This is a genomic window from Priestia sp. SB1, from assembly GCF_038898415.1.
Window position 1 is genome coordinate 288,357 of sequence record NZ_JBBJSS010000002.1, and the last position, 57,501, is coordinate 345,857.

64 protein-coding genes and 1 pseudogene (1 of these 65 cut by a window edge) are annotated in these 57,501 nt (G+C 31.8%); 43 read left to right on the forward strand and 22 right to left on the reverse strand.

All coding sequences use genetic code 11. The features are described from left to right. Positions 1-143, forward strand: the final stretch of a protein-coding gene (locus tag WKH56_RS06785; RefSeq protein ID WP_342835004.1) for a hypothetical protein. Its footprint begins 1,552 nt before the window's first position; 143 of the gene's 1,695 nt are visible here — the last part of the coding sequence; its start codon lies beyond the left edge, outside the window; its stop codon occupies positions 141-143. A 210-nt stretch (positions 144-353) separates the two neighbouring features. On the opposite strand, the gene WKH56_RS06790 is transcribed toward WKH56_RS06785, so the two are convergent. Beyond that, positions 354-527, reverse strand: a complete 174-nt coding sequence (locus WKH56_RS06790) for a hypothetical protein (protein WP_342835005.1) — start codon at positions 525-527, stop codon at positions 354-356. A gap of 202 nt (positions 528-729) precedes the next feature. Between WKH56_RS06790 and WKH56_RS06795 the strand changes: the two genes are divergently transcribed. Together WKH56_RS06795 and WKH56_RS06800 are read left to right on the forward strand one after the other, a co-directional pair. Then, a complete protein-coding gene (locus WKH56_RS06795) occupies positions 730-1,692 on the forward strand; it encodes a hypothetical protein (RefSeq protein ID WP_342835006.1) in 963 nt (320 codons plus the stop codon). Positions 1,693-1,774: 82 nt separating this feature from the next. Next, entirely contained in the window at positions 1,775-2,317 is a 543-nt protein-coding gene (locus WKH56_RS06800) for a hypothetical protein (RefSeq protein ID WP_342835007.1), read from the forward strand. Between the two features lie 143 nt (positions 2,318-2,460). On the opposite strand, the gene WKH56_RS06805 is transcribed toward WKH56_RS06800, so the two are convergent. From WKH56_RS06805 to gnd, 3 genes are all read right to left on the reverse strand, one after another. Continuing rightward, positions 2,461-3,147: a hypothetical protein gene (locus tag WKH56_RS06805; protein ID WP_342835008.1), complete on the reverse strand. Its 687-nt coding sequence runs from the start codon at positions 3,145-3,147 to the stop codon at positions 2,461-2,463. 139 nt (positions 3,148-3,286) lie between these two features. Then, positions 3,287-4,075, reverse strand: coding sequence for a hypothetical protein (locus WKH56_RS06810; protein ID WP_342835009.1), 789 nt, complete (start codon positions 4,073-4,075; stop codon positions 3,287-3,289). Between the two features lie 334 nt (positions 4,076-4,409). Continuing rightward, entirely contained in the window at positions 4,410-5,309 is a 900-nt protein-coding gene (gnd, locus tag WKH56_RS06815; protein ID WP_342835010.1) for a phosphogluconate dehydrogenase (NAD(+)-dependent, decarboxylating), read from the reverse strand. A gap of 227 nt (positions 5,310-5,536) precedes the next feature. Between gnd and zwf the strand changes: the two genes are divergently transcribed. The 5 genes from zwf (at position 5,537) to WKH56_RS06840 (ending at position 10,856) form a co-directional block, all read left to right on the forward strand. Beyond that, a complete protein-coding gene (zwf, locus tag WKH56_RS06820) occupies positions 5,537-6,967 on the forward strand; it encodes a glucose-6-phosphate dehydrogenase (RefSeq protein WP_342835011.1) in 1,431 nt (476 codons plus the stop codon). A 783-nt stretch (positions 6,968-7,750) separates the two neighbouring features. Further along, complete coding sequence (locus WKH56_RS06825) at positions 7,751-8,182, forward strand: hypothetical protein (RefSeq protein ID WP_342835012.1); 432 nt, start codon at positions 7,751-7,753, stop codon at positions 8,180-8,182. 264 nt (positions 8,183-8,446) lie between these two features. Next, positions 8,447-9,325: a Cof-type HAD-IIB family hydrolase gene (locus WKH56_RS06830; RefSeq protein WP_342835013.1), complete on the forward strand. Its 879-nt coding sequence runs from the start codon at positions 8,447-8,449 to the stop codon at positions 9,323-9,325. A 324-nt stretch (positions 9,326-9,649) separates the two neighbouring features. Then, positions 9,650-10,645 (forward strand): hypothetical protein, encoded by a 996-nt coding sequence (locus tag WKH56_RS06835; protein ID WP_342835014.1) that lies wholly within the window; start codon positions 9,650-9,652, stop codon positions 10,643-10,645. A 28-nt stretch (positions 10,646-10,673) separates the two neighbouring features. After that, positions 10,674-10,856, forward strand: a complete 183-nt coding sequence (locus WKH56_RS06840) for a hypothetical protein (RefSeq protein ID WP_316910538.1) — start codon at positions 10,674-10,676, stop codon at positions 10,854-10,856. Between the two features lie 37 nt (positions 10,857-10,893). Here WKH56_RS06840 and WKH56_RS06845 read toward each other — a convergent pair whose 3' ends face one another. Further along, the gene (locus WKH56_RS06845) at positions 10,894-11,076 is read right to left on the reverse strand and encodes a hypothetical protein (RefSeq protein ID WP_342835015.1); all 183 of its coding nucleotides are present in this window, start codon (positions 11,074-11,076) and stop codon (positions 10,894-10,896) included. A gap of 282 nt (positions 11,077-11,358) precedes the next feature. Between WKH56_RS06845 and WKH56_RS06850 the strand changes: the two genes are divergently transcribed. The 3 genes from WKH56_RS06850 (at position 11,359) to WKH56_RS06860 (ending at position 13,604) form a co-directional block, all read left to right on the forward strand. Beyond that, on the forward strand, positions 11,359-12,012 hold the full coding sequence (locus WKH56_RS06850; RefSeq protein ID WP_342835016.1) for a type I restriction endonuclease: 654 nt from the start codon (positions 11,359-11,361) through the stop codon (positions 12,010-12,012). A 21-nt stretch (positions 12,013-12,033) separates the two neighbouring features. Then, positions 12,034-12,483 (forward strand): hypothetical protein, encoded by a 450-nt coding sequence (locus WKH56_RS06855; RefSeq protein ID WP_342835017.1) that lies wholly within the window; start codon positions 12,034-12,036, stop codon positions 12,481-12,483. A gap of 128 nt (positions 12,484-12,611) precedes the next feature. Next, entirely contained in the window at positions 12,612-13,604 is a 993-nt protein-coding gene (locus WKH56_RS06860) for a hypothetical protein (RefSeq protein WP_342835018.1), read from the forward strand. A gap of 921 nt (positions 13,605-14,525) precedes the next feature. Here WKH56_RS06860 and WKH56_RS06865 read toward each other — a convergent pair. Next, positions 14,526-15,020 carry a hypothetical protein gene (locus WKH56_RS06865; protein WP_342835019.1) on the reverse strand — a complete coding sequence of 165 codons (495 nt, stop codon included), beginning with the start codon at positions 15,018-15,020 and terminating at the stop codon, positions 14,526-14,528. Positions 15,021-15,226: 206 nt separating this feature from the next. On the opposite strand from WKH56_RS06865, the gene WKH56_RS06870 reads away from it, so the two are divergent. From WKH56_RS06870 to WKH56_RS06880, 3 genes are all read left to right on the forward strand, one after another. Continuing rightward, positions 15,227-15,535 carry a hypothetical protein gene (locus WKH56_RS06870; protein ID WP_342835020.1) on the forward strand — a complete coding sequence of 103 codons (309 nt, stop codon included), beginning with the start codon at positions 15,227-15,229 and terminating at the stop codon, positions 15,533-15,535. Positions 15,536-15,555: 20 nt separating this feature from the next. Then, positions 15,556-15,807 (forward strand): DUF2584 family protein, encoded by a 252-nt coding sequence (locus tag WKH56_RS06875; RefSeq protein WP_316910531.1) that lies wholly within the window; start codon positions 15,556-15,558, stop codon positions 15,805-15,807. Positions 15,808-15,977: 170 nt separating this feature from the next. Then, positions 15,978-16,838, forward strand: a complete 861-nt coding sequence (locus WKH56_RS06880; protein ID WP_342835021.1) for a GIY-YIG nuclease family protein — start codon at positions 15,978-15,980, stop codon at positions 16,836-16,838. A gap of 98 nt (positions 16,839-16,936) precedes the next feature. Here WKH56_RS06880 and WKH56_RS06885 read toward each other — a convergent pair whose 3' ends face one another. Further along, the gene (locus tag WKH56_RS06885) at positions 16,937-17,551 is read right to left on the reverse strand and encodes a hypothetical protein (protein WP_342835022.1); all 615 of its coding nucleotides are present in this window, start codon (positions 17,549-17,551) and stop codon (positions 16,937-16,939) included. A gap of 168 nt (positions 17,552-17,719) precedes the next feature. Between WKH56_RS06885 and WKH56_RS06890 the strand changes: the two genes are divergently transcribed. The 5 genes and pseudogenes from WKH56_RS06890 (at position 17,720) to WKH56_RS35105 (ending at position 23,482) form a co-directional block, all read left to right on the forward strand. Next, complete coding sequence (locus WKH56_RS06890) at positions 17,720-19,369, forward strand: AAA family ATPase (protein ID WP_342835023.1); 1,650 nt, start codon at positions 17,720-17,722, stop codon at positions 19,367-19,369. Between the two features lie 129 nt (positions 19,370-19,498). Next, positions 19,499-20,233: an MBL fold metallo-hydrolase gene (locus WKH56_RS06895; protein ID WP_342835024.1), complete on the forward strand. Its 735-nt coding sequence runs from the start codon at positions 19,499-19,501 to the stop codon at positions 20,231-20,233. A gap of 210 nt (positions 20,234-20,443) precedes the next feature. Next, a complete protein-coding gene (locus tag WKH56_RS06900; RefSeq protein WP_342835025.1) occupies positions 20,444-21,757 on the forward strand; it encodes a S8 family peptidase in 1,314 nt (437 codons plus the stop codon). 762 nt (positions 21,758-22,519) lie between these two features. Then, the gene (locus tag WKH56_RS06905; RefSeq protein WP_342835026.1) at positions 22,520-22,867 is read left to right on the forward strand and encodes a hypothetical protein; all 348 of its coding nucleotides are present in this window, start codon (positions 22,520-22,522) and stop codon (positions 22,865-22,867) included. Positions 22,868-23,051: 184 nt separating this feature from the next. Then, positions 23,052-23,482, forward strand: a pseudogene (locus tag WKH56_RS35105) (YfmQ family protein). 69 nt (positions 23,483-23,551) lie between these two features. Here the strand turns inward: WKH56_RS35105 and WKH56_RS06920 are convergent. Next, on the reverse strand, positions 23,552-24,694 hold the full coding sequence (locus tag WKH56_RS06920) for a hypothetical protein (protein WP_342835028.1): 1,143 nt from the start codon (positions 24,692-24,694) through the stop codon (positions 23,552-23,554). Positions 24,695-25,051: 357 nt separating this feature from the next. Between WKH56_RS06920 and WKH56_RS06925 the strand changes: the two genes are divergently transcribed. Further along, a complete protein-coding gene (locus tag WKH56_RS06925; RefSeq protein ID WP_342835029.1) occupies positions 25,052-25,381 on the forward strand; it encodes a hypothetical protein in 330 nt (109 codons plus the stop codon). A gap of 184 nt (positions 25,382-25,565) precedes the next feature. Further along, positions 25,566-26,174, forward strand: a complete 609-nt coding sequence (locus tag WKH56_RS06930; protein WP_342835030.1) for a hypothetical protein — start codon at positions 25,566-25,568, stop codon at positions 26,172-26,174. A gap of 136 nt (positions 26,175-26,310) precedes the next feature. Here WKH56_RS06930 and WKH56_RS06935 read toward each other — a convergent pair whose 3' ends face one another. The 3 genes from WKH56_RS06935 to WKH56_RS06945 all read right to left on the reverse strand — a co-directional run bounded on the left by WKH56_RS06935 (position 26,311) and on the right by WKH56_RS06945 (position 28,980). Beyond that, positions 26,311-26,637 (reverse strand): hypothetical protein, encoded by a 327-nt coding sequence (locus WKH56_RS06935; protein WP_342835031.1) that lies wholly within the window; start codon positions 26,635-26,637, stop codon positions 26,311-26,313. A 503-nt stretch (positions 26,638-27,140) separates the two neighbouring features. Continuing rightward, complete coding sequence (locus WKH56_RS06940) at positions 27,141-28,397, reverse strand: DNA polymerase IV (protein WP_342835032.1); 1,257 nt, start codon at positions 28,395-28,397, stop codon at positions 27,141-27,143. Between the two features lie 169 nt (positions 28,398-28,566). Further along, positions 28,567-28,980, reverse strand: coding sequence for a hypothetical protein (locus tag WKH56_RS06945; protein WP_342835033.1), 414 nt, complete (start codon positions 28,978-28,980; stop codon positions 28,567-28,569). Between the two features lie 168 nt (positions 28,981-29,148). Here WKH56_RS06945 and WKH56_RS06950 point away from each other — a divergent pair, with 168 nt between their 5' ends. From WKH56_RS06950 to WKH56_RS06965, 4 genes are all read left to right on the forward strand, one after another. Continuing rightward, positions 29,149-29,703 (forward strand): hypothetical protein, encoded by a 555-nt coding sequence (locus WKH56_RS06950; RefSeq protein ID WP_342835034.1) that lies wholly within the window; start codon positions 29,149-29,151, stop codon positions 29,701-29,703. A 222-nt stretch (positions 29,704-29,925) separates the two neighbouring features. Further along, positions 29,926-30,138 (forward strand): hypothetical protein, encoded by a 213-nt coding sequence (locus WKH56_RS06955; RefSeq protein WP_316910516.1) that lies wholly within the window; start codon positions 29,926-29,928, stop codon positions 30,136-30,138. 24 nt (positions 30,139-30,162) lie between these two features. Next, the gene (locus WKH56_RS06960) at positions 30,163-30,735 is read left to right on the forward strand and encodes a GNAT family N-acetyltransferase (RefSeq protein ID WP_342835035.1); all 573 of its coding nucleotides are present in this window, start codon (positions 30,163-30,165) and stop codon (positions 30,733-30,735) included. A gap of 694 nt (positions 30,736-31,429) precedes the next feature. Then, the gene (locus WKH56_RS06965; RefSeq protein WP_342835036.1) at positions 31,430-32,653 is read left to right on the forward strand and encodes a processed acidic surface protein; all 1,224 of its coding nucleotides are present in this window, start codon (positions 31,430-31,432) and stop codon (positions 32,651-32,653) included. An 83-nt stretch (positions 32,654-32,736) separates the two neighbouring features. Here the strand turns inward: WKH56_RS06965 and WKH56_RS06970 are convergent, their stop codons facing one another. Further along, positions 32,737-33,045, reverse strand: coding sequence for a hypothetical protein (locus WKH56_RS06970; protein WP_342835037.1), 309 nt, complete (start codon positions 33,043-33,045; stop codon positions 32,737-32,739). Further along, entirely contained in the window at positions 33,042-34,184 is a 1,143-nt protein-coding gene (locus tag WKH56_RS06975; RefSeq protein WP_342835038.1) for a Tle-like phospholipase domain-containing protein, read from the reverse strand. The genes WKH56_RS06970 and WKH56_RS06975 overlap by 4 nt, the downstream gene beginning before the upstream one ends. 72 nt (positions 34,185-34,256) lie before the next feature. Between WKH56_RS06975 and WKH56_RS06980 the strand changes: the two genes are divergently transcribed. The 6 genes from WKH56_RS06980 to trxB all read left to right on the forward strand — a co-directional run bounded on the left by WKH56_RS06980 (position 34,257) and on the right by trxB (position 39,223). After that, the gene (locus WKH56_RS06980) at positions 34,257-34,553 is read left to right on the forward strand and encodes a hypothetical protein (protein WP_171777998.1); all 297 of its coding nucleotides are present in this window, start codon (positions 34,257-34,259) and stop codon (positions 34,551-34,553) included. 131 nt (positions 34,554-34,684) lie between these two features. Then, positions 34,685-35,188 (forward strand): hypothetical protein, encoded by a 504-nt coding sequence (locus tag WKH56_RS06985; RefSeq protein ID WP_316910510.1) that lies wholly within the window; start codon positions 34,685-34,687, stop codon positions 35,186-35,188. A 103-nt stretch (positions 35,189-35,291) separates the two neighbouring features. After that, complete coding sequence (locus WKH56_RS06990) at positions 35,292-35,690, forward strand: hypothetical protein (RefSeq protein WP_342835039.1); 399 nt, start codon at positions 35,292-35,294, stop codon at positions 35,688-35,690. Between the two features lie 175 nt (positions 35,691-35,865). Next, the gene (gene pepF, locus WKH56_RS06995; protein ID WP_342835040.1) at positions 35,866-37,650 is read left to right on the forward strand and encodes an oligoendopeptidase F; all 1,785 of its coding nucleotides are present in this window, start codon (positions 35,866-35,868) and stop codon (positions 37,648-37,650) included. Positions 37,651-37,768: 118 nt separating this feature from the next. Beyond that, positions 37,769-38,194: an aminoacyl-tRNA hydrolase gene (gene pth2 / locus WKH56_RS07000; protein WP_342835041.1), complete on the forward strand. Its 426-nt coding sequence runs from the start codon at positions 37,769-37,771 to the stop codon at positions 38,192-38,194. Between the two features lie 84 nt (positions 38,195-38,278). Continuing rightward, positions 38,279-39,223 (forward strand): thioredoxin-disulfide reductase, encoded by a 945-nt coding sequence (gene trxB / locus WKH56_RS07005; protein WP_342835042.1) that lies wholly within the window; start codon positions 38,279-38,281, stop codon positions 39,221-39,223. A gap of 104 nt (positions 39,224-39,327) precedes the next feature. Here trxB and WKH56_RS07010 read toward each other — a convergent pair whose 3' ends face one another. Then, entirely contained in the window at positions 39,328-39,603 is a 276-nt protein-coding gene (locus WKH56_RS07010) for a hypothetical protein (RefSeq protein WP_342835043.1), read from the reverse strand. A gap of 210 nt (positions 39,604-39,813) precedes the next feature. Between WKH56_RS07010 and WKH56_RS07015 the strand changes: the two genes are divergently transcribed. The 4 genes from WKH56_RS07015 (at position 39,814) to WKH56_RS07030 (ending at position 42,180) form a co-directional block, all read left to right on the forward strand. Beyond that, positions 39,814-40,317 (forward strand): CYTH domain-containing protein, encoded by a 504-nt coding sequence (locus WKH56_RS07015; protein WP_342835044.1) that lies wholly within the window; start codon positions 39,814-39,816, stop codon positions 40,315-40,317. Between the two features lie 106 nt (positions 40,318-40,423). Further along, the gene (locus tag WKH56_RS07020; protein WP_342835045.1) at positions 40,424-40,954 is read left to right on the forward strand and encodes a hypothetical protein; all 531 of its coding nucleotides are present in this window, start codon (positions 40,424-40,426) and stop codon (positions 40,952-40,954) included. Positions 40,955-41,061: 107 nt separating this feature from the next. Further along, positions 41,062-41,322 (forward strand): hypothetical protein, encoded by a 261-nt coding sequence (locus WKH56_RS07025; protein ID WP_342835046.1) that lies wholly within the window; start codon positions 41,062-41,064, stop codon positions 41,320-41,322. Positions 41,323-41,496: 174 nt separating this feature from the next. Next, positions 41,497-42,180, forward strand: coding sequence for a hypothetical protein (locus WKH56_RS07030; RefSeq protein WP_342835047.1), 684 nt, complete (start codon positions 41,497-41,499; stop codon positions 42,178-42,180). A gap of 117 nt (positions 42,181-42,297) precedes the next feature. On the opposite strand, the gene WKH56_RS07035 is transcribed toward WKH56_RS07030, so the two are convergent. The 4 genes from WKH56_RS07035 to WKH56_RS07050 form a co-directional block, all read right to left on the reverse strand. Continuing rightward, positions 42,298-42,909: a hypothetical protein gene (locus tag WKH56_RS07035; RefSeq protein ID WP_342835048.1), complete on the reverse strand. Its 612-nt coding sequence runs from the start codon at positions 42,907-42,909 to the stop codon at positions 42,298-42,300. Positions 42,910-43,048: 139 nt separating this feature from the next. After that, on the reverse strand, positions 43,049-44,239 hold the full coding sequence (locus WKH56_RS07040; protein WP_342835049.1) for an NAD(P)/FAD-dependent oxidoreductase: 1,191 nt from the start codon (positions 44,237-44,239) through the stop codon (positions 43,049-43,051). A 934-nt stretch (positions 44,240-45,173) separates the two neighbouring features. Then, positions 45,174-45,815, reverse strand: coding sequence for an HAD family hydrolase (locus WKH56_RS07045; RefSeq protein ID WP_342835050.1), 642 nt, complete (start codon positions 45,813-45,815; stop codon positions 45,174-45,176). Between the two features lie 43 nt (positions 45,816-45,858). Further along, positions 45,859-46,080: a YneF family protein gene (locus WKH56_RS07050; protein WP_342835051.1), complete on the reverse strand. Its 222-nt coding sequence runs from the start codon at positions 46,078-46,080 to the stop codon at positions 45,859-45,861. A gap of 183 nt (positions 46,081-46,263) precedes the next feature. Here WKH56_RS07050 and WKH56_RS07055 point away from each other — a divergent pair, with 183 nt between their 5' ends. The 6 genes from WKH56_RS07055 to WKH56_RS07080 all read left to right on the forward strand — a co-directional run bounded on the left by WKH56_RS07055 (position 46,264) and on the right by WKH56_RS07080 (position 51,196). Next, on the forward strand, positions 46,264-46,725 hold the full coding sequence (locus WKH56_RS07055) for a hypothetical protein (protein ID WP_342835052.1): 462 nt from the start codon (positions 46,264-46,266) through the stop codon (positions 46,723-46,725). Positions 46,726-47,241: 516 nt separating this feature from the next. Then, positions 47,242-48,009, forward strand: coding sequence for a sugar phosphate nucleotidyltransferase (locus WKH56_RS07060; protein ID WP_342835053.1), 768 nt, complete (start codon positions 47,242-47,244; stop codon positions 48,007-48,009). A 134-nt stretch (positions 48,010-48,143) separates the two neighbouring features. Continuing rightward, positions 48,144-49,046 carry a LamG domain-containing protein gene (locus tag WKH56_RS07065; protein ID WP_342835054.1) on the forward strand — a complete coding sequence of 301 codons (903 nt, stop codon included), beginning with the start codon at positions 48,144-48,146 and terminating at the stop codon, positions 49,044-49,046. A gap of 89 nt (positions 49,047-49,135) precedes the next feature. Further along, positions 49,136-49,486: a hypothetical protein gene (locus tag WKH56_RS07070; protein ID WP_342835055.1), complete on the forward strand. Its 351-nt coding sequence runs from the start codon at positions 49,136-49,138 to the stop codon at positions 49,484-49,486. Positions 49,487-49,598: 112 nt separating this feature from the next. Next, the gene (locus WKH56_RS07075) at positions 49,599-50,141 is read left to right on the forward strand and encodes a hypothetical protein (RefSeq protein WP_342835056.1); all 543 of its coding nucleotides are present in this window, start codon (positions 49,599-49,601) and stop codon (positions 50,139-50,141) included. Between the two features lie 182 nt (positions 50,142-50,323). Beyond that, positions 50,324-51,196, forward strand: a complete 873-nt coding sequence (locus WKH56_RS07080; protein ID WP_342835057.1) for a hypothetical protein — start codon at positions 50,324-50,326, stop codon at positions 51,194-51,196. A 29-nt stretch (positions 51,197-51,225) separates the two neighbouring features. Here the strand turns inward: WKH56_RS07080 and WKH56_RS07085 are convergent, their stop codons facing one another. Further along, complete coding sequence (locus tag WKH56_RS07085; protein ID WP_342835058.1) at positions 51,226-51,759, reverse strand: metallophosphoesterase family protein; 534 nt, start codon at positions 51,757-51,759, stop codon at positions 51,226-51,228. 687 nt (positions 51,760-52,446) lie between these two features. Here WKH56_RS07085 and WKH56_RS07090 point away from each other — a divergent pair. Continuing rightward, a complete protein-coding gene (locus tag WKH56_RS07090) occupies positions 52,447-52,911 on the forward strand; it encodes a CAP domain-containing protein (RefSeq protein ID WP_316910489.1) in 465 nt (154 codons plus the stop codon). A gap of 614 nt (positions 52,912-53,525) precedes the next feature. On the opposite strand, the gene WKH56_RS07095 is transcribed toward WKH56_RS07090, so the two are convergent. Both WKH56_RS07095 and WKH56_RS07100 read right to left on the reverse strand, forming a co-directional pair. Then, complete coding sequence (locus tag WKH56_RS07095) at positions 53,526-55,091, reverse strand: anti-sigma factor domain-containing protein (RefSeq protein WP_342835059.1); 1,566 nt, start codon at positions 55,089-55,091, stop codon at positions 53,526-53,528. A gap of 1 nt (position 55,092) precedes the next feature. Continuing rightward, complete coding sequence (locus tag WKH56_RS07100; protein ID WP_342835060.1) at positions 55,093-55,554, reverse strand: hypothetical protein; 462 nt, start codon at positions 55,552-55,554, stop codon at positions 55,093-55,095. 445 nt (positions 55,555-55,999) lie between these two features. Here WKH56_RS07100 and WKH56_RS07105 point away from each other — a divergent pair, with 445 nt between their 5' ends. Beyond that, on the forward strand, positions 56,000-56,284 hold the full coding sequence (locus WKH56_RS07105; RefSeq protein WP_342835061.1) for a hypothetical protein: 285 nt from the start codon (positions 56,000-56,002) through the stop codon (positions 56,282-56,284). Between the two features lie 111 nt (positions 56,285-56,395). Here the strand turns inward: WKH56_RS07105 and WKH56_RS07110 are convergent, their stop codons facing one another. Next, the gene (locus WKH56_RS07110) at positions 56,396-57,454 is read right to left on the reverse strand and encodes a ParB/RepB/Spo0J family partition protein (RefSeq protein ID WP_342835062.1); all 1,059 of its coding nucleotides are present in this window, start codon (positions 57,452-57,454) and stop codon (positions 56,396-56,398) included. Positions 57,455-57,501 lie beyond the last annotated feature (47 nt).

The window sequence follows — 57,501 nt, forward strand, 5'->3', positions numbered from 1 at the left end:
ATAATCACGGGTTATATCGTAAAGTAATGAAAGGTGTAAACAATACAAATACAGCTTTAACTTACCTAATAAAGAATCAAAATACAGATTTACTAATAAAAGATATGTTAGAAAAATGTGAAGAAAAAGTAAAGTTTTTTTAAACTCAATATTTTGTATATAGAATTAAAAGAGACATACGTTTAGAGTATGTCTTTTATCATATAATAAGTAGTTGAAAAGAGAAAAGATGATAATATTAAAAGCCGGTCAAGAATTAGTGACCGGCTTTTTTAGTTATAAGTTGATGGTGTACAAGCAAATATTTAAATAATTATGCTTTTTAACTTGCTAAAAAGAGTTAGGTTAAAGTTTCAAGTTGTTTTATCTATTTGTTCGTTTATTTTTTTTAGTTGTTCCTTTTTCTTGTTAAGGAGTTCTAACTGCTCTGGCTGTATGTTTTTAGCTTTTACTTTTTGTTCAAAGTAAGCAATCTCCGCTTCTACTAGTTTTGATGATGTTAAATAAGGTTGTATTGAGTTCTTCATAGTTCCTCCTGATGTAATATGTTGATTTCTATGTATCTCTACTTAAGTATTTTAAGTAAATTTTTGTGTTAAAGAAGAAAAAAGTAAAAAGAGTTTTATGATGCTTATGAAGATAAAGTAGAAAAATAAACAAATTAAGTTAAAATATAGTTCAGTGTACTAAAATATAAAAAATACATCACTATTGTATGGGGGCGAAGACGTGTCGTTAAAAAGAGTAATTAAAACTGATCAAGATTTTAAAAGGCTTTTTAATAAAATACCTGATGTAACTAATTTGATTAAGTGTGAGGACAACAAAAATTTTTTTGAGAGTAGAAAAATAGCTGCTCCACCTATAACAGGTTCTAATCCACAAGATGTAGGTACGGCTTACGACTTTTGGTTAAGAGCGCATATACAACGTATAAACAATATTTCTGTAGAGAATAACATATCAGACATAATCAATTATGGTGTCCGTTTAATGGAAAGTAGTAATGTGTACACAGATAATCACATAGAGGTTATAAAAAAAGGTGCAGCAAAGGCTTGGGGAATTAGGAACGAGTACATACTAGGAAAAGACATAGAAGATGAGCGTTTCGCTAAAGCTCTGTTGTTCTTAGCTTATATAGAAGACTTTTATCGATCTGGAAGTAGAGAAATGAGACGTAAAAAACAAGACAGAACTATTGAGTCATTTATAAATATTAATAAAGATAATGTGCAAGATTTAGCGAACCTAATGAATCTAAAAGATGAACTTAATAACCATTTTAAAGCTCAAGATGTAAACAATCTCTTCTTAAATCCCACGTTTGGAGAAACTGCTCGTTACATAAATGGTGCTGATGGAGATTTAATAATAGATGACTTCTTAATTGATTTTAAAACAGATAAGAGGATTAGTTTAGGAGTAAATAATCAGTATTTGTATCAAATCATTGGTTACTATATTTTTTCGACTGAAGATAGACTAGTTGGTAATCACGTTATTGGATATGAAGAAGATGATCCTTATGATGTTAATAGAATTGGGTTTTACTTTGCTAGATATGGATGCTTAACTTATGTTGAAATCGAAGACTTAAAGAAAGCAATGGAAGACAGCGGTTATCCTTTAAGACAGTTAATAAACGATTTTAAAGATTTAGCGGAGGATAAATATAACGGAGTAATTTAATTTTTTGTTTTCCTTTATTTGTAATTTTAAGCATTATAATATTTTTGTAATAGCTTAAATGAAATTAAAGGAGAGAAATAAAATGTCAAAAGAGATACAGAAAGTAATTTTATATTTAGACCCAATTGAGGTTATTGTTGAAAAAGGTGAAACAGTCGAAGAACTTTTAGAAAATGCAAAGAAGGCTACTAAAGAACAAATAAAAGAAAAATTCCCAAGGTTTCAATACTCCTTAGTAGAACTAAAGGCATTAAGTATGGAAAAAGCAAAACCTGGTATGGTCGTAGAAGTAGATGGTGAAGTGGGAATTATTACAGTACTTAATAGGAAAAATATAAAAGTAATCATCTCTGGAAATAGATTAATAAATGATTCGCCTGAAGCTTTTAAATTATCCGATAAAACATATAAAGAGGCAATGGTACCAAGTAGAATAATGGAAGGTATACAAGATTATTATTGTGAAGGTGATTGCGGTTATATTTCTTATAATGGTGAGGAAATACCAGTTGTTATAGGAAAACAGGTTAGAGGTAAATATCAATTATGGAATTTAGAAAAGTTAGGTGTTTATTACAGTTTAGCAAATGAACAGCTTGTTAAGCTTTTTAAAGATATCAATTAATAAAAGGTTAAATTTAAAAGATAAATGAAAAAACTCAACTAATTATAGTTGAGTTTTTAACAGTTAATACATATCACGATTGGCTTTTAAATAGTGGGAATTTGTAATAAAAAAGCTCGTCCATAAGGATGAGCTTTTAGTTTTTAAGTTTCTAATACAAAAGTGTGTTTTTTATTAAAATTGTCGTCATTACACATTGCATATAAAATGGCTGCAATGTCCTTTGCTGAATTAAAATCGTCAATGTTTATAAGGATATGCTGGTATTTACATTGAAAATAACAATGTTTCAGTTCGTTTAATGACTGACGTGAATATTCGAATTTATTAGTGAAATTCTTTTCTAAAACACCGTCAATGCATTTTACGAAAATCCAGTTACCTTCTCTTTTAACACCTGTAACTCCATTAATAATGTTAGTACTCGCTTCAACAAGGTACCACTTGCCTTCCGAAAGATCCGATAGTTTAGTGGTAGGATTAGATATCTCTATTACATATTTATTTGAATAACCTAAATCCATACATATTACATAAGGAATGTCTGCAATATCATTTACCCATTCTAAGGTACCTATATCCATATCAATTGGGTAGTCATAGTCTTCTTGGGAATTGTATTGCCATATTGCGTTTAAAGAACGCTGAGAGTATTCAAAAGTCATAGTAAATTCTTTTTCAAATTCTCCACCAATAAATTTAATGTAAATCCAATTACTCTTTATTTTAATGCCCGTGAACTCACTGCTTTGACCAAAACCACCTTTAATAAAATACCAAACGTCTTCTTTTAGTTCTGATAGTTTCGTGTTAGAGCTAGTTAATTTCATTTTGCATTCTCCTTAATGTTAGTTTTTCTATATTTTGAGTATTATAGAGTTGAATTAGATGTTCTAGAAAAAATAACGAAAATATATTACCAATACAAAAAAAGACTAACCAAAATGGCTAGTCAAATAAGTGCTTATATTAGTTGTTCCCTTCGAACAAGCTGTAAAGTAAAGCATACTTTATGTTTGCGTTGTCTAGAGAATTCAGTACCGACTTGCAAATATTACTTTGATTCTCTGTGTAGTTAAAGAAATATTTTACACTATCTTCAGTTACAGTAAAGTTGTTGCAAGAAGAATTAGCTTTAGTAGTATCATCTTGATAAATGAATAATGTAACGCCTGTATGATTATCTAAATTGTTTCGAGGGTTTCTATCCAAAACAGCATCAATCCCTAAGTGATTTTTAGAATCAAGGGATTTACTTTGAATAAATGTATAATCTCCACAATACGTAGAATAGGGGCTGTGTTTTGTTAGTATCTCTTTGAACTCGTTTAAAATATAATGTTGTCCATTAAGAGCATTACCATTATGGTGTTTAATATGAATTGCTAAATAAATTCCGAAATGCTTAACCATATGCTTGAAAAACACATTTTGTTCTTCTTCATTTAAATGAGTAGTTAGTTCAATTCTGTTATAAGGGTCACTTGTACAAGTGATTTTCTCAGTTAAGATATTGTTTTCAATAGAGAAGGTGTAACTAATCTCTTCACGAGAATCTATAGTAGAGAGTTCCGTAATAATTTCTTTTTCCTCTGAAAACTCAGTAACAAATTCGTTGAATTTTGTGCTAAAACTGCTCGTATCTCTCTCTGATCTTATTACTTTAAGAGACAAAGGTGAAATAGCCTTCAAGTTCCCAGTAAACCTTACTTTAACAAAGTAATCATATTTAATATGGTACCAAGGTGTAACTTTCATAGATAAAACTCTCCTTAAAATGTATTTGTTCTGAAATATTATAGGTACTATGAATAGGAAATGAGAAAAAAAGTAAATTCGTTAGATACTAACATAAGCTATTATAAATTTGTTATAAGGTAGATAATAAAAAGCCAATTAAGTAAATTAATTGGCTTTTTATTTATGCATTTAAACAGCTAGCAACTAACTGGTTAAATTCAAACTAAACCTTTGCTGAAGAATAAGCGGTATTTTCTTAAACACAAAGACGGTTCTTAAAATATTGAGTCTATAAGCTTTTGTATTGCTATTGCATAAAAAAAGGGCAACGATGTGCCCTTTTAATTGTTAATTATTTTGTTTTCTTTTCTACAGAGTGGCCGCTAAACTCATTTCGGAGAGCGGCTACGATTTTGCCTGTGAATGTTTCGTCTTCTAAAGAACGGTAGCGCATTAGTAACGACATTGCGATAACTGGAGTAGCTACTTGTAAATCAAGAGCTTCGTCCAGAGTCCATTTTCCTTCACCAGAAGAATGCATAATGCCGCGAATTTCATCTAATTTTGCATCTTTACTAAATGCGCTTTCTGTTAATTCCATTAACCAGCTTCGAATAACAGAACCGTTATTCCACACACGAGCAACCGCTTCGTAGTCATAGTTGAAAGCCGATTTCTCTAATACCTCAAAGCCTTCACCGATAGCAGCCATAAAGCCATATTCAATTCCGTTATGAACCATTTTTAAGTGATGACCGCCACCAGGTTGTCCAGTAAAGTGATAACCATTTTCTACAGAAGTATCTTTAAAAATTGGTTCCACTACATTCCAAGCTTCTTGATTTCCACCAATCATATAGCAAGCTCCGTTACGAGCACCGCTCATACCGCCACTAGTTCCTACATCCATAAAGTGAATGTCAGATTTCTTGAATTCCTCATAGCGTTGAAGAGATACCTTGTAATTGCTGTTTCCAGCCTCAATAACGATGTCGCCTTTGTTTAATAAAGGTTTTACATCTTCTAACACTTTATCTACTACGTTATGAGGTACCATAATCCAAAGAACTTTTGGAGATGGAAGAGTTTGAATCATTTTTTTTAAGTCAGAAGTTCCTTCTCCACCGTATGCTTTAATTTCATCAACCGCAGCTGGATTTAAATCAAAACCTACTACTTGATGGCCATTATCCATCATATTTTTACCTAAATTAAGACCCATTTTTCCGAGTCCAACTAAACCAATTTTCATATTGTATTCCTCCTATATCTAGTGATTTTGTAAATATCACGTAAGTTCTTTTCCGGCACTTTTAGATTTTTCCTTTGTTAATTTAACCAAGTTCTTAGAAGGATTCTTAATTTGATATATTATTAAAAATTTATTTTAAAAGGAAAAAAGCAAAATTGTTACAAATAGAAAGTGGATTTAAACAATGAATGTAATGTTTTTATACTTATATAGGAGGATTATTTTATATGGACTCAATGAGCTTTGTTTTATTTGGTGCAACAGGAGATTTAGCTAAACGCAAGATTTTCCCTGCGCTATTTAATTTATATATTGAAAATAAGTTACCTGAAGCATACTTTATTATTGGTTTGGGAAGAAAAGATTTTACGTCTGAGAGTTTTCGTGAGTACGTTAAAGAAAATATTTTGGAATTCTCTAGACAAACATCTAAAGAAGAAAACCTTAACCGTTTCTTACAGTTAATTCATTACTCAGTTTTAAATGTAGATAACAAGGAAGATTATCAAAAGCTTTTAAAAACGGTAGAGAAGTTAGAAGTTGAGAAAAACATTGAACAAAATCGTATGTTCTACCTATCAGTAGCACCTAATTTCTTTGATGTAATTGCATCAAACATTAAAGAAAGTGGGTTAGGTAGTACAAAGGGATGGAAACGATTAATTATTGAAAAGCCGTTTGGACGTGACTTAAAAACAGCTAGAGAATTAAATGAGAAATTAAGTAAATCGTTTGCTGAAGAAGAAGTATTTCGCATTGACCATTACTTGGGTAAGGGTATGGTTCAAAATCTTGATACGTTACGCTTTTCAAATAGCATATTAGAACCTCTATGGAACAAAAACCACGTAGATAATATTCAAATTACAGCGGCTGAAACGGTTGGTGTAGAAGAAAGAGCTGGTTACTACGATCACTCAGGTGCTATTAGAGATATGATTCAAAATCATATGATGCAAATGTTTATGCTAGTTGCGATGGATAAACCGGCTAATGGTTCTACTATTCACGATGAGAAGAAGAAAGTTTTAGAATCGGTTAGAAGAATAGCAGAGAATGAAGTTAGCAATAATGTAATTCGTGCTCAGTATTCATCTGGTCATATGAATGGAAAAGAAGTTCAGGGGTATTTGAATGAACCAGGAATTACTTCTGATTCAAAAACAGATACATATATTGCGTTAAGACTTTTGGTGGATAATGAAAGATGGAGCGGTGTTCCTTTCTATATTCGTACTGGGAAAAGGTTGAAAGAAAAAACAACTAAGATTGTTGTTCAGTTTAAGTCATTAAGTGGCTCAGGAGAAAAAGAAGCTCAACCGAACCTTCTAATAATTGAGATTAACCCAACAGAGGGTGTTAAGTTCCAGTTTAATTCAAAAAGTCAACTAGACAGCAGTGTTGTTGAAACTACATCTAATATGGAATCTGTGAAAAATGTGCCAGAAGCATATGAACGTTTAATTTATGATGCTTTAACTGGTAATAATACATACTTTTCGAAATGGGATGAAGTAGAACATTCTTGGAAATTAGTACAACCTATGTTAGATATGTTCCAAGAAGATATGCCATTATGCAAATATGCTTCAGGTACTTTTGGGCCTAAAGAAGCAGACCAGTTATTACAGGAACATAATTTTAAATGGTGGAATTAATTAAATAGCGAAAGTTTCAGTTAACCATACAAAAAGCAGATGTTTATTCATCTGCTTTTTGTATGGTTAACTTTTATAGCCCTCTCACTTAGAAAAATTGTATGTACTTTTTTATGTACTTTTAAGTTTTATAGAGTTGGGAGAGTAGCGGTTTTCGTTAGCGGCCTACAAATGTTAAAGAATTGAGTAAAGGCTTCAACCGGAAGTCTCAGGACGGCAGGAACTCTTTTGTATAGTTCTCTCACAGTGGGAAGTGCACCGGAACCGGCAGACAGCAAAATTTAGTTTAATGGGTGTTTAATTAAGTGGGGAGGAGCGCTATCAAAAGAAATGTGGTTTGCGTGGACATAGGAGCCATATAACGAACTACATATCTCTTTCTTTTTATCTAATTATTCGGCAACCATCATTTTTTATAAGGTCACACATATTACATTAACTTCTTTTTTTAGTATCAATATATATCTCCAATACCATCTAGCATCCATTATTATCCCATTTAGATTTCTTATTAAGTAACGAATGGAAATATTATGCTTTTTATATCCTTTAAAATTCATCAGTTTTTCTATGTATGTTTGAGTTCTGGCGAACTCTTATATAAGGAAAGATGTTCTATTGTAGTTTCGATTGTATGGATAAAAATCAAAACAATTAAAATCTAACTATTCTAATAATGGTTATTATGGTAAAATTTTCTCATATGCTGGAATATACATAGTGCTAAATAGGGGGGCTGTGGGGTGTGAGGCCGGTATAGAAATAACAAATAGGGGTGGATGAATGTTGAGACAAAAGTTTAAAATGGAAGAAATCTTGCAAATACTAAGCGGTATTATGGTTTTCGTTAGCTTCTTCCAAGCTTGGATTTATGATGGGGGTCTAAATTATTTTTATGGTCCAGAACTAAAAAGAATGTTATATGATCCACCTTTTTTAATTAACCTTGTTTATTGGCTACTTATATTGGGGGCTGCTAATGTATTTTTTGGATGGAGCAGAAAATATAATGGTATCTTAGCTGGCACAACTGCAGTTGTGGTTTTTCTCTTTTTAAAGACTATTGTAGACTTTAACAGTCAGAGTGAAAAATTATCTGCTGCAAATGGCTTTTATATGGCTGGTGTAGGAATGATTGCTGCTGTAGCTTCGATTTTAGTAGCAAGAAAAGAACGGGCTAAAGTTGGATCAGAAACAAGAGATGTTAATAAATAATGGAGATCTTCAATGAAGGTCTTTTTTTGTTGTGGAATTCAACAGTTTGGCTAGTAGGTATTAGCCCGCTAGAAGACTAATAAGTATGTCCCTGCAATATTTATATTATATATGTTCCAAAATGTATTGGTGTCAGTGTATAAGTATATTTATTTAAAGAGTGTTTTTCATATGATAAAATATTTAATGGTTAAATATTTTTAATTAAAATCAGTATAGGTGTTGAGTATTAAAAGGTTTTTTCATTCTGAAGGGGAGATTTATATGAAATTAATTTGTTTAGATATGGATGGTACAACTTTAAATTCTGAAAATATGATTAGTAAGGAAAATATAGAGGCTATAAAAGAAGCTCAACAAAAGGGTCACATTGTTATGATGTTATCAGGAAGAGCTCCGCAATCAATTAATGAAACTTTGGAAATGTATAATTTACAGTGTCCAATTGGTGGAAGTAACGGAACCGCTGTTTTTGCTGATGGCAAATTATTAGAACTGACTTCATTAAATGATAAACAATGTAAAGAAGTAGCTATGCAACTTGAGAAAGAGTCTATTCCATATAAAATCTATACCAACAAGGGAATATATATTGCTAATGACTGGGTTGAACGCTTAAAGAGTGTTTTATCTTCAGGTAATATTCCTACAGACTATTACGAAAATGAAAATTTTGAGAGAATGACAAAGTTACCCGAAGAATTAGATGGTCACCTATACTTTAATTCTGTTGAAGCTCTCATAGAGGATAAAGAAATTAATATTCAAAAGTTTTTCATACTTGCTTTGGATCCTATACAAAAAGAGCGATTGCTAAAAGGTTTAGGGAGCGTTTCTGAAAGCTATATTACTTCTTCATCTCCATTTAATGTAGAAGTAATGAATATAAATGGAAACAAGGGAAATGGATTAAAAGTAATGGCTCAACACTATAATATTCCTTTAGAAGATACAGTTGCTATTGGTGATCAGTATAATGATATTCCAATGTTTAAAGTAGCGGGATTGTCTATTGCAATGGGTAATGCAGAAGAGGAAATAAAAGAATTAAGCGATGTTACTACGCTTACAAACGACGAAAATGGGGTTGCTTATGCTATTAAAAATTATGTGTTAAAGGAAAAAACCCCTGTAAATTCATAATTTAATTCTACAGTTTTAACGCTTTATAAAATTAATACGTAAGAAAAGGCTTATTCTTAGCAATAAGCCTTTTTTAGTTTAGAAATATTTATTAGCTCATTTTAAATAGTTATCTTTTTAAAGTATAAGCTCTAGAAAGTTTCTGTTTGGGATAATACAAGATATAGCGGTTGCTCTATATTAAATGAATTAATTAACTATTTTATTTATAAAGAGGCAAGTTTACATAAATCGCTAAATAGGTTTTTATTATGTTGTCGGGGGGGAAGAAAATGGATAATCTGTTTGATATAATAGAAATGGGGGAAGGAGAAGTGGACAGACTTGTTGGTTAGAAAAAATGATAAGGACTATCCAATATTAAAGGATAAAATGAAGAGGACTGTATATTGGATATTTGTACTTCTTTTTACGGCAATAACAATATCGTTAATAGCAAATTCTTTTACTGTGAATAGTAATGTTGTTCCTAACAAGAAGAATGAGGAAAGTATAGTTACTAAGGAAACAGAGAAAGAAGTAAAAGGGAAAGTAGAAAAGACAAGAGAAGTAACAACAACAGAGAAACCGTCACAGCAGGCAAAAGGATTTCAAGAGCTTATGATTCATTTGCTTTATGAAAAAACTGTCGGTACGGTACTAGTAAAGCATTTTTTAATGTATCTGGGATTGCTGATATTATACTTATTATTTATATTAACTCAGAAGAATGTAAGCAACTTAAAAGTAGCGGGATTAGAAGTTGGTACTTCGCAAGATGTCCAAGCTGAATTCTATAAAGCAGTTGAGGAGCAAAAAAACAAGTTTGATTTTTTAACGTTTTGGATGAGAGAAGAGAACCGGTTAACATTTATACGTAATACAGATATAGAGCATCGAACATTTCTAGGTTTTTTAAGTAGAATGTTAGAAAAGATGCAGGAGTACTATAGAGATGACTGGAATATTAATTTTAGTTTCACTATTTATGAAATGAATGAATTTGAAAGATCAAGTCTACCTAGGAAAGTAAAAAAATCTGCTGTTTCACTAACGGAAGAAGATAAAGGTTTACCAATACTTAAAGAAAAAGATCTTCACTTTCATAAGAATTATTTGATTTATAAGGTGACAGAAGTTAATGTAAAAGATGCTACAGATATTAAAGAGCATATGATAGTATTATCAAGCTATTATAGTGAATTTGATGAGGTTGATAGTATTCTTATATCTGGTCTAAGTGCCTTAATTAATTTAATATATATCCAAACTACACAATCTGATTTTATTCTCTATTTGCTTAAGGAGAACCAAAGAGCAAGAGAACGATTAATGCTTTAAAGTTTTAATATAAAGGAGAGGGTTAGGAATGTTTAAAATGCGGCCAAAAGACAAAGAAAAAATTGAACAAGTTGCAGTTGAAGTGAAAAATATTAATTATGATGTTAATTACTTTTTAAATATGGCTGAAAAAATGCAATACAAGGGACCCAATTCTAGCGATGATATACAATATCATAGAGGGAGTCTAAAAGGTTACCGTAAGGCTTAAAGAAACTAATAAAGTAAAATAACCCGCTCATAGTGGGTTATTTTTTTAGTCCTAAAATGTTACGAATAGCTTTTTGGGCAACCTTGTTATTAGCTACATATTCTCTTGAATCATTGGATCTATTCTTACGCCCAGGATACTGAACGTCTTTAGAACTTTTTTGTCCAACTTTTTTTGAATAATTAGAAATACTTTCAATTTCCTTCTTTGAAAAAGCCATACTGTTAACACCTCCAAAACAATCCGGTCTAAAATGTATTAATCAGTATGTTCAATTAAAAAAGATAAAATACTTGTTCCAATTATTTAACTTATTTATAACCTAGTTTTTATAAGTTTCACAACTTAATTAAGTTGTGTTAAGAGGAAATATAAATTGATAAGAATTTACCTATCAGGTATGCATAATTGAGAGAATAAAAAATAGTTCTATTTTTTTGAATTAGAGTTTTAAATGTATATATTAAAAATGTTTATATGCCGAACTTAGGGGGTGTGGCAATTGGATTTTAAACAAAGTTTGGAAGAACTATCCGAAAAAATTATTCAGCGAAAAGAGTTCATTATAAATGAAGAGGCTACTAAGCAATCATTAATTATTCCTTTTATAAAAATATTAGGATATGACGTCTACAACCCATTAGAAGTCCAACCTGAATTTACATCTGACTTTGGATTTAAAAAAGGTGAAAAAGTGGATTATGCAATTAAAAAAGAAAATAAGCCTATTATATTTATTGAAGCAAAATTTGTGAATGAAGAAATCACTCGACACAGTGCACAGCTTTGTCGTTACTTTAATGCAACGCCAGAGGTGAAATTTTCCATTTTAACTAATGGTATTCAGTATAAGTTGTTTACAGATTTAGACCAAGATAACATTATGGATGAAGAAGCGTTTTACTCCTTTGACTTATCCAATTTAACGACTACTGACTACGAAGTAATTTGGCAATTAAGTAAAGAACAGTTTAATAAAGATGAATTAGTAAATTACTCTCAAGAGCTAGTTTATATGACCAATATTAACAATACTCTAAAGGATTTATTTAAGAATCCATCTGATGATTTTATTAGGTTTTTAATTAAAGATATTAAAAATCAAAGAGTTACCTATGCTTTAATAGAACGTTTTAGACCTATTGTTAAAAAATAGATAAATAGAACCTTTTTAGATATGATTGGCGAAGGATTAAATGACTTAACTAGTATGGAGACTGGAGAAATAAAGGAGATTGATGACAATCTTATTGATATGGTAGACATTGAAAAAGAGCAACCTGTTACAACAGAGGAGGAATTAAAGGCATTTGAAATAGTTAAGAATATCTTAGACTCGAACGGAAGAGATGTTACCAATTTAGCTTACAGAGATAACTTATCGTATTTTAATGTTATTGATAGAGTAATAACAAACTGGTTTTTAAGATTATATTCAGATAGAGAGGAGAAGAACATTATAACTAGGCTAGATGTAGAACTAGTGCGCAAACTTTGTCCGGTATTTAAAGTAGAGAATTCTCCGAAGGGTAGTGGCTTAAGTCGTGTATATTTCAACAATATTGAAGATTTAAGAGGAATGGAAAATTTAATAATTGCTTGTTTTGATGAATTAAAAAGGAATTAAGGGGCTTTTATAGCCTCTTTTTGTTTAAGTTAATAGTTATATATGGAAATATAAATTATAATAGCGATTAAGGTAAGTTATTTTATATATATGGAATTTATTTATGGATAAAATAAGAGGTGCTATCATTGGATGATAAAAAGGTATTGCCTAAATTGGAACCTGGTTTGATTTGTGGAGAATGGAAACTATTAGAGAGATTTAAAGGCAATAAAGAAAATGGATATGCTGCTGATTGGTTCTGTAAGTGTTCTTGCGGAACGGAAAAGAGAATAAAAGAGTATATGTTAAAGAGTGGTTCCAGTAAAAGTTGTGGTTGTCTTGTATTAAAAGAATTAAGATCAATTGTAGGGACAAAATTCGGGAGATTGGTTGTAAGAGATGTAGTTAAAGAAGAAAGCAGTAATAATTGGTATGCCGTTTGTGACTGTGAATGTGGTAAAAAGAATTACAAAATTAGAAAACACAACTTGGAAAAGAAAGGTGCATTGGCTCAATGTAAGAATTGCAGTATGAAGGGGATAAGAACAATAGATTTAACTGGTCAAATTTTTGGTTATCTTACTGTCACAGAACAAGCAGGAAAACGAGGTAGTAACGTTCTATGGGAATGTAAATGTGTCTGCGGAAATAAGAGAAAAAATACAGGGAGTGCATTAACAAGCGGGGATATAAAAAGTTGTGGCTGTAAGAAGTATGAAGAAGCAAATTGGAAAAAACACGGACAATATGGTACTCCTCTTTACACTGTTTGGAATAATATGATGAGTAGGTGTTTTAACGAAAATAATCAAGCATATCATCATTACGGTGGTAGAGGTATTATAGTTTGTGATGAATGGCAAGATGTAAAAAGGTTTATCGAGTGGTGTGAGGGAAGTGGGTATAAGGAGGGTCTACAGCTGGATCGCAAAGATACTAATGGAAAATATGAACCTTCTAATTGTAGATTTATCACCAAAACGGAAAACCAAAATAATACACGGGCGAGTGTAAGGTTTAAGTATAACGGCCAGCTAAAAACAAGAAAAGAAATAATTGAAATTTATAATATTAGTCTTACAACTTCTTATAATTGGGAAAAGAAAGGGAAATTAGAAAGGGTTATGCTCTATGAATGACAAGACACTTTGTATCAAATAAATAAAAAACATAGAGTTAAAATTAAACACCAGGGGGAATAAAAAACTCTTGATAAAATGGCAAAAATATTAAGTGTTTCTACTTTCACTACTTATATATGAAATAATAAAGGAAAGTTAATAAATATATACAGCTTCTAAAAAAGAGAGAAAGGTCACTCCTTCTCTCTTTTTTAGAAATTAGCTTAATAAAGAAAAATTTTTAATCGAGAGAAAATATTTTTTATTTAGTAAAAAATAAAGATTATAAACCTTACTAAAGAAATAAAATATATTATCCATTAGAAATTTAAAACAACTAAAAAATAATTTGATATTCTCTAGTTTGTTTTTCATTGAGGGTTAAAATAGGAAATAAAATAGATAATAAAATGTTACTTCAAACATCCTAAAATAGTTATTTTCGGCGTTTTGAAATGCGGTTTTTTACACCGCTCAAACCCTTGTAGCTCTAAGGCTCAATTGAGTTTGATGTCAAAAAGTAATTTTTTATCATTTTTTACTCTATTTTTGGACAGGAAATAGGTTTTTTTGCAATGGTTTTTGATTAAACAAATGAAAGCGGCCATCTAAATATACATAAAACACCCTCTAAAACGGATTTTTATAGATATAATTAATGACTTAATCAGATATTTAAATAAAAACGTCATTAACAAGGGGTATTTCTTGGTGACTCTTTTGTATTATTGCTTTAGTAAAGAGTATATACTTATTTTTTAGTAAAGGTAGGAAGAATAGCAATTCTACTAATGAATAGTAATTTATTCTGTAGTAGATACCAAATAGAATATTTTCTAGTCAAGAATATGTGTTTTTTCATAAGTAAGGGAAGATAGTTGAAGAATAGAAAAAGAAAAACGTTAGACAACTTATCTAACGTTTCTGCATTTACTAATATTACACTTCCACTGCAACAATTCTATCTGAAGCTTGTTGTTCACTATATAAACCTAAGTAGGTAGACAGTTCATCGTTATAGAAATATTTCTCTAAACGTTTAGTGTCTACTCTTTTTTCTTCTAACTTAATACGATACTCGCTTCCAAACAAGCAAGTTGTACAATCATCTTCTAAATATAATGATCCAGTAATAAAGTGCAAATCGTTACTGTTTATTTTATATAGGTGGTTATAAGATTCTAAGGCTTCGCTATTTTTGTTAGGTATTTCTTGTACTAATAACTTGGTTAAATCACCTTGTTTGAGGTAAAGAGCATTTGTAAGCTGGAATTCTTCTCCTGAAGTTATAATCGTTAAGAAATAATCTCTATTTATACGTCCGATTAAAAAATTTCTAAATCTAAAAGTGTGAAGTTCATTTTGAAAAAGAGTTATTAGCTCGTTAGTCGTTTTTACATTCACTATTTCTAAATTTTCTCTACGGTATACCATTCTAAATCCTCCTATACATTCCTTTAGGACTGAACAATCTAAAAAGAATGTTTGTCGTTTTTTAAAGTATAATCAGGAACCTTAAAAGGTTGATAAAAAATAGAAATAACTGTTCAATTGCGAAAATCTTTTTTCCACTTTGACTAGGGTGCTTGATAGAATTAATACATAAAAGCTCTGGTAGCTAAAAAGGAGAAGGAAGCGGAATGATTCAAACGAGAATAAGTGGACTTATAAAACAACTTCAAAAAATGAAAGAACAAGAAGGCGATATATTTGTACTATCATCTTTTTTTATAAGAAATGACGATCCAGATAGCCCTTATGAAGGTCATAACGTATTTTCAAGTCCTAAGCTTTCATTAGACACGTATGTAGAGCATATGAGGGAAGATGGAAGTGTCGAGTACAACTACTTAAAGAGCGAAAATTTGAATTGGAACAATGGACGGAATAAAGAAGAAAAAGTATTGCTACTAACTCAAAATGAAGAAGTAGACGTAGATATAGATTAGAAGAAAAGGGGAAGTAAGGAATGGGTATGCCGCTAGAAATGAACTGGATGATTGTTACAAAAGGTGAAGAAGAAAAAGTGGTGAATAAAGAGAACTACTTTAAGTTAACAAAAGAAGGTTATCGTCTATATCCGTTAGATATTGCAGTAGTGGAAGTAAGGAAGGCAAAAGAAGCAGCTACTATCGGACTAGCAGAAATCAAAGAGATGAATTGGGGAAATGGTTATACAACCATAACCTATGTGCTTAAAAAGCTAAATGGAGTGAACTAGAAGGGCTATATAGTCCTTCTTTTTTATTATGGGGTAATTTATACCGCTAGCTGCAATTAAAATAGTTACTCGGAAATAACGATAGCAAAAATAATAAGGAAGTATCTTGTAGTAAATGCTAAAATTAAGTAATTAAAATTAAGTGAAGAAGAAAATGAGGTAAGGTACAAATGCTTACGGTTACAGAAATGTTGAAATATGGTGGAATAGATACAAATGCTAGAATTAAATTAGCTCGTCACAAGGACTCTAGGGAAGGTGTAAACCTAGAAGAGATAGCACATTTAGGGATGTTTGAAATTTATCAATCTTATCAAGAGAAAGATGTATTTAAGGATTGTGACTATGTTGTTTCTTTCATTGGTGAGGAACGTAATCAAGCTTTATTTGTGGGTGTATATAAAGTCGTATATAGCGGAAGTGTAAAAGGGATTCCAGAAGAATATCGAAAGCATTTTGGTCCAGAAGCTAAGAAGAATAGTAAATATAGATATCTTCTTAAAAAGGAAAGTGGATTTGAATCATATGAAAAAAGGTTAGTGTTTGAATGGTTTGTTGGTTCAAGGAGTTGGTTTAGAATTCTTAGCAAAGATACAGATATTAAAAGTCTTCAATGGCATCCTGAAGGGTATGTAGCGGATTTTCCGGGCTACGATAATGTGATATTAAGCCATATTGAGTTGGAGAAAATGATTAATAACCCTACAGGGAACAAGGTTTGGCACGATCAACTTTCTTCTGTGAAAGGCGTATATTTAATTTTGGATAGAAAAACTGGATTTTTATATGTTGGGGTAGCAAAAGGCGCAAACGGATTTTTAGGAAGATGGAGAGAATACGCCAATGATGGTCACGGTGGGAATGTTCAACTATTAAAAATAATATTAGAGGACGAAAAGCGTAAGTATGATTTTCAGTATTCAATTTTAAAAGTTGTATCATCCACAGCTTCTCCTTTAGAAATTCTTGCAGAAGAAAAGAAGTATAAGAGAAAATTAGGTACGATTGAATTTGGGCTAAATTCTAATTAAAAGGCAGAAGAGAAAGTGTTTTATCTAATTCCTAAGATATTTGCATATAAATAACAGTAAAGAAATGCGAACAATAAGTTTGCATTTCTTTACTGTTATTAGTCAATGAAAAATTGATTCATAAATATTCCTTCATACCTAAAAGCATCTTCTTCAATAGGTTGATTTTTGTACTCTTCTAATTCGTCACCTAATACAATGTCCTCAAGAGTTTCGTTTGGATTTGGGGTCTTAGTTTCTCCTCTGATATAATTAGCGAAATTTAAGTCCCACTCTTCAACAGGCTCTGATTTTGGATTGGCAAGCCAATAGGAAATTCGAGCTTCAACAGGATTTTTAAAGAAAAGAATTCTTAACTTACTTAACCACTTTACTTTAGAAACATCTTTTGTTTTTTCATATTGATAATGATGCCTTAATTCGTGAGCAACTGTTACTGCGGTAAGTATTCCGAAGTTTAAAGAATTGTGGTTAATACTCATTTCTGCTCTTGAGCCATCGTAATATCCAGGATTGTTAGATGCTAATTGTTTGTAAGTAATTTTAGGTGCATTTTTAATTTCTAAGCGAGTGCTTAAAAAGGACACAAGCTCTAAAACTAAGTGCTTTTTTTCTTCGGTATTTAAAAGTGACCAATTTTGCAATTCAAAGTTTTTGCCAACCATTCTGCAATTTTTTTTATCAGTTTGCTGAATTTGCTTCCATAAACTCAAGAGATAGTCCTCCTACCTGTAGTTAGTTTAAAAATATTTACTGGTTAATAGTAGCATATAAGTTAAAATATTAAATCTATTTATTCTTATAAAATCGTATTTAAATAAAAAAACTGGACACTATTCATTTTCTAATTATTATGCACCTCTGTAAAAGGGGGTGCTTTTTTGAGTTTATCAAATAGCAAACAAGATTTAATAAATGCATTAAGAGGGAACTATCCCGTAATTTATATTGTGGCCAAAGATGAGAGACCAATAGTAGAAGCAATAAATATTTATATGGACAAGTATGGAGAGAAAGATCATCGGTTATCGTCTTGGGATTTTAATAAAATGTATAGGGATTTACAAGACGGAACAAGGCTAGTTCATTTTAAAGAGGAAGCGTTGGGTAACGAAATTAACCCAATAGGTTTCGTTCGAGTTGATAACAAACAGACAACTCCTAAAAAAGAGAGTGTGGATATAGGATATTATGAAGCAATAGAGAAATTAAGAAATCTTAGCGTTAATAGAATTTTGCTTTTATTGGATTTTCGTACCCGTATTAATGCAGGTGACATAGAAAATGTAGGTAAAATAATAAGATCAATAAAGGATTTTGCTTATGAATCAATTTTCCCTTTCACAGAGGAATACCATTTGCCTATATATAGAAAGTCTGATGCACAAGTAAAAAGAAGCCTTGTTCTTGTTTCTCCAGTTTTGAAAGTACCAAAAGAATTGGAAAATATAATTCATATTATTCATTTTGATGATCCGGAGAGAGAAGAAGTTAAAAATCTGTTAGAGAGTTATTCAAAACAGGAAAATATTATTTTAGATGAAGCGTCAAAAGAGAAAATTATAGAGGCTGGCATTGGTCTGTCGGAAACAGAGCTTATGATATCTATTAAAAAAAGTCATTATTTAAATGACAAAAAGACAATTAAAGCAAAGGACATTCTAGAAGATAAAATTCAGATTATACGTAAAAAAGGTTCTTTAGAATTTTTGGATGTGAATTTAGATAGGAATTCTATAGGAGGATTTAATGAGCTCTTTCCTTGGTTAGATAAAAGAAAACTTCTGTTTAAAGAATCTGTTAGGAAGAAGTACAATCTAGATTACCCTAAAGGTGTATTGCTTACGGGGATACAAGGATGCGGAAAATCCTTGGCTGCTCGTGTAATTGCTAATGAGTTAGATGTACCTATGTTGCGGTTAGATATGGGAAGTATGTTTAGTAAATGGGTGGGTGAGTCTGATCAGAATTTCCGTAATGCATTAAAGACAGCGGAACAAATGGCTCCTTGCGTACTATGGCTAGACGAAATTGAAAAGGCTCTGTCAGTAGGTGACAATGCTCACGAAACTACAAAGCGTATGTTTGGGTATTTCCTTACGTGGATGCAGGAAAAGAAAGAACCAGTGTTCTTAGTTGCAACCGCTAATAATATTGATGCACTATCCCCAGAGTTTATGAGAAAAGGTAGATTTGATGAGATATGGTTTGTTGACCTTCCTACCTTAGTAGAAAGAAAAGAAATATTTAATGTGCATTTCAAGAAGAAAAACATAGCATTTGAAGATACTGATTTGGAAAGAATGGCCATAGAAACTGAAGGTTACTCCGGCGCAGAAATAGAAGCGGCTGTAAATGAATCAGTGTTAACTACTATCTTAGAAGCTAATGAAGACTGCACTATAGATATAGTTATAAATGAAATACGTAGAATAACACCGTTAAGTGTTACTCATAGTGAGAAGTTGAATCAAATTAGAAAATGGGCAACTGAACATCGAGTGCGATCTGTATCTCATAGTAGTAAGTAATTTTAAAGAAAGAAGTCCTAATATTATAGGGCTTCTTTCTTTTTTTTGAAATCGATTGACAAGTAAAAAAACCTAACTATATTAGCAACAGAAATAAATACATAACTGAATGAATAGGGGAAATGAATAATGAAAAACTCAATCCAATTTTTAGATATCAAAGCTGCTTTTGAAAAAGGTTTTAAAAACAATGGCTTCTTCCGTCGTGGAGACGAACTGTTTTTAATTGACCTTAGTGGCGAAAACTTTGCTGGTATGCGTGACAAAGGTTTCTTTGAAGGTGTGAGTCAAGTACATTGTATTATTACTCACACGCACGGCGACCACGTAGGGGGAATTGGTGATCTTGCTTTATACTCATTCTTTTCTATGGCTCCAGGCTTTAGTAAGAAGTTAAAAGTATACGCTCCGACTCCAATTCTGGACGATGTGAAAAACCTGCTCCGTATTCTCGGAACAAACGATATGCATTCTGATGTTATCGGTTTGGACCTTCGTAAAGCTACTAACGTTGGAGGTGTTGAATTTGAACCGTTTCTTGTAGAACACGTTGAATGGTTAAAATGCTTCGCTTTCGAAATTCGTTTCGAGGACAACTTCATTTACTACAGTGGTGATAGCAATATGGTCCCTGAAGTTGTTGTTGAAAAGCAGTTGAAAGGAGAGTACACAGAGTTTTACCAAGATACTTGCATAGCTGATTATCCTGGTAACGTGCATCTTCATTTAAATTTGCTTGAGGGGCTTATTCCAGATGGTAGCCGAGACAATGTGTTTGTAATGCATTTGGATAACGGTTTTCCATTGGAAAAGGCTGAAAAATTAGGATTTAAACTTCCTAAGCTTTCAGGTATGGATTACTAATTCATAATTATTTGAATTAGTAAATACACTTCCTATCCATAAGTGATTTACTTTTAATTGCTGAGTGGATGTGTAAATATATTAGGGATAAAATCAATCGATTCTATCCTTTTTTTTATGCGTACTTTCCTTTCTTAGCTTTTTTACTTTTTTTCTAAAAAAACAAAGTATTATCTTTCCAGAAAATAAAACACGTAGAGGTGGAAGATAATGAAAAAGTTAGGTAAAGGAATCATTTATTCATTCGTAGCAATTTTAGTTCTAGCTGCTGGAGTATCTTTAGGAAAGGTTTTTGCTAAGGATAACGCTAGCAAGGAACTACTTGTAGCTAGAGAGGATAAAGTAAACGATAGTGTTGAAAAGGAACAAGAACTATATGTAAATGCTAAAGAAGTATTATCAAAGCAGAATGATGTTTCGACTCCATTTGGTGAAGTTAACGTTGCTGTAATTGATAGCGGTTTTGATCCAAATCACCAGGATTTAAAAAATCAAGTGGCACGTAGTTATGATTGCGCATTAAAAAGCAAACCTAATGAATGTATTCAAGTTGAAGACGAAGGGATGCACAGCAAAAGTGATCAAAAACACGGTACTCACGTAGCAGGAATTGTTGCTTCTAGTCGCTTTGGAGTGGCAAGGGATGCAAATCTATACTTGTTTGCTGCCGGTGACAATGGACAAAAAGATACAATAAAAACAAAAGGCACAATTAGCGCGTATAAACAAATTCTGGAACTAATGGATTCGGGAATAAAGATTGACATAGTAAATATGAGTTATGGAAAAGAAAAAATGAGCCCAATCGAAAAACACCTTTTAAAAAGAATTTATGATAAGGGTGCCATATTAGTTGCGGCAGCTGGTAATCCTTGTTCATATCAAAATTCAGAAGGTAAATGTGTAAAGCAAGGAGAAGGTGAAGAGTATGCAATAAATCCGCATCGAGACACAATAATATTTCCTGCTAAATTAGATTACGTAATTAGTGTAGGGGCAGTGGATCGTCAAAAGCATAAAGCTATTTGGAGTTTAAAACAATCTGCTTCCGGTAGAGAACTTGATATAGTCGCACCAGGGACGGATATTATGAGTACTCTTCCTGACAATAAATACGGTCGTCTTTCTGGGACATCAATGGCTGCTCCGTTTGTAACTGGCGTGTTAGCCAATTATAAAAAGGAACATCCTACATATAGCAACAAAGAAATTGTGGGTATGCTTTACGAAAGTGCAAAAAACGTAGGCGAACCAAAGAAAGATAAAGATTATGGTTACGGTATCGCGTGGAACTTTCCATATGAACATTTTTATATCAATGAAGGGATAAAGCTTAATGGTAAATATAAGATTTATAATTTTGCAGATGCTGACCGCTCTTCTTATAAAGAAATGCTATTAGAAGGAACGTACAAAGCGGTAAAAGCAAAAGATATTGATAACGAAACAAATAAATGCAAGTATGTTTACTTAGTAAAAGACGATAAAGAAATTGGCTGGATACAAAATGCTACCCAATATTAATTTTGCTAAGGAATAGTGATTAAGGTGTTTACCACGGTAAATGAGCTACTTTAAAACTGACGCTTATATTTAATTGCAGAAGTTTAAGTAGAAATATTAGAGTTATAAATGCAAAAGCACATAATTGAGATTATGTGCTTTTTTTCAACTTGATTAAATAGCTATGTACCTTAGAGAAGTTAAGTCTTAATTTTACCCAAGTATATCTTAGGCTCTTTTTACATTTGTGTTAAAGATACGAGTAACTATAAAGGCTGTGATAAGGAAAGAAGTATTAGTTATCAGAAGGCTCATTTTAAAGCCGTTAGTGAAAGAGAACAAGCTAGGGAATATTGCTGGTAACAAAGCTAAAATTAAAGCTATTACCAAGATTGTAGCTATGTTGTACAAGATAGTTAAAATAACTTTCTTGTTAATGTTAAAAAGGGGTATTCTTCTATATGTAATGCTGATGAAAAAAATTAAAGGTAGAAAGATGTAGTCAAGGCTGTTAAATGTTCTGATGATGTCATAAAACAGTAAAACATAAAAGAGGCCTGCAAATATTTTAGATACACCAATAGATATAAGAATGGATTTGCATAAGTCTTTGTTAGATAAAATTAGTGTTTCTTTACTTATAGAAGATTGTTTCGTTTTTATAAGATGTGCCTCCTTTTTAAATGCCGGAAGATTACCTATATATTTTTATTATACTTGATGTAGATATAATACAATAATGGTAGTTTAAGAAGTTCTTCTAAGAGTGGCGGACAAACAATTATGGCTCATATGATTTTAATCTCAATGCTACAAAAAAATTCAAATGATGATGATTGGACTTTAATAGTTACAGATCACTTATTCGGAGCAATGTCCGCTAAAAAACTCGTTCAGCCGCTATTTGTCGCGTTAGAAATGTTAAAGGTACAGTGGATTACTGTAATGCCAGCTAATGCTCCGGTTGAAATTACGAGTAACTTTAATACCGTGTACTTAATGAAAGTTGATTACCAAAAAGGTAAAGGGAACTTGACGTTTGAAGTAGAGCGGAATGAAAGAAGATTCCTCAAAAAACTTCCTGTTATTGACGATATGAGAACTCACATTGAAAAGAAAGAATTAATGTAACGCTAATTAAAAAGAAATGCCGCTAATTTTACGGCATTTCTTTTTTTATTGATATAAACATTTAGAAAGTTATGCTATTTAAAAGTAGTAAGGAAAGTTCTCAAAATGTACAAGGGGATTTTTAAGACTTGCAATGAAATAATTTATGTCGTATTGGCACTTTTAATCGTGGAGATGATGAAGTATGACTTGGGTTGTTATTCTTTCTATTGTAGTGGTTAGTGCTCTCAAAATCTTAATAACCTGTCTACCAACGTCAGTGATAAAATGGTTAGTTGGTAAGTTTGAGTTACATAGAAGCCTTAATATGGATGCTGAAATTACTGTGGGGGTGAAGAAATAAAAGGGGCTGAAAAAGAGGAGCTTATAGCAAATTTTAATAAAGGAACCTTTTTAAAGAAGTATTATATACATCCAGGCAGCGAACGCTATTTTCTATATCCTGAAGGAGAGGAGACGCCAATCAAAGTTGACTTTATAGAAGGTAAAAAAAGAGTATCACTGTGGTTATATGTGTACCGTGACCATATTGATGTGATAAAGCAATACTCTGAAAAGATGATTGCTTATAGTATTTATTCTAATGAATTACAAAGCGGTATGCTTGCTGAATAGGGTATAGACGAAAAAAGAAATGGCTATTGCGTACCATTTCTTTTTTATTTACTTATTTATTTAATATCGCTACAAAAGAGGTGTGATTTTGAGATTTATCTGAGTGCCCCCATTTAGAGCATAAAAGAAAAAACTTTTTGGTATTTTAATATCCTCGATGTACTGCTTATACATTCTTTCTATAAATTCAGCAAAGAAATCAATTAGCCATAGTTCAACGTTATGATTGAACGGTTCATTTATTAAAGAATCGAACTCAAATGATGAATCTTCTTGATTAAATAAACCAAAGTTTATGTCTTTACACTGAATACCATCAATTTCAATTTCTCTATAGGAGATGCAGTAGCTCTTATGTTTGTATTTTACAACTAAAGCTTGTCCATTAGGTTGTTGTTCATTGGTATCTGAAGACAACTCACTATCATCAATAGCTGGTTTGTATTCGAAAAAGTTAGTTATAGTAAATTCCCTCAAAAAAGTATTAGGAATAGGGTTCTTCTCTATTGTTGGCTCAGAAGTATTGTAGTAGAACTTCATTTCTTTCCAATGATCTGCAAACTTATTTTGGTTTATAACGCCTTTCCATAGAGCATTTGCCCAGTCTCTCCCCTTGCTCTTTACCCAATATTCAAAGGGGGAGTCGTATATAGTGGAATAAGGAGGTTCTTTGTATCTTCGTTTATCTTTTAAATCTCCTAATAAAACAAAATAATTGTTTGCGCTTTCTTGTGTCCAACCTTTTTTAAACAGCATCTTTTCGAGTTCTTCTTGCCTGTTAGAATCTTTTTCTTGTTTAGCATAGGGATCAAATTCTTCGGTACTGCCAAGAGAGTAAATAACAACATCCATTTTTTCCTTGAGGAGTGTTAGGGCGTATTCTTCATTTTTGGCATTAATATATTTTTCCTTTATGTGAAGATTATTTAAAAAATAAAGGTACCCATTATATTCTTCTAACTGCTTCAGATTATTGTATAAATATTGTAATAAAGTTGAACACAACGGAGATACTCTTTTAAATTCATCAAAAGATTGACGCGTTGTTAATAGATCGTTTACTAAAAGTGGAATATGTATTTTGTATCCTGTAATTGTTCCAATGTGTTCTTTCGCTGTATTTATAATATCGAACCAGTAACCCTGAATATAATTTAGTTCCTTATTAAGACGAGTGAGTTTAGTTTTATCCTTGTTTTTTAATAGTTTCATTATTTCTCCCTAGGATGTATCACATTTGTAATATTTACTAATTATTCTAACAGAAAATGTTTGTGGGTTGAATGGATAATTTTATAAATTCCATTGTTATTCAATGGATATTAGTGTCATATGTACTAAAAGAAGTATATTTGGATACGAAAGGCGTTAGTTACGCAATGAAATATGTATTTAAAAACCAATAAAAAGATTAAATTAGCATAGGTCTATATAATTAAATAAGAACTAAATAATTACATAAATGTATATAAAGGGGCGAATGAATTGACTAACCTATAATATTGAAATTTGACTAATAATGTGTATGATTATAGCAATTTACAAACAGGAAGTAGGGATTACAACTCAATGAGTAATGTTAATTATAAAATTAGTTATTCAAGCCAGCCAAATGTAGAGATACCTGAAAATGCTAAAATGCTTCCAAAGGAACTTGATAACATTGGCAAAGCATATGTTGTCCACGAAGAAGGTAAAACAACTGTCTACCTTAACTATTCTGTCGGTATTAAGATAGATAAGCCTAGTGTATTTAGTATAAAATTGATAGATGGAGTTATGGTCATTTCTGTAAAGAGACCTAATGCTGGAGTAAAAAACAAGATAAACTATCACTTTTTTAAATTAGAATTCGATAAAATTATTGAAAACATTAGTCTTCAAGAGATGTACGATTAATAGATAATTTTTAAAACCTTGCCGTTCCGGTGAGGTTTTTGTTCGTATAAGTGCTTAATTATTTAGCAAATGCACTAGGTAATTAACTTTTTTATTATTTTTACCACACTATAAGTTCTCGTGTTAACATAACAAAAATTAACAAAAAGGAAAATTACCTTTTCGAATGATGGAGGAATATAAAATGAAATTAGCAGAGTTAAATTATGTTGAGTATTCGGACGATTCTACAGGGATGGACATTCACGTTATATGGGATTATTCCAATAAAGGGTTAGGGTATCAAGTTTCCATTTGGGATGGTGAACAATATGATGCTGCCTTAAATATTGAAGAATATGAACTAGGTTCTGGCATTACAAAAATTACCGAAATATCTAACTTAGAAGAAATGTTTAAAGGATTAGAAATAATTGCTGATACCTATTTAAGAGCTTTAAATTCTAATGATATAAGTGTAAAAGAAGCTTTCACTTTATGCACGAACTTAACAGAAATAGATATTCAAGAAAAAATGAGAGAAGATAGCGAGAAAGAAGCCAGCAGTAAAGTATTATGTGCTGACTGTGGAGATAAAGCTCAATTAAAGACAGCTAATGGGAAGAATATTTGTAAAGACTGCAGAGGTAGATTATATTGGGAGTGTGTACATTGCAAAGAATTATTTGATGATGATCACACTCGTCTTACACCAAAGGAAGCATATTGTATCAATCATATTGCTGCAAACGAAGAAGGGAACTATGTAACTCCCAAAGGAGAAGTTTATACAGAAGAAGAAATGCAGGGATAAATATTATAAGGTTCGACATCTGTCGGACTTTTTTATTTTAGGCAGTAAAGGTTAACGAAAAAAAGAGTTGTTTAAAACAACTCTTTACCTGTTTATGCTGTGCATTGTAAAGTGAATTATAATTAGAAAATATATTTTACTTTAGCTGCTTTAAAATTGACTTGAAGTTCCCTGTTTTAAGGTTTTTCGCGTCATTTAAAAAAATTTTAGTAAATACCTCGATAACTTTTGAAATTGGATAATACATAAATGTAAGACCTAATAACAAAATCTGAACAAGATTTAAATTATGATAATCCGCGTTCTTAGTGTAATATTTATATAATTCTTTTCCTAAACCAATAGAACACGTAATTAACACATACCATTTAGCAAAACTCCATAAAGAGTAAATTGTTGTTCCAATAATAAAAACTGCAACAACAAATATAAACCATCGCCAAAATTTATCTTCAAATCTCAAAGTGAACACTTCCTTAATTAAGTAGATTTGTTATAACAACAAAACTACGTATTTTAGAGATTATAGAAAGAAAACATAATGTTTGTATTAAATTTTGGAAATAATTATTTAGTATACTCTTTTATTGTTAAAATATACCTTGTGACATATAATTCAATAAACGCCTCTGTAGCTATAGAAGGGAAGAGCGCCGGAAAACAATTGTACAGACCGGGTCGCAAGGCAAAGGTTTCAGAAGCACCGAAAAGCAAATTAGCTGAGGCAGGTGAAATTCCTAGCCGGTTAAAATCCGTAGGGAAGCGTGTTCTCCCTTAGCCTATGCTTACGAAAGGAGTGCGGGTTCGAATCCCGTCAGAGGCATATAAGTTGTTAAGTTAACGTTTAAACTTTTATTGAAAATATGAATAAGAAACAAAAAAACCACCTTTTATAACAAAAAGGTGGTTTTTTTGTGTAGAGATAGCGCCATTAACAGTAGGTGTTCAACAAAGAATTACTATTAATCAGTTACCCGAATCCGTGGCATTAAAACCTGTTTTAAAATCTTTTCTTTGATTATCTAATAAATCATAACCAGTTCTTATCGTCTGATCCCCGAATTTTTCTTTTAAAGATGCAATCGCTTTAGTTAGTGGTTCTTTCTTTTCATATTTAACCGCATCTTCTTCAAAACTAAATAAATCAAGTTGCTTTGTAGAATCTTTTTGCTGTTCAATTTGATGTAGGGAAATACCTAACAAACGAACTACATCTCCGCTCCAGTTTTTTCTAAAAAGAAGAATTGCATAATGGAGGATCTCTTTTTGATCAGAAGTAGGATTGGTTAGTTTGCGACTACGCGTAATTGTTTTAAAATCTTCGGCATATCGTATGGTTATTTGAATAGTTCCTCCTACTACGCGCTTATTGGATAGTCTTTTACTTACGCTCTTAGATAGTCTCTCTAAAACTTCTACTAGTGTTATTTCTTCAGAACTGTGTTTTTCCAGAGTAGTAGTGTTGCCAATGGACTTATAATCATAGGCAGCATCCTTGTCTACTGGTCGCTCATCCACACCATTAGCCCAATTCTTTAATAACGATCCGTTTTTCCCTAGAGTTGTCTTTAATTTATAATCATCAGCTTTTGCTAAGTCCTGAATAGTGTATATGCCAATACTATTCATCTTTTCAGAAGTCTTTTTTCCGCAACCGTGCAACTCGTTAACAGGCAGCGGCCAAATAACGCTAGGAAGGTCTCTCTTACGTAACACGGTTATTCCTAGTGGTTTTTGCATATCGCTGGCCATTTTACTGAGTACCTTACAGGTAGAGATTCCAATAGAGACAGGTATCTTAAACCTTTCTAATATCTCTGTTCTTATTCTCTCCGCTATTTCCATTGGTGTGCCTAACTCCCAAGCATCTGTGATATCTAAATAAGCTTCATCAATGCTAGCTGGCTCCGTTAAAGGGGAAATACTTGTTAAGTACTGAAATATCTCTGAAGAAGTTTCTCTGTATAAATCAAATTGACTTTGCCTAACTATAAGATTTGGACACTTCTGCTTCGCCTCCCATAAAGGCATTGTTGTACTTATGCCAAATCCTCTTGCCACATAGTTCGCTGCAATGACCATACCGTTTCTTTTGACGTTACCGGATACCACAACAGGCTTACCTTCTAACGATGGTTCGTTAGCTATCTCAACACTTGCAAAATACGCATTGCAATCTATATGTAGAATGACTCGTCCATTTTTAGGATAATGAGATTTCATCTATTTTACCTCTTTGCTAATCCGAAGGTGGAAATGCATCTACTATTATTATGCACAAAATAGTAAAAAATATCTATTTATATTAATCTCCATATTATTCAAAGCATACATTGCAAAATGAAAAAAGATCTTATCAATACTGATAAAATCTTTTGTAGTTTAATATGGATTATTTGCAAAACGCGTAGGTATCTTTAAAGATATCTTGTTCTACAATCCACATATTATCGGCAGACTCTAAAATTACATAGTCTCCAGGTTTACCTTGTAGTGTAGCTCCCCAAGGTGTGTCAACAGAAGCAGTCTCCTGTAATTGAATGCTGCGAACTACTACTTTCTTTTTCGCATACATTCCAGGTGAAACTTCCTCATATTGCGCAAAAGTTTCTGCTGGGATAGGATATTTCTCTCCCTTAACTCCTGTCGCAATGCGAGAACCAACAGGTGCTTGCATAGTACCTTCTAACGTTTCAACTGTTGTTTCAACTGTTAAAACCGGTCCAATAGCAATAGCAATTGGTTTTTTGTATACTTCTACACCTTCAGCGAACATTTTGATTCCTTGATTGTTTAATTTTGTCATTTTTGTTTCCTCCAATAATATATGTATTTGGTTTAATTCTGTAAGTAATATAATGTATTCTTTAAAGAAATCAAGAAAAAAATAAAAATTATATTCATAAGGGTTTTTGTTGCAGTTTTAGCATAAAAGATCTGCCACTTAACAAACAAATTTATGGAGGAAATAATTATGCTTACTGATACATTGCAGGAACTTGTAAATGAAATCACGAATAAAACTAATTATCTATCTGTAAAAGAAAGTAGCTTACCTTATTATATTAGCAGTTTTTTATCAATGAATAGTTCAAAAAAAGAATCAGAAAATATTATAGAATATGTTAGTTACATTATTGATGTTGATAGGTTGCCGTCACTATATAAAAAACCTCTTATGGAATTAATTAGGCGTTTTGAATTTTCTCCGCTTTCTTTTTATTCGTTTAACTTTTCTTTTAAAACAGGATTTTTTTATAATTGTACACCTAAAAAACAAGATAATGAGTATGCAATGCTTCAATGGATACGGTGTAGAGGATACAAGAATATTGATGCATTGGAATTAAAGTGGTCATTTCTTACAGAGGAAAGTAGAACAAGCGAATATTTAAAGCTTTATAAATACGCTCAAAAGGAAGTTATTAAGGAATTGAAAAAGATGAAGCCGCTTGTTGATCAATTTAACAAAGATACTAGTGGGTTGCTAAGTGAGTTATACGCTGTTGAAATGAATAGGGTGTTTTAAAAGTAATTAAAGACAGTGATTTTTTATAATTAATTTACGTTTAGTTTTGGTGAATGTTGTTAGGGGAATATTCATAAGTAAACTCCTTTTTATAGTTATATATTCCTAATAATTGGCATAAAACTTCTTATAAGTAGTTTAAAAATTACTTTTTCTAGAAAAGATGACAATATCTAAGTATTGTATTTACTAGTTGTTTTGTTATAAAAGGAGTGGTAAAATATGACTACAAACAACAATTCTAGAAAAAATAGTTCTAGAAAAAAGGGAGATGATAGTTTGTTAGCTACAAGAAAATTATCTAATGAAGCTTTTGTAGTTCCGAAAGGAAAGTCTAAAGAGTTTTTAGAACGTTTTAATGCTAAAAAAACTAGTAGATCAACTGCAAGCTTTTGGGATGAATGTAGAGCCGTCTCCAATAAAAATAAAAAATAGATAAATTTAAAAGGGTTGACGGTCTTGGAGATGGAGAGTTATCTGTATTTAAAAGATGAAAAAGTTAAAAAAGTACAATACAAGGATTCTTACGCACATTTAATAAAGAAATTTCCATCGGCAAATAGAAATATGGATAGCTATATAATTAATAACGCTCTAAATGACAAAGCTGAAGGAAAAGCTGTAACATTTTTATTTGTAAATGAAAAAGAGGATCTATTGTATGGTTATTATTCGCGATTTGCCACATCTATCAATTATAGTGATGATGAATCAGGCGAATTTTTAGGCATACCATCTGTAGAAATAAAGTGTTTTGCTATTAATGAATCATACTCAGGTAAGCCGTGTGAGGAAACCCCTAGCGGTAGAAAACTTAATTATAGTGATAGATTATTGATAGAAGTGTTAATGGATATTAAACATCTAGCAAATAATTATATGGGAATTGAAGCAATAGTACTTCGTTCTACTGAACGTGCTTTTAATTTCTATTCACGTAATGAATTTGAACCTTTATGGGGGACACAAGATTTACCATATGATGAATTTTCTAAGGATTGCATAAAGATGTATCTAACATTAACTGAATAACTCTTTAACATCAAAGCGGTTTTTATCTTATTAAGGTAAAAGCCGCTTTTTGCTATCCATTTTTAAAGAATAGAAATCTTAAGGGATTTTTAAAATAACTAGGTATCTCCAAGCTTATACTAAATAAATTTTAATTGTTCTAACGCTAAAGAGTTCGTAAGAACTCCGTTACATAGAATAAAAACAGACAGAAAATAGATAAAATAAAATGGGATTTATGCACACTTGTTGCGAAATGAGAACGGATAAATAGATTGAAAATAAGTATTAAAAGGAAATTTAAAAGAGACCTACAACGATATTCAGTCATTTGTGATTCATAGTACACTTTAAGCACGAGATTAAGAAACAGGCCTCCAGTTCTTTATCCTGGTTTGGAAGGGGAGACTTGTAAATATAAAGTGGGAAAGGCTAACCATAGACCGCTAACGAAAACCGCTACTCTCAATAACACTGAATTCAGGTTATTTGCTTAATAAATAGAAGAAGGCGAAATTTTAGATTCAGCAAATTAGCTTTCTCACTTATAGTAGAAAATACAGTAATTTAACGGAGTAATTGTTACTATATGAAGAAACAAAAGAAATGGTTCCTTTGTAGTGAATCGAAAATATGGATAAAAATATATCTTGTGAAAAACATAAAGGGTGTTTATAATCGACTAGACACTAGAAAAAGGGAGCACACACAAGGAATGAAAAAATACGGAATGCTGTTAATGGCGTTACTTTTATTGTGGGGAGCATTTCCAACAATGTCTCTTGCTGCGCAATCAAAAACGTTTGATACAGACTTATCTACATATTTAAAAGAAGTAAGTAAAGTTAGAGGTTCAGAAGTAACAAGAGATGACATAGAATACGCTTTGTATTCTTTTGATGAAACATTATCACTGGATGATTTTGAAACAATTGAGGAGCTAAAGGATTTCCTTGGTGAACCAATTGCATCTGATTTACATAATTTAAATGGTATTTATATGGATAATAATTTAACCGAAAAAAGCCTTAAAGAACTGCTAAGAGAAAACGGTTTAACTATAGATGATTTCATTTTTGAAGAAGATTTATATTACGCTGTTTACCTTTATACTGAAGGTTCTGTAGAAGTATCAAGTAATCATTTAGAAGGAATAGGAGAAGCACAAGATTTCAAAGAACTAAATGATCTGTTGGGTTTTTTACAAGATGAATTTGGCCTTACTGTTGAAGAAATGGATCGTATTAAAGCACATCTCTCTTCTATAAATGATGAGTTATCAGATTTAACTACACTTTACCGCTTAGATGATGTAGGAACAAAATTAACTTCGTTTAAGCACTTAAAAACAGCCAAAGAATTAACACCAGACCAAATCGCTGAACTGCTTTCTATTTATAACGAAATAGCTTCTATTTTTCATATAAAGTCTTCTTTTGTGCTTGCACAAGGAGGTAGTGAGAAGCCTTTGTCATTCGTTAATCTAATGGATTTAGAGGAGCTGAAAAGTTCTAACCTGAAAATAAATCTATCAACTACAGAAGGTAGGTTTTTAGCTGATTTAGTATTAACGGATGATATGGTTAATTCAAATGTACTAACTGCTGCTGGCGAAGAATTACAGAAGCCTGCAGAAGAAGCAAAAAAAAGCTCTCTTAAGGCAGCAAGCAGTAAAGCGATTGGAAACAAAACAGTCGCTTTAACTACAGAAAAGGAAATGCCTGTTGCCGCTAAAAAGATTAAAACAATAGTAGAGAAAAAACAGGATGTTGCGCCTTTGTCTAAAAAAATTAAAAGTTCAAATTACAGCAAAAATGAACCAGTAGATGAAGGTAAAGTAATGCCGGAAACTGCTACTAATTATCTCTTAGCGATTATGTTGGGGGTAGCAGTAGCAATGCTAGGGTTATTGGTTTATCGTAGTGTTAAAAAAGTATAAAAAAAGGTTAGCGGATGTTATATCATCCGCTAACCTTTTTTAGACTAATTAAAGGGTTGTGATAGGTACATACAGCTTATCAACTAAAACTTGGGACCTTTATTCATCTCTACGTTTATTAACGCATCTATTCCTTGTTTAGCACCGCTAATTTCAATACTAATTGCTTCTAATTGGGAAACCTTTTGCCCAAATGTTTTAAGGAAGTCTTCTGATGCTTCTTCGAAGCTGTCGCTACCATTTCCGGATTTCCAAGTTCCAAGCTCGTTTACTAATTGTCTGAAAACGTGTTCTTCTGTTTTTACTTGATTAATGTAGTGTAATAATTTTTGATCCAATTCATCCAAAGCTTCTTTCTCTTTTAATAACTCTGCCGTTTTATCAATATTCATTTTTGTAAAACATCTGCCTTTACATAAGATTCAGCCGATTGCTTGAAATTGTGTATAAATTCCCCTACTCCTTCGGTGGACCAATCCTTAAAAACTTTTACACCCTGCAGAGCTTCATCGTGTAAAGCTGAATTTATTTCTATTCCACTTATAGGGAGAAGATCTTTAGTTGCTTGTTCAGATACACTTTCAAGTTTTTGAAGTATTTGTTCCAAATTGTTAGCAAAATTCTCTAAGTCTTTAGGGGTAACTTCGATAGTACCCGTTTCAGTAGAAAAGAATCTTGGAGAATGAGCAATTACATCTCCTGTTGAAGCTAATGTAAGAATAGGGTTATTAATATTACCGAATTCATCAAAAGTATAGTGGTTAGAACCGTGATAGTATGCATCACCACTAATGGAATCCATTAAACGAGCAATAGGAGAGCTCAAATTCTCACGATTCTCCATATCATAGGAAGTACCAATATAGTAAGTGGAACCTATATGGTTTTTGTATGCAACTATTCCACCAGCACCCACAGAATCCTTAGGGTGTACGTAGTTAACAACCTGTTTATCGTATTTTCCTTCGTTTGCTTTTTTTTGTTCTTTTTTATTTAGCAGTTTGACTACACTAGGAGATGAGTAAGTTACTGCTTTGACATTGTTCTTTACAGCAGCGTAAGAAGCTAATGCGCCACCAAGAGAATGTCCTGTTAATGAAATGTTTTTATCTGGAAATTCTTTGAGTACAGCTTGTACTAGTTTATCAGATTGATCAAACTGGTTTGAAACTTTTGTTTCAGTTTTAACTTCACCGTTTTCGTTCTTTACGTTAAAGCCCATTTTGTTTCGTACAGGCTCATCTACAGCTCTACCGCCAACAATATAATCTATATCAGTAGTTAAATCTTTAAAGCCTGGGCCAATTAGTTCTCCACCCTGAGTTCCTCTAAAAGCGACAACTACATCATCTCCACTCTCATAAACGACTGCATCAAATCCAGTCTCAACATCGTGAAGCTTGAAGTTTTTATTACCGACTATCTTCCAGTTTCGTTCACCATCTTTAAAGCTAGAAGTAAATGTTTTAAAAGTTTTTTTCTGATAGGCGAAATCACTTAAGTCGCGGTATTCTTTGTCTCTTATCTGCATAGATTGATTCACCTTTCCTTTTTAAGTTATAATACCATTATATAAAAATTACCAATGCGGGGCGATATGTATATGAAAAAGTTTTGTCTAATCTTTGCAGTATTTCTTATATTAGTAGTTTCAGGTTGCGGAAAAGATGACGAAATGAGCAAAAAGGATATAGTGCAAAGAGCGTCAGACGTAGCAGTAGAGTACATAAGAGTAAAAGAAGATAAAGATTTTGTAGTAAAAGATGCTGAGTTTTCAAGTGCCACAAATTCAAGCATAGTATTTGTTTATGGTTATTACAAACCTGAAAAAGATAAAGAGGTAGTTTTAATGGTGGATTCTGCTGATGACTATAAAATAACAGGTGTCGGAAGTAATTAGAAGGATCTTCTAGAAGTATCGCTCACGAAAAAGATTTTCAATTAATAGATTGAAGGTCTTTTTTTATTTGCTTATTTTCCATAAAAATAGTATTTGGTGCTATCATTCTAAAAAATTGGAGGAACAACAAAATGAATGAAATTAGTACAAAAGAAATTAGTTCAATGGAAAAAGTGAAGAATATATTTAAGGATGTATATAACCAAACAGAAGAAAGCAGAGCGGTTTTCTTAGATGAAATTAGACGGTTAGAGGCAAGAGTAACAGTTTTAAGAGAAAATATGCCTAAGCCCCTAAATTGGATTACAGAGTTTATTGAGCCCATTGCATTGCTTTTAGTAAACGAATTAAAAGTAAACCATTTTAAGATTATAGAAACAAATGATATTCAGAAGAGTATTGAACTTATCTTCTTTAACAGTGATGACGACTTACAATTGGAACGAGAACGTTACAAGATAACTCTAATTCCTGAAGATTTAGAGAATGGAATAATTTATTACAAGACTGGAACGACAACTGATAAAGATTATAAAGAGGGTACTATAGGAGCCTTAAATAATATGAAGGATAAAACTGCTCCGCTTCCTTTGGATGAGACAGAAGAGGTTGTAAACATAATAAGAAATTTGTAAATGCTTAAAAGAAGCAAAACTTTGGTTGTGCTTCTTTTTCTATGTTTTTTAATCTAAAGAGATGTTTAATGGTAAGGTGTTAAAAAACAAAGGACTGAATTCAATGCTTAAAACAATAACAGAGAAAGAAAGAAAAATGTATTTATTTTTCGGTGAAGAAGTATTAAATCAAGCTATTGAAAATATAGAAAACTACAATCGCATATACCGTTCTTTAATAAATGGTGAATTTGTGTTTAAACAAGATAATGGCTTCTATAGAGAAGGTCTAGTTCATCCGGATTCTACAGGAGTATTCAAATATCAATTTTCATTCTTTGATAAATATGGCCCAATTGGAGATTTTAAAAGAGATACATTAAAGGAAGTAGCGGAATCTATAATGGAATATGGTTATATTCCTATGTTAGAAGAAGATGTGCAGCTACTTAATAGTTCTGAGGCGGTTGCCGATTTTAAAATCCCTAGTTTCTATTGCCCGCTAATCAAGGAGAAGAAGTAGAAGTAAGTAGAACGTAAATTATCAAAAGAAAATTGCATTAAATAGCAATTTTCTTTTTTACAAAATAGACTAGTTATGCTCTAAGATAGGCTTATTCATTGAATTTTAAGCATACGTGGAAATATAATGAAATATAATCACAATACATATACTAGAAAGTAGGGAGATTATTCTTATGAAAACGTTAAAGCGTGAAGAGATAGATGAAAAATATAAATGGAAGTTAGAGCACATTTTTAAGAATTTAGATGAATGGGAAAAAGCCCGTGAAAAGTCTCAGGAACTAGTGGAGGAATTAAATGCGAAGAAAGATTCAATCTTTGATTCTCCTGCTAGTTTATTGTTCTTCTTAAAACTGACAGACGATTTTGACCTCATTTTTGGCAAGGTTGCTTCTTATGCACACCTAAAAGGCGATGAAAATACAAAGGATTCTAAGCCTCAAGAACTTAAACAAAAGTTACAATCGATTGGTAGATCGTACTCAGTATTATACTCAGTATTTAAAACTTCGCTTCTTTCACTTGAAGAAGAAAAGTTAGAGTCTCTCTTTAAAGAGGAAAAGGGTTTGCTCTTTTACAAAAAATTTATTGATGAGCTATTTCGTTCTAAACCACACACTTTATCTCCAGAAGAAGAATTTATTATGGCTCAGGCTTCAAGATTAAATTCAGCTGGAAAAACTTATAACGCATTTACTAATGCAGATTTGGTGTTTCCGACTGTTAAAGATGAAAAAGGGGAAGAAATACAGTTAACGCAATCTAACTATACAAAACTTATGGAGAGCAAGGATAGAAGCGTAAGAGAAAATGTATTTAAAGAATTTTATAGTGTATTTAAGCAATATGAAAATACATTAGCGGCTACTTTCTCTGGTTCTCTTGAAAAAGATACATTTTACTCACAAATAAGAAAGTACAATTCTTCTTTAGAAAGATCGCTGTTTGCTGACAATGTGCCTTTAGATGTATATAACAACTTAATAAAAACTGTAGAAAACAATGTACCACTAATGGAAAAGTACTTAGAATTGAGAAAGAAAATGCTAGGTGTAGATGAACTTCATATGTATGATTTATATACACCGTTAGTAAATCTAGATATGGAAATACCTTATGAGGAAGCTTTTGAAACTGTTAAAAAAGCCCTAGCGGTGTTTGGTGAGGAATACATTTTAGAGCTAGAAGAAACGTATAACGGTGGATGGATTGATGTTTATCCTAACGTTGGTAAAAGATCAGGCGCATATAAATCCGGTACATACGGTGTAAGACCGTATATTTTGTTAAACCACAAAGACAACTTAAATAGTATGTTTACTTTGTGTCACGAATTAGGACACAGCCAACACTCTGTTTATTCTCAAGCTAATAATCCAATGCTTTACGCTCAATATAGCATTTTTACAGCTGAAGTAGCTTCTACTGTAAACGAGGTGTTATTAATGAGATATTTGCTTGAAAATACAAATGATAAGAAAATGAAGCAATATCTACTTACTTATTTTATCGAGCAATTTAAAAGTACGTTATTTCGCCAGACGATGTTTGCTTCATTCGAGCAAATTACTCACGAAAAAGCAGAGAATGGTCAACCTTTAACGGCTGAGATTCTTTCAGACATATACTACAATTTAAACAAGAAATATTATGGAGATGCTGTTGTACACGATGAAGAGATAGCAATGGAGTGGTCAAGAATTCCTCATTTCTATAACGCATTCTACGTGTACAAATATGCTACAGGGTTCTCAGCAGCTATTTCGCTTTCTAAGCAGATTTTAGAAGAAGGTGAACCAGCGGTAGAAAGATACTTAAACTTCCTTAAAAGCGGAGGTAGAGACTATCCTATCGAGCTATTAAAAGGCGCGGGAGTAGATATGTCTACTACTAAACCTATAGAGGATGCTTTAGAAGTATTTGGTGGCTTAATTGAGGAACTAGAGAGCTTAATTTAAACAAAAAGAGCTAACGTTAAGTTGGCTCTTTTTTTGTCTGCTTATTTAATTAGTGTAGCTACTTTCTTTTTAACAGTTTCAAAAATAGAATAAGTAAAAAACAAATGAGGGAACAAAAGTGGCTAAACAAGTAATTGTTGTTAGAAAAGACTTAAAGATGAAAAAAGGAAAGATGACAGCACAAGGTAGTCATTCTTCTCTTGGAGTATTTCTTCAGATGATGAATAACGGGAAATCTCTAAGAGAGGAAACGCCTGAAATAGTGAACGGATCCTATACCCTTAAACTAGATGTTACTGTTGGGTCTGATTTAGATGATTGGTTACGTGGTGTTTTTAGAAAGATTACCTTGGCAGTCAATTCCGAAGAGGAGTTAATGGATATCTATTTTAAAGCAAAAGACAGAGGGCTACCTGTTGTTCTTATAGAGGATAGCGGTTTAACTGTTTTTAATGGCGTTAAAACGAAAACTTGCTTGGCGATAGGACCTTATAATTCAGAAGAAATAGATAAAATAACTGAACATTTACCTTTAATGTCGTAGGGTAAACTTATCAAACTGATATTTCACTTATTTAGTAAATATCAGTTTTTTTAATTTATATTATGTCAAAAGGGGGAGTGTGATATGAACAAAAGTATTTATGATGTAATAATTATTGGAGCGGGTCCAGCTGGTTTAACGGCAGCTTTATATGCATCTAGAGGAAATATGAAAACTTTAATTATTGAGAGATGTATATATGGGGGGCAAATGCAAAAGACCGAAGAGATAGAAAATTATCCGGCCTTCAAAAAAATATTAGGACCTGAGTTATCTCAGCAAATGTATGATCACGCAATTCACTTCGGAGCCGAATATGCTTATGGAATTGTTAGCTTAATAAAAGAAGAAGGTCTATATAAAAAAGTAATTGCCGATGATAAAGAATATATAACAAAAACTATAATTATAGCGGCTGGTGCCGATTACAAAAAGTTAGGTGTACCAGGAGAAAAAGAGTTGTCGGGACGAGGAGTGAGTTATTGTGCAGTATGCGATGGTGCATTCTTTAAAGGAAAGGAAATAGTAGTGGTTGGCGGTGGGGATTCCGCTGTAGAAGAAGCTAATTATTTAACAAAATTTGCTGATAGGGTAACCCTTATACACAGAAAGGATAAATTAAAGGCTCAACAAATTTTACAAAATAGAATACTTAACAACCCCAAGATAGATATAATTTGGAATACAGTAATAGAAACTATTAACGGAGACGACAAGGTATCTAGTTTAAAAATAAAGAACGTAACAAATAACGAAATAAATTCCTTCAGTTGTAACGGTGTCTTTATATATGTGGGGATGAATCCTTTATCGAATCCTTTTAAAAAACTAGGAATTACTAACCCAGCAGGATGTATTCCCACAGACGAGAAAATGGAGACTAAGGTTAAAGGTGTATATGCAGCTGGAGACATAAGGGAGAAATATTTAAGACAAGTGATTACGGCATCTGGAGATGGAAGTATTGCTGCTCAAAGTGCTCAACAATATGTAGAAGAACTAGATGGAAAATTAAAATCTCTAAAATGAAAAGTTGTTGTTTATGCTAGAACAATATGAAAAAGCGCCTATGTTTTTTAGTAGGCGCTTTTTGTTGTTTTAAATTCTAAAAGCTGTTGCCTTAAATACAGTTGTTAGTTCTTTAACCAGACCATCATACGAATTACTTGGAAGGGATCTAAAGCACATACAAGAAATGTCACAACAAAAAAAGTGCCCGCTGCAATAAATTTTAAAAAGCCTAATTCGTTTTTAGCAAATGCTACAAAACTAAAAATGGTACCTACCAGCATTGCTATAAATCCAATCATAACTATGGGCTCGTTAAACTTGGTGCTTAGGTAATTAGAAAGAAGCAGAGCGAATCCAACTATACATAATCCAACAGATACGATACTAAACGTCTTCAATCATATCCCCTCCTTATTTATCCTCATTATACCATTTTATTACTTTTTATTTATCTGTAATTTTAGAAAATAATGGGTCTTATAATTTTTTTATCTTTTTTCTAAAAAAATAATTATCCTCACTATAATCAAAGGGATAAGTAATTTTTCTACAAAACTTAAAAATATTACCTTGCTAAAGGTGAAAATAAATTTATGGAGGTGATTTTGATGCCACTAGAAGAAATCGAGAGAGTATTTGTTGTAAATGCATTACCAGAAGATTTAGTGCCGTTCGAAAAAAAGATGGTGTATCAAAATTATTTAATTTCAACTGATGAAAAAGAAACTAGAATTCGTAGACAGGTTGAAGAAGGTAAAGAAGATAAGTGCGATATAACGATTAAAGAAGGTAACGGTTTGACGAGAAAGGTAGTTAAAAAAAGAATTAATGAACAAACTTATTTGGAATTAGAAAAAAATATTCCAGAGAAGTATGAACCTATTATAAAGTTCAGACAGTTCTTTGCTCTTGGTAATTCTCAAGTAATGATTGATGATTTTGTAAATACAAAAGATCCTCTATTACTTGCTGAAGTTGAGTTTGATACGAAGGAGGAGGCAGCAGAATTCATTCCTCCATTATGGTTCGGGAAAGAAGTAACTTATGACGATAACTTTAAAAACAAAAACCTTTGGAAAAAACTAAATCAAGATCTAATTTTTAATAAATAAAAAAAAGAGCGGCATTCTAGCTCTTTTTTTCTTTTTAATATAAAAACTACTATATAAGATCATATATTTTATTCCTGAAAATTTACTAATTGAAGAGGTGAAAGCATTGGAGTTAATTAAAGAATACTTTTCTAATTTAGGTATAACCCCTGTAAGAGAAATAAACAGTCGCTCATTAAGTAGCATTTATACAGCTATAAATTCATATGCTGGTACAACTAACTTTAAAAATGAATACATAGCTGCATTATTCTCTGAGCGTTTAGGTGGTTTTTATATAAATAACTGGGAGTTGCCTCAAGAAGAAGAAGAATTAAGAAATGAATTAAGAAAGACAATTATTATGTATTATAAAAAGTCGGGACCAGAAGGAAGCATAGATTTTTATTTTGAAAACTTTAGTAAAGAAATCATTAGTGACTTTAGAAATACATATCTCTTTTCTTATCTAGAGCGCACTAACGCTCCAGTGGTTTTAAAATGGTACTTTATTTCAGAAGTAGAGAGAAAAGAATTAATTAGACAAACAATTTATCATTATGCTTTAGATTTATCTTATAAACAAAAATTATTTAATAAACTGTCCACGGAGTTTGCAAAAGTAGTAAAAGAGGAAATGGAAATACATAGAATATAAATAACACTTAGTAACTCTAAAAGTTAAATTAAACCTGTGAATTTATCTTAATTAAGAAAAAGTTGAAAAAGAGGTGTATAAAGTAAGAAAAAAGGAGAGGCGCATTTATGGAAGAGTTTATACTAAATGTACTAAAAGAAGTTCCGTTAGACGATCTTATATATACCGCTATGACAATTTTAGGACAAGGTTTACGTTCAGCGTTAGTTCTTTTAATGGTTCTTGGTATGACCTTATATGGGCTTTGTTGGTTAATAAATCAGGTAATTAAATGTGTATTTATATGGTGTTGGGAAAGAGCTAAAAAAATAGATATTAATTTCTTTAGAGATAAAAGTTATTTGCTGCTGTTAAAGGAGAAAAAGTAGATATTAAAAGCATATTCCAAGTGATATGCTTTTTTTGAGAAAATATAGTTGTAGAAAAAGTAGTAGATACGATATAATCACTTTTAATTGGTTAATTTTCATAATATGTTTATTAATGGAATTTAAGGAACCGTTTAAATTAGGGAATGAGATAAATGAAAAGTGGGGGATGTTTTGGAAAAGGTAGGTTGGGGATTATTCAGCTTAGTAATTGCTGTATTATTGGTTTCAACATTTTCAAACAATGGTAGCACAGTAAAACAAACACAACTTTTTAAACAAAAAGAATTTGGTTTAATTGATACATATAAAAGCTGGGAAAACTTTGCTAATGAAATGAATATATCTAAAAGAAACTCTAAAATTCAAGACTTTGAGTTGGTTGTAAGTAAAAACAATAAGATACATTCCTTAAAATTTAATGTAATAGAAGAAAGTACTAAGGGTTTCTTTTTGTATCAATATAAGCAATGTATAACCTGTGAAACGAAAGAGGAAAACAAAGTTACTATTGTAAAAGATTCTGTTGATAGTTGGAGTGGATATTCTAAATTAATAGATGCAAAAGACTTTTTTCGTGATCTTCAACTAGTAAAAGAAAGTCAACGAGGAAAAAGTAAATACGAATATAATTTACTTCGCTCCTCTGGCCGCTATGATGAAACAGGATTAGAAGGTATATACTATGCCTTAAATGGTTCAACATTCAGTGAAATAAAACCTCCAACTAATAAACAGAACTATGTGGCTTTTAATATACAAATGGTTGGAAATGAATATTCTGATGATTTTTCTTCAAACGCTGATAACACTAAAACGTTTCTTGTTTCTGAGTATGAGCTTAAAAAATATGATTAATAGATATAAGTTTGGTTTACTAAGCGGTAGATAGATCTTTATGATGTCTACCGCCTTTTTATTAAATTAAAAAAGCAAAACCGTTTATAGTTTTGCTTCTTGCTTTTACGTTTATATTTAGCTTTTTACAACTTCTTTAATTGCAAATTCAGCTTCTATTTCTTTAAGTCCTTTTACTTTATTGCTGTTGTTGTACATTTTTTCAAAGTTAATATAACCAGGAGTAACTGGAGCCCCTTGAAAGTCCTCCGTGTACTCAGGGAACTCCACATAAGGAATCCTACGCCATTTGAAAAGTGGGAATAACTTAGGGTTAAACAAAGCAACACCGTACTTAATTTTGTTTGCTTTGGCGATAAAATACAATGAGTACAATAATCTTACTGTATTATCAAATCGGCCTTCCTCGCATAATGCAAATTTATCTATTTCAATGACGTATCCGTAATTATTCTTTATTTCTTGTAAATGTCCAAAATTATAAATTTCATCACATTCATTGGTTTTATTGTTTTTGTATAATGAGAACTGAAATGTCCCAACATCAAAACCGTTAACGTCTTTTAATATAAATTTTTCTCCTTCTTGAGAATAGGTGACTTCAAAACCTTGTTCTTCCCAAACCTTGTCTACTATTTTTCTAAAGCGGTTTATATGTTCGAGGTTATTTTTATCTACTTTCTCAAACAATGTATCCATTCCTGTATATTGCAATTTGTCAACAGACATAATAAATTCCTCCATAGAATTACTAGATTTTTAAATCATCAAGATTCTACTTAGGAAACTTATTTTGTGTGTAAAAAATGGAAAAAGTTAAACGTATAAAAAAAGCCATTCTACTTTTAAGCAGAATGGCTTTTAAATATTAAAATCTACCTTTACGCAATGTTAACTTAATTCCTCCAATTTTAAAGAGGTATCGAGCATCAATTACTTTTTTCATTGTAACAGCGGGAAAACCTTTTAGTTTCTTGCCGAAAACAACGCCTACAGCGTATTCTCTACCAATAGATGCTACTGTTCCTTTAATAGAAGGTTTAAAAGGCTTTAAACGGTCTTTTTTGCGTATAATTGATACTAAGTTGTGTGCAAGTTTTTCTCCCATCTGCATAGAGATTTGAGCAGTAGGGGGATATGGACGATCAGTTTCTTTGTTAATAAATACAGAACAGTCACCAATAACAAATACATCGTCAAACCCTGGAGCTTTTAAGTAATCATCAACTTTTACGCGTCCTCTTCCTGATTCAAAACCTGATCGCTCAATAACAGAGCTACCACGAACACCTGCTGCCCAAACAACTGTGCCAGTTTTAATAACTGTGCCGTTATCTAGTTTTACGGAATCCTTAGTACAATTAGTAACACCTGATCCTAATTGTAGCTCAACGCCTTTTTTCTCCAAGTATGCCGTAGCTAATTCAACCAATTCCTCTGCAAAGCCTGGGAGGATAGAAGGGTGGTGTTCAACAAGAACTAGGCGAACGTTACTTGGTTCTACTCCATATTTTTTGCATAATTGTGGCGCAGAATAAGCTAATTCGCTAATGAATTCAACCCCTGTGAAACCTCCACCGCCAACCACAAACGTTAAGTCTTCTGGTTTAGCGCTCTCTGAAAATTGCTTAAACTTATTTTCAATATGTAAATTTAGTTGCAATACATCATTTATGTTCCATTTGCCAAAAGCGTGCTCTTCCAAGCCTTTAATACCAAATGTTTCAGGTTCTGCACCTAGTCCAACTACTAGATAGTCATAATTAACAGATCCATTCTTTAACTCTACTTCTTTTTTTGCAGTATTAATCTTTATAACTTCATCCTGTACAAATTTAATCTTAGTTAAGTCTAAAATTTCATCAAGAAATATTTGTGTTTTTTCAAATGGGAAAGTACCCGCTGCAGGCTGGTGGAGTTCTGTAGTTAAATAATGATAATCATTTTTATTAACTAGAATTACCTCTGCTTCATTCTTTTTTAAACGTTTTTGTAAGGTTTGTGCAGTGAGAATACCGCCATACCCAGCACCTAAAATCACAATTTTAGGAATTGACATATATGTTCACCTTCTTATGAGAAAAAATGTTGTTTACATTACTGTTTCTAAATGTTGATTTTAATTTGTCAAAGAAAAGGGAAGTTTTTGTTAGGGGTTTAAGAAAAAAGATATAGATATAATTGAAGAAATATAGAATCGTATTTTGAACAATTAAGCTAAATGAGTGGGTTTTGTTAATTGAATATGGAAAGAAATAAAAATTTGAAATAGAACGTTTGTAGAATTTAAATACACATTGTTAACTATGTTCCAAATTAACACGATTAACTCTTAAGAGCTAAAATGACTCGTAATTAAAATGGTGTAAAAAAACAGTGTTCCAAATTTACAAATACTTATTTGTTTAGCAAATTAAAAACTATAAAACCTATATTATATGCATACAAAATTAGTTATAGAACCCCTTGGTGAAAAAAATAGAAGAAAAATTTTGTTATCCGTGTCATAGCTTGAATGAAGCTATGGTTAATATATGTAAAAAAAACACTAAAAACCCTGCGTACTAAAGAAGAAGCGTCCATACTATAAAAAATTAAAGGCTCTTATTTTTACTTTCCTTTTTATATAACGTTGAATGTTTGCTTATTCTTCGTCAGAGCGTTAGCCAAAAGTTAGTTTAATTATTTATTCGTAAAGAAACTAAACATTAATCACCAATAGAAAAAAATAAAAATTGTTTTGAATATATGAGAGAAAAATATTAAATTAGTTCAGAAACACTTTATATAGTCTAAAAAACAATAGCTATAACTAAAAAACAAAGCAAATATTAAAGAGTTTTTATCAAAATTAAAATAATATTTCTGTTAGGTATAGATGTAACGTACTTTCTTTTATAGACAACGGTAAATTGAGAAGAAATGTAACTTTATATACGAAAAAACACTGCAATTGTAAATAGCAGTGTTTTTGTTCAAAGTTTCTATTAATTTTATAGGAATTTTTTTAACTCTACGCTAGCCATCGAAGGAATAGAAGGGGTACCTTGTGGGAAATTAATATACTGAGTTAGTCTATTAGGAACCACTATAGTATGAATACCGGCTCCAGTAGCGGCTTTATAACCATTTAAAGAATCTTCAAATGCAATAGCTTCGCTTGCTCGAACGCCTAATCCTTTTAATGCTTCTAGATACACTTTAGGGTTAGGTTTTTTAGTGCCTACAATATCATATGTTTTAATAACGGAAAAATAATAATAAAAATTAAACTGTTTTAAGAATTTTTCTACCCAATCTAAAGTAGAGCTAGTAGCTAAACCAATACTTAAATTATTTGTTTTTGCATATTGTAAATATTCCTCTACACCTTCACGTGGTTGAATACTCTGAACGTTTTCTTTAAAAAAACGTGTCGTTTTTTCTAAAAAAGAAGGACGATCAATAGGGTGTCCCACCTGCTTCTCGATTAATTCTAGATACGGAACCTCGGATATTCCTACTGCAAGAGCAAACTCTTCTATTTTAATTTCAATACCGAATTCTTCTTTGGCAACGCTGTAATAAGCATCAAACCATAAACTTTCAGTATCAATCATTAAACCATCAAAATCAAAAATTACTGCTTTAATCAATGTAAATCCCCCTGTAGTAAAAATATATAAACGCTACATAGAATTAGCGATTTGATTGTAGACTCTTGTTGTTAAGAGTTTTCATCATTTGGTTAATTTTTTTCTGATTAGGTTTTTGACCGCTAGATAACATCATTGAGCGGATCATCTCTTCGTTAATTCTGGAGTTTTCTTTCACATACTTTAACATTAGGTGTTTGCCAATAAAAAAGCCTGCCACAGCACTAATAAGAAATACTCCGACACCAAATAAAAGTAAATCCATAGCTATCTCTCCCAACATATAAGTTTTGTAACAGTCTACAATTATAAATTTAAGGCGAATACCCTTTGTATGTTTAGCAACATATTCGTTACTACGAGAAGAATTTATATGATTTTCTCCACAAAAAATAAATACAAGTTATAAATATATTACAAAAGAAAATTTAAGGAGGAAATTTGGAATATGAATGATTTAATGAATGGATATGTGTTAAATGGCAAAGGGGAAATGACGCTTAGTAGGATGAAGACATATGGAAAAAGCAATCTTAAAAGCAAAAAGTTCCTGAAAAAACAAGAAGCGGAAAGCGAAAGTCAAACTAAAGGTAAGCCAGAAGACAGCAAACACATTATGGTAAAGAGAGTTGATGGCTGTGGTGCAAATCAACGAACAGGGGAAGCTGCTGAATTTAGGAACATATACAGTCGCCCAAAAAAAGAAAGAGATAAGGCGGAACTTCTAAATGCAGAGAAAAAGTTTTCTTCTGATGAAAAAGAGCTAGAGTTAAACTTTGGATCAGATATTACGGAAGACACGCGAATTAACAGACGAAAGTCTAAAACAAGTCTTCCAGCGAGTATTGGCAAGGAACTCTTACAAGCTTTGACAATTACTAAAAAAAAAGCTGGAGTGCTAAACAAGTAGAAGAAAGTGAAAGTGACGATACAGCAAAAGAGGTAGCAATACATCGTATTGTTTTCTATGGTTATTTTGTAGTCGCTTCTACAATTACGTTCATTTGTTTACGTATTAAATTTTAATATACTAAAAAAGGCTAACCTATATGGCTAGTCTTTTTACTTGTTACTATTTTGACTACTGCTAATAAATTTACTGAGTAAGAATTCAAATAAAAATATCATTACAAAAACCTCAAAAGTGCTTTTTATATACTCAGTAGGAGTGTCTCTCGTAATAACGGAAACTAAGCCTGGAAACACAATTATGCATAGCATTAAGCTTTTGGTACTATATATTCTTTCAATTGTTCGTAGCATCCGTATTTTCTCCTTTATTTTTAAAATACAGTAGTTGAAAGCTAATAAATGCTTATATTTCAATATATAATGTGTGTTGAAAAAGTTCAATACTTCCTTTTAATAACAACAAACATTTGTTAGAGGAAGAAAGACTCGCAATATAAATAGTGGAGGGTTATATATGACAACAAGTGCAATTGTTTTAGCAGCGGGTAAGGGAACTCGTATGAAATCAGAATTACCAAAAGTATTACATCAAGTGTGTGAGAAGCCAATGATTTTGCATATTATTGATAAGTTAGATGCTATTGGAGTGCAAAAGGTTATAGCGGTAGTAGGGCATAAAGCTGAAATAGTAAAAGAGGTAGTAGGCTCCAGAGCAAAGTTTGCGGAACAAACTGAACAAAAAGGGACTGGGCACGCGGTTATGCAAGCAGCACCTTTTTTAAATGAGGATGGTCATACGCTAATTATTACAGGCGATACACCGCTTATTCAAGAAATGACACTTACATCATTAATTGAAAATCATATTAAAGCAAATAACGATGGAACGGTTTTAATTACTAAATTTGATAATCCTATAGGTTATGGAAGAATTATTCGTAATTCATTGGATGAAGTAGTAGGAATAGTTGAAGAAAAAGATGCAAACGAGGAAGAGAAGGTAATTAAAGAAGTCAACACTGGTATCTTTTGTTTTAAAAATAAAGCTCTAATAGAAGGTATTCCGCTCTTAGATAATAATAATGTACAGAGTGAATACTACTTAACAGATATGGTTTCAATCTTCAATAGACAGGACAAAAAGTTTGGTTCATATTTATTAGCGGATAGCGAACAAGTAATGGGTGTTAATGATCGTGAGCAATTAGCTCAAGCGGAATATATTATGAAAAAATATAACTCTGTCTCAGTAAGTGAGGAAGAGATTAAAAAGTTTTCTTAAGTGCAGATATAATTCTGCGCTTTTTTTTCTGTTTAAGGAATCCTTAATAAAAGTTTATAAAGAGAAAATAAAAACAATTTGTTCCATTTTAATTAAAAAAAGTTATTATACCTTAATGAAGAGGAGGGGATAAAATGAAGCGTTACTTGGAATTGGGTAAGTATCTTATTAAAAGCTTCGCCAAAGAAAAGGCGGGTTCAGCTATTCTAGAAATAGTAATTATATTAGCTATATTTGGTGTATCAGCTGCTGTCATTACCCCTATTGTTAGAACTCAATTAGCAGAAACATATGACAGTGAATCAAAAGATATCACATTTGGGGGAGAGAGAGGAGATGCTGTGCTCACAGCAACACCGCAAGCAAATTCTTTAACGGCTGTAGATACATCGCCTTCTATAACTAATCAAACTGCAAAAATATTTAGATTTGATGGTAGCACATACTTACAGTTACCTAAACGTTTAACTACCTTTGGTTCTAGTGATTTCACCTTAGAAGGCTGGTTTAATATTATATCAGCACCAGGAGCAGACGCTATATTTGGTTTAAATGGAACTCAACCAAACGACAATATTTTATTAATGGGTGTCTGGGGAAACAAATATCATATTAATCCTGGACCGGATGGTTTTTCTGGTTTATCTTCTTCTGTAGATGCAAAAAAGAATCAAAAAATTCACTTGGCTTGGAGTGTCAAGAATGATAAATTAAGTCTTTACGAAAATGGTAGTTTAGTTTGGACAGTAGATGCGCCAAGAAGCACCTATACAAAAGAAGAAGGCCCCAAATTAGGTATGGAATATGACAATTGGAATCCTTCTGATTATTATGATGGATATATGTACGAAGTAAGGTTATATACAAAAGCTCTTACTCAAACAGAAGTGAAAAATAATATGAATGGTAACACTGAAAGAACATCGTTAGTAGGAGAATATTTATTTAATGATGGTTCAGGTAACGTGATATTAGATCACAGCGGAAACGGGAATGACGCAGTTATTGTTGGAAATTCCGTCTGGGAAAACAAATAAAAAAAGAGATGTTTCTCTTTTTTTATAGAAAAAAATTCTGCAAACTAATATATAGAATACAATAGCAAAAACTTAAGGAGCTAAGTAAAATGTTTAAAGTAAAAAAGCCTTGCAATAATTGTCCGTTTTTAAAGAATAGTCCAATGAAATTACATAAAGATAGATTACCTGAGATTGTAGACCACTTAGATGATAATGGTTTTTTTCCTTGCCATAAGACCATCGATTATAATAAACAAATGAATGAAGAAACAGGTCAAGTAACTGAGGATTTAGAAAAAAATCAGTTCTGTGCAGGCGCTATTACATATTTGGAAAAGCATAATTGTCCAAATACTCCATTACAAGTCTTTCAGCGTATAGGACGTTATGATCCCGAAGACTATTTGAAACACAAAGAAAAGGTTATTGATTCTCTGGAAGAAAGATCAATATGGTAAATAGCTTGAAGAGTATTAATACTCTTCTTTTTTTGTATATATCGGGAGCGGTTCACTGGAATAGTAACATAAGTTATACTATTTAAAAGAGATGTGGGAATAGGAGGAAAATATGGCAACAGCAAAGAAAGCTATAACTAAAAGTAAAAGCCAAAGTGAAACAGAAAAAAAGCTCGAAGATGCAAGAAAGAAAAATAGAGCAAGAAGAGCTACTATAAAGAAAAACGAAGAAAAAAAGACTGGAAGCAAAAAAACTTCTTATAAGAGTAAAGGAGATAGTAGATCAAAGACTACACAGGCCCGTAAAACAAATTCTACAAGCACCGCTAAGAAGTCAAGCCCTTCGACTAAAAATAAGGTTGCTAAAAATACTACAAGCCGTAGTGCAAAAAAGAAAACGGTCAGAAAAACAAGAAAAAGACACCCTGTACTTATTCATATGATGGATTTACCAAGATGGGCAAGATTTATTATATATGCAGTTGTACTAACAGTTGTCTTGTACGGCTACTATCTACATTCTAAAGAACAGCTAGGAAGCACTTTAATAGACTTTTTAAACCAAAATATTTTTATAATAGCACCTTTAATACTTGTTTTAGTATATTCGTTAACACTATTTTATCTGGGTTATAAAGCAGGGGTAAATAGGTGAAAATATAATACATAAATCCACTTATAAGAGCTTTTATTGTTTATTTTGCCAACACTTTATATGGACATCGAGAGTACAGAAGAAATATTTACTACTTTAAACTTCCCGTTAAAAGATTTACAATATTATATCGTGCAGAATGGTGCGTTAATTTTGTACGAGGCTAGGAAGGAAGATGACTAATGGAAGGTTTAAAAATAAAATTAAAAGCTCAAGATATAGACTTTGAACTAGAAATAGAAAAGATAGAAGATGAACATATAGATTTTGTTAGAGATATTATAAGAATGGTTGATAAAAAAACGACATCTCCGCTTGAAAAAATTGCGAATGAAGAACTTAAAGAAAAATATATAAATGCTGCGCGTGCTTATAAAACTATAAGTGAAAAGGTTCAAGCAGAAAATGAAAAAAATAATGCTGACGCTGTAAAAAAAGTTGATAGCGTTGATAATTACGTAGCTTTAGATGTTGAAGAAGAAATAAAAGAGGAAAATAATGAGAAACAACCTGTAAGTAACAGTTCCAACAGTAAGCTAGTTACGAAAGAGGAAATGGTAGAATCTCATAAAGACTACTTTAAAAACGCCGGTTCACAAAATAATGAAGAACCAGCAATTAAAGAAAAGAGTCCAAAAGATAGTATCAATATAAAAAATGTTCAAGGTCAAGAAGGTAAATACGAAAACATAACTCCGTATAATAACTTTGGTAACTCGAATAGTACACTTGTATATTCTACTAATCAACCCGTAAATTACTCTACGCAACTTAAAGATACAGGCAATGGTTTTGAAACTACTTATCAAACATACTATATCTGTACAAATGATCGCTGCAAAAATAAGGGAAAGCATTATATACCCGAAGGCCAGGAATATGTGACTTGTCATAAAAAAGGCTGTAAGAAAAAACTAAAAGTTAAGCCTGCCACCTCAAAAGGATTCCCTCATAAAGATAGGTTTGGAAATTATTATGTTGCCGGTAAATATAAACCACAAGATGACTTTGATTACAATCAACAATCTAATCTCTTAAGTAAATTCCATAAATGAAAAATACCCTTGATTCAAGGGTATTTTTTTTAAAGAACTAATTGTAAAAAGGGGAATACACTACAAATTATTGTTTCTTGCTCTTGTTTTATAAAAGGTTTATGTAAATGACCGTGTAAAAAATACTTTGGTTTCTTTTCGCTAATATAGTAATTAAAAGATTTAAACCCTCTGTGAGCATCCCAGTCCGCTAAGGTAAAGTCGTAGGCAGGGTTGCTATGAGCTATAAATACGTCTACGTAGTCTAATTCCTTTACATAATTCAAACATTGATCTTCATCGTATTGATTAGCTTTTCTGTTATATCGGGGACATCCACCGAAACCTCCAAAAGTTATACCTTTAAATTTAAATGTTGATTCGTGAATTAATTGAATGCTGGTTTCTTTCCACTCTATAGTGGTATCGTGGTTCCCATAAACACCAATTTTGTGACAACTGTATTTTTTGTCAATTTCCAATGCATCTCTGTAGCTAATGTCTCCTAGTAGTACAACTAAATCAGGATCTCCATCTGGTAACATTTTTTCTCCTTGAAAATCGCTAAATATATACAATAACATTTTTACACCTCCAGTAATTTAGGAGAGTATAAAAAAATCTAATAAGACATCAATGAAATTGGATGCATTTTATGACTAGTTCTTAGGGAGGTCTTTTTTTGAAGAGTTTTCTTTTTAAGTTTATTTTTATAGTTCGTATTGTAATAATTGCTGCAATGACTTATTGTGCAGCGATATCTGGAAAGCTTTTATATTGGGTTCTGGTTACTTTATTAGTTTTTTTCGCAATAATAGATGTGAGAAAACACATTAATGAAAAGAAGGGTAGTTCTCGGTAGAAATACTAAAAAAATAAAACTGGAATTATTCAACTTTTTAACGAGAGGGGGAGATCTATTTAAACAGAATATTAATCTTGTACCGCTATAAAAAGAAGAGGTTAAATGAATAATACAAAATATATTTAAAAAAATATCCCCCGATAAAAATAAAGGGTTCATAAGATATAGGGGGAATAACAAGAAAAAAGCAACAAAATAATATGGAAAATGAGCATTTAAAAGTAACTTGAGGAAAAATAAGCATAAAAAATAGGAATTAATTAAATCCTTGGTGTGAATTACCAAGTTTTTTTTACTTAATCCTGACTATTAGACTATTGTATATAAGGTAGTTTGGTAGTATTCTAAGGAAGGTTTTATGTATGTACATAAAATAAAATGAAAATATAAAGGAGGAGAAATTTAAATGAAAAAAGCGGTTGGAATTTTGTTTGCTTTTGCATTGATGATTTCAGTGTCTTTAATTCCTGGAAAAGCAGAAGCTGCAAATACATATTTTGAAAGTGAAGTAGTACGTCTTACGAATATTGAACGTCAAAAAGTTGGTGTTGCACCAGTAAAAAGCGATTCAAATATTGCTTATGTAGCTCGAACTAAAGCTGAGGATATGCGAGACAATAATTACTTTAGTCACTATTCACCAACATACGGCGATCCATTCATAATGATGAAAGATTTTGGGATCAAATTCACAAAAGCAGGTGAGAACATCGCTGCTCGTCAAACATCTCCATCAGCAGTTGTGCAATCTTGGATGAACAGTGATACTCATAGAGAAACTTTATTAAATCCAGCTTACACAAGACTTGGCGTTGGATATGCTCAAGGTGGCTATTTAGACCACTATTGGGTTCAAATGTTTGCAAATTAAATAAACATATTTTAAAAGGATGCTTTAGTTTTTCTAAAGCGTCTTTTTTTATTGGAAGAGGGCATTACCGGTCTATTAAATACTTCTATAATATTAGTTAGACTTTGAAAAGCACTTGAAAAAGTGCTTTTTATATAATACCAGAAGTTTAAGACAAATATTGTGTGTTTGATAAATGCCTTATTTCTTTTCCCACTATAATATACGTAAGCATCCTATGTTTTATGTCGCAAAAAAAGATAAAAAAACAATTTTATTTATTTTTGTATCTTTTTTAAGGATTTAAAAGAAATCCTCTTATTAATAGGCTATTAAATTAAGTTGAGAAAAGGTTATTAAAAATTAGGTAAGGGCAAACTGAATTTAAAGCACTCATAAACATCTACTAAAGTAGTGTAAATGATCTGTATTAAGTTTAGTTTTTAATGCCGATTAAATCTTCTTTTCCTTTAAATAATGTATTAGAAAGCAAACTTATGGGCGGTGTACTGTACAAGGTTTTATTTAAAAGAAAACGGAAGTAATATAGTTGATTTCTAGATATAACGAATAATTTTATTCTGCCTAGGGAGCTAAAGTTGAAGTAACGTAATTAAAAGTGTAAGAAAGAGAGTTTACCCGAAGGATAAACTCTCTGTAGGTGGTACTTCTTCAGTTGTGCTGCTGTTAGATGAATCCGTGTTATCTTGAGTCTCTGTCTCTGCTGAAACATTTGTCTCGGTAGGGTTTTCGGTACCAGATTGAGTCTCAGTATTAGTAGATTCATTATTTTCAGTATCAGTTTTCTCTTCTGACTCGGATGATGAAGAAGTTGGTTCCTCGCTAGTTTCGCTTGAATTGTCATCACTAGATCCTTGTTGAGAATCATCGCAATACTTTTTAATAGGAACATCTTTATATACTTCAATTGCTTTTCCGTTTTCATCTTCGTCAAAAGTTAAAATTCTTTCGTTCTCATAGTAATAACCATCTTTTTCGCAAGTAGCACTCATATCAACATTAGAGTTGCTATCGGAAGAAGAGTTCTCAGTGTTCCCACTACCAGTGTTATCTTTAGAAGTAGAGGTATTACTGTCTTCTTTGCTCTTGTCAGTTTCTTGATTGCTATTAGTATTTTCTTTATCTTTACCTGTTTCTAGACCCGCAACATATTCTGGAGCCAAACCTGATGTATCAACTTCATCGTCTTGATCAGAAACTCTAGATGGCTTGTTATTTGTATCCTTAATTGGTGTGCTTGGTTGTGCAATATTTTTATTCGGAATATTGTTATCTTCAACTTCGTCAACTAAAGGTGTTTTAGCATCTGAAAGCTCACGATTTACTGGTGCTTCGGATTTAGTTGAAGTATCAACCTCGTTACTAGAACTCTCGTTATCGTTTGCAAAGGCAACAAATCCTTTATCGGTAATTAAAGAGTGACTTATTGAATCATCTTTAATTTCCTCCTTTGAAGAGCTCTCTATAACATTTTCCTTTTTAGAAATTTTACTATTGCCACCAATGTCTCCTATTATAGGCATATCTGCAATTTCGGTATCAAGGGGAAAAGATACATTTGAACCACCGAAATTAGCAGTAAAATAACCATTATCTAAAGCGCTGTTTGTATTAGGAGTATCAATGAAAGACTCTGATAAATCATTAGATGAAATGTCCGACAAACCATCTTCTTTAAATGGAATTTCGTTGGTTGTAGGGTTTGCTTCTAAAATCTGCTGTTGTTCATTGTTGTAAGCAACCGCAGGATTTTTTCCAATTATCTGAGATACATTACTTATTTTATCATTCGCATATTCATTAATGCCGTTGGAATTAGCCGCTAAGCCAGATGTATGGTTAACATCTTCCTCACCAGTTCCTTCTCTTTTAGAATCAAAGGCACTTGCTAAAAAACCTTGACCAGATAGAGCATTCGCCATATATGTATTAAGTCCAGATGTAAAGAATAATAAAAATCCAGTTGCTAAAGCTGCAGTTTGAAATAAAAATTTTGGAGTTGCAAAACGTTCTTTAAGTTTATTAATAACACCGGGGATTTCAATGTCGGATGCGCGAAACCAAATTTCTTCTCCAATATAGCATAGCTGAGGGTCTTTACGAACTTTTAAAAATTCACCTTCAGGGGTTAATACCGCTACGTAATTTTTGTAAAGTTCTAGTACAACACCATTTTTCATTTTATACTAACCCCTCCAAAAGATAACTTTGAATCTCGGAATAGGGACCAATTAGTAATAGGGACATAGCAATAAGATAGAATTTATTAGCGCGAATAAATTTATTAGGCACGTTAAATTCTTCTATAATCGTCTTGTCGGGTAACTCTTTTGAATTAAGGAGTGATTCCTTAACTGAAGGTGTACCAGACACAAACTTAGCAATGGCTAATACTTGGTCCCTTTCTTCCTTCTTTTTTGGTTTTTGTGATACAAGAACAGAAAAAGATAAATTAAACGTTAACAGCTCTTTGGAAAACGCAGCTATTTCATCTTTTCGTTTGATCACAGAGTAACTCTTACTAGCAAGTCCATTCTCCTTGCTCTTCGCAGTATCTTTAAGATTGGAACGAATTTTTCCGTTGCTCTGCGAAAGAGTGGAAGACGAGTCTTGATTCTTCCGGTAATTTTGTTCTGCAAACAAAATTAACCCTCCTCCCATATATCAAACACACAAGGAGTATTTTCTCGTATTTCTTCTCCAATTTCAATGGTAATAATGTAACGACGTTGTAATAAAAAATGCATAATTCGACATAAAACGACTTCAAATGTCCTATTTTACCTAAAATATTCTTCTCTTCCCAGTAAAAATATTATTCGATAGTGAGTGCATATTTTATAAAATATGTAATAATACATACAATATTGTGTTCACCTTTTATATTTTTGCTTCAAAAAATTATAGGTGTAAAATTGATTTTGAAATTTTAAAGCTAAAAGATATATGTATGTAACATAATTTATATATTTGACTTATTTAATAGGTAAATCAGTAAAATTCATCTATCTTTTTTTATAACAAACTTTATAATTAAAGTTGGGGGGAACAATGAGAAATAACGGTGTAAGAAGGTGGTAACAAAGTGGTGAAAAGTTTAGATTTTAAAAGCGGAGCGGTTATTAAGAATCAACTTGGAGTGTATGAGAAAGAAGCATTTGAGCAACAGTTTTTTGACAATGAAGAAATTTTAAAGGTTATATTCGGTCAATATACGCTAAATGTGCTTTATCGCAAAAAAGGAAATGTATTTAAAATCTTGATACTTAAGGACAATAATTATTTACACCCTGTAGTAAAACAAGAAGAAGGGGATTACGAAAGCTTGTTTTTTACACTACAAAATTACATAGGTCTTTTAGATTCAATTTAGTTCTAGAGAACTAATAGAATTATAGGACATTTACATAATTCATTAAGCACAGTTGAAAACACACAAAAAAGAGACGCATAAAACGCGCCTCTTTTTTGTTTAAATGAAAATTTAGTTAGCAGTTGCAATTAGTTCGTTAGTGCCTACTTCTATGTTTTCTGCACCAGGTAAAGTTCCTTTTTGTGCTTCAAGTCGTTTCAAAGTAAATTGAGCTTGCTCCACTAATTCTGTTAACTTGGCGATGCCGCTCAATCGCTCTTTTTCATTTTTTGGTTTAAACTCTTTTTCTAAAAAACCTTTAGTTTTCCCGAGTTTAATTAAACTTCCATTGAAATCTGTAGATTTTTTACTAATACCGAGTGAGTCCATATAATCCTCTAAAACTAATTCAGGATCTGATAAGAAATCCCCAATTTGTTCAGGGGTAGCTTGTTTTATAAATTCTTTGTTTCTTAAAATATCTCGTTTAACTTTTTTGTTTTTAACCTTTTTTAACATCTGTTTACGAATAAGGTTCTCGTCAAATTCCTTCACAACCGATGGATGAACGTTTTGCAATTGTCTAATCCAATCTACAAGCGCTTCTAATGTTCCCATACTAACATCTTCTTTTGCTAAATCATTTTCAATTTCTTTCATCGGATAATAGTCAAGAACGGTAATATACATTCTAACCTGGTTATAAGAAAGGGATTCAAAATGCTTTGCAAAGCTTCTAATAGGTGGTTTGCCCCAAGACTCCCATTTTTGGTAAACATATTTTGCCCAATCTAGTTGACTCCAGTTTACGCGCCCTGATTGTAGACTTGCAATTCTATCAAGTTCTTCTTGTTCATTAGCTGGTGCATCTACCACATAAACCGGAATATGAGTAATTAATTTATGTTGATTTTCCTTTTTTTTATTAAAGTCTCGTGCTGCAAACGTTCGTCTATGACCTGCTAGGAGGACATATCGAGTGCCTTTTTCATAAGCTGTTAAAGGTTCTTCCCACCCACGTTTATCAAGTATTTCTTGCATTTCGTCTGTGCGTAGACCTTCATTCTTTCTAGGATTTAGCGGATTTGGAACTATTTTGTTAATAGGTACCATTACCACAGTATAGTCCATTTTTTCTCTATAAGAGGAAATAATAACTTCGGTTTCTGCTTTTTCTAGTTGCTGTAACATTAAAATAATACTCCTTTTAAGTGTTTTTCTACACTGAATAAAACATA

Excerpts from the sequence above, each read along its gene's own strand:
- WKH56_RS06865 (WP_342835019.1), bottom strand. The coding sequence starts at position 15,020 with ATGGTATACCGTAGAGAAAATTTAGAAATAGTGAATGTAAAAACGACT.
- WKH56_RS06880 (WP_342835021.1), top strand. The coding sequence starts at position 15,978 with ATGCTTACGGTTACAGAAATGTTGAAATATGGTGGAATAGATACAAAT.
- WKH56_RS06810 (WP_342835009.1), bottom strand. The coding sequence starts at position 4,075 with ATGAAAGTTACACCTTGGTACCATATTAAATATGATTACTTTGTTAAA.
- WKH56_RS07090 (WP_316910489.1), top strand. The coding sequence starts at position 52,447 with ATGAAAAAAGCGGTTGGAATTTTGTTTGCTTTTGCATTGATGATTTCA.
- WKH56_RS06920 (WP_342835028.1), bottom strand. The coding sequence starts at position 24,694 with ATGAAACTATTAAAAAACAAGGATAAAACTAAACTCACTCGTCTTAAT.
- WKH56_RS06950 (WP_342835034.1), top strand. The coding sequence starts at position 29,149 with ATGCTTACTGATACATTGCAGGAACTTGTAAATGAAATCACGAATAAA.
- WKH56_RS06855 (WP_342835017.1), top strand. The coding sequence starts at position 12,034 with ATGATTGGCGAAGGATTAAATGACTTAACTAGTATGGAGACTGGAGAA.
- WKH56_RS07040 (WP_342835049.1), bottom strand. The coding sequence starts at position 44,239 with ATGTCAATTCCTAAAATTGTGATTTTAGGTGCTGGGTATGGCGGTATT.
- WKH56_RS07055 (WP_342835052.1), top strand. The coding sequence starts at position 46,264 with ATGAATGATTTAATGAATGGATATGTGTTAAATGGCAAAGGGGAAATG.
- WKH56_RS06825 (WP_342835012.1), top strand. The coding sequence starts at position 7,751 with ATGTTGAGACAAAAGTTTAAAATGGAAGAAATCTTGCAAATACTAAGC.
- WKH56_RS06805 (WP_342835008.1), bottom strand. The coding sequence starts at position 3,147 with ATGAAATTAACTAGCTCTAACACGAAACTATCAGAACTAAAAGAAGAC.
- WKH56_RS06900 (WP_342835025.1), top strand. The coding sequence starts at position 20,444 with ATGAAAAAGTTAGGTAAAGGAATCATTTATTCATTCGTAGCAATTTTA.
- WKH56_RS06895 (WP_342835024.1), top strand. The coding sequence starts at position 19,499 with ATGAAAAACTCAATCCAATTTTTAGATATCAAAGCTGCTTTTGAAAAA.
- WKH56_RS07075 (WP_342835056.1), top strand. The coding sequence starts at position 49,599 with ATGGCAACAGCAAAGAAAGCTATAACTAAAAGTAAAAGCCAAAGTGAA.
- WKH56_RS06945 (WP_342835033.1), bottom strand. The coding sequence starts at position 28,980 with ATGACAAAATTAAACAATCAAGGAATCAAAATGTTCGCTGAAGGTGTA.
- WKH56_RS06830 (WP_342835013.1), top strand. The coding sequence starts at position 8,447 with ATGAAATTAATTTGTTTAGATATGGATGGTACAACTTTAAATTCTGAA.
- WKH56_RS06905 (WP_342835026.1), top strand. The coding sequence starts at position 22,520 with ATGGCTCATATGATTTTAATCTCAATGCTACAAAAAAATTCAAATGAT.
- WKH56_RS07025 (WP_342835046.1), top strand. The coding sequence starts at position 41,062 with ATGGAAGAGTTTATACTAAATGTACTAAAAGAAGTTCCGTTAGACGAT.
- WKH56_RS06985 (WP_316910510.1), top strand. The coding sequence starts at position 34,685 with ATGAATGAAATTAGTACAAAAGAAATTAGTTCAATGGAAAAAGTGAAG.
- WKH56_RS06845 (WP_342835015.1), bottom strand. The coding sequence starts at position 11,076 with ATGGCTTTTTCAAAGAAGGAAATTGAAAGTATTTCTAATTATTCAAAA.
- pepF (WP_342835040.1), top strand. The coding sequence starts at position 35,866 with ATGAAAACGTTAAAGCGTGAAGAGATAGATGAAAAATATAAATGGAAG.
- WKH56_RS06980 (WP_171777998.1), top strand. The coding sequence starts at position 34,257 with ATGAAAAAGTTTTGTCTAATCTTTGCAGTATTTCTTATATTAGTAGTT.
- WKH56_RS06955 (WP_316910516.1), top strand. The coding sequence starts at position 29,926 with ATGACTACAAACAACAATTCTAGAAAAAATAGTTCTAGAAAAAAGGGA.
- WKH56_RS06965 (WP_342835036.1), top strand. The coding sequence starts at position 31,430 with ATGAAAAAATACGGAATGCTGTTAATGGCGTTACTTTTATTGTGGGGA.
- WKH56_RS07015 (WP_342835044.1), top strand. The coding sequence starts at position 39,814 with ATGCCACTAGAAGAAATCGAGAGAGTATTTGTTGTAAATGCATTACCA.
- WKH56_RS07060 (WP_342835053.1), top strand. The coding sequence starts at position 47,242 with ATGACAACAAGTGCAATTGTTTTAGCAGCGGGTAAGGGAACTCGTATG.
- WKH56_RS07085 (WP_342835058.1), bottom strand. The coding sequence starts at position 51,759 with ATGTTATTGTATATATTTAGCGATTTTCAAGGAGAAAAAATGTTACCA.
- WKH56_RS06990 (WP_342835039.1), top strand. The coding sequence starts at position 35,292 with ATGCTTAAAACAATAACAGAGAAAGAAAGAAAAATGTATTTATTTTTC.
- WKH56_RS06800 (WP_342835007.1), top strand. The coding sequence starts at position 1,775 with ATGTCAAAAGAGATACAGAAAGTAATTTTATATTTAGACCCAATTGAG.
- WKH56_RS07070 (WP_342835055.1), top strand. The coding sequence starts at position 49,136 with ATGTTTAAAGTAAAAAAGCCTTGCAATAATTGTCCGTTTTTAAAGAAT.
- WKH56_RS06875 (WP_316910531.1), top strand. The coding sequence starts at position 15,556 with ATGGGTATGCCGCTAGAAATGAACTGGATGATTGTTACAAAAGGTGAA.
- gnd (WP_342835010.1), bottom strand. The coding sequence starts at position 5,309 with ATGAAAATTGGTTTAGTTGGACTCGGAAAAATGGGTCTTAATTTAGGT.
- WKH56_RS06870 (WP_342835020.1), top strand. The coding sequence starts at position 15,227 with ATGATTCAAACGAGAATAAGTGGACTTATAAAACAACTTCAAAAAATG.
- WKH56_RS07065 (WP_342835054.1), top strand. The coding sequence starts at position 48,144 with ATGAAGCGTTACTTGGAATTGGGTAAGTATCTTATTAAAAGCTTCGCC.
- WKH56_RS07110 (WP_342835062.1), bottom strand. The coding sequence starts at position 57,454 with ATGTTACAGCAACTAGAAAAAGCAGAAACCGAAGTTATTATTTCCTCT.
- WKH56_RS06970 (WP_342835037.1), bottom strand. The coding sequence starts at position 33,045 with ATGAATATTGATAAAACGGCAGAGTTATTAAAAGAGAAAGAAGCTTTG.
- WKH56_RS06925 (WP_342835029.1), top strand. The coding sequence starts at position 25,052 with ATGAGTAATGTTAATTATAAAATTAGTTATTCAAGCCAGCCAAATGTA.
- WKH56_RS06940 (WP_342835032.1), bottom strand. The coding sequence starts at position 28,397 with ATGAAATCTCATTATCCTAAAAATGGACGAGTCATTCTACATATAGAT.
- WKH56_RS06930 (WP_342835030.1), top strand. The coding sequence starts at position 25,566 with ATGAAATTAGCAGAGTTAAATTATGTTGAGTATTCGGACGATTCTACA.
- WKH56_RS07080 (WP_342835057.1), top strand. The coding sequence starts at position 50,324 with ATGGAAGGTTTAAAAATAAAATTAAAAGCTCAAGATATAGACTTTGAA.
- WKH56_RS06840 (WP_316910538.1), top strand. The coding sequence starts at position 10,674 with ATGTTTAAAATGCGGCCAAAAGACAAAGAAAAAATTGAACAAGTTGCA.
- WKH56_RS06975 (WP_342835038.1), bottom strand. The coding sequence starts at position 34,184 with ATGCAGATAAGAGACAAAGAATACCGCGACTTAAGTGATTTCGCCTAT.
- zwf (WP_342835011.1), top strand. The coding sequence starts at position 5,537 with ATGGACTCAATGAGCTTTGTTTTATTTGGTGCAACAGGAGATTTAGCT.
- WKH56_RS06790 (WP_342835005.1), bottom strand. The coding sequence starts at position 527 with ATGAAGAACTCAATACAACCTTATTTAACATCATCAAAACTAGTAGAA.
- trxB (WP_342835042.1), top strand. The coding sequence starts at position 38,279 with ATGAACAAAAGTATTTATGATGTAATAATTATTGGAGCGGGTCCAGCT.
- WKH56_RS07050 (WP_342835051.1), bottom strand. The coding sequence starts at position 46,080 with ATGGATTTACTTTTATTTGGTGTCGGAGTATTTCTTATTAGTGCTGTG.
- WKH56_RS07035 (WP_342835048.1), bottom strand. The coding sequence starts at position 42,909 with ATGTCTGTTGACAAATTGCAATATACAGGAATGGATACATTGTTTGAG.
- WKH56_RS07095 (WP_342835059.1), bottom strand. The coding sequence starts at position 55,091 with ATGAAAAATGGTGTTGTACTAGAACTTTACAAAAATTACGTAGCGGTA.